Annotated in this window: 52 protein-coding genes (2 of these 52 running past the window's edge); 31 read left to right on the top strand and 21 right to left on the bottom strand. The window is 37.4% G+C overall.

The window, feature by feature from the left end:
* Positions 1-315 carry the start of a PRD domain-containing protein gene (locus EJN90_RS04515; RefSeq protein WP_126109070.1) on the bottom strand. The gene continues 513 nt to the left of window position 1, outside the view, so only the first 315 of its 828 coding nucleotides appear in the window; the start codon lies at positions 313-315; its stop codon lies beyond the left edge, outside the window.
* Positions 316-910: 595 nt separating this feature from the next.
* Positions 911-1,618 carry a tyrosine-protein phosphatase gene (locus EJN90_RS04510; protein ID WP_227872580.1) on the bottom strand — a complete coding sequence of 236 codons (708 nt, stop codon included), beginning with the start codon at positions 1,616-1,618 and terminating at the stop codon, positions 911-913.
* 157 nt (positions 1,619-1,775) lie between these two features.
* Between EJN90_RS04510 and EJN90_RS04505 the strand changes: the two genes are divergently transcribed.
* The 5 genes from EJN90_RS04505 to EJN90_RS04485 all read left to right on the top strand — a co-directional run bounded on the left by EJN90_RS04505 (position 1,776) and on the right by EJN90_RS04485 (position 7,231).
* Positions 1,776-2,549: a sugar phosphate isomerase/epimerase family protein gene (locus EJN90_RS04505; protein ID WP_126109068.1), complete on the top strand. Its 774-nt coding sequence runs from the start codon at positions 1,776-1,778 to the stop codon at positions 2,547-2,549.
* Positions 2,546-3,619: an ABC transporter substrate-binding protein gene (locus tag EJN90_RS04500; protein WP_126109067.1), complete on the top strand. Its 1,074-nt coding sequence runs from the start codon at positions 2,546-2,548 to the stop codon at positions 3,617-3,619. The genes EJN90_RS04505 and EJN90_RS04500 overlap by 4 nt, the downstream gene beginning before the upstream one ends.
* Before the next feature lie 86 nt (positions 3,620-3,705).
* Positions 3,706-5,361 (top strand): ABC transporter permease, encoded by a 1,656-nt coding sequence (locus tag EJN90_RS04495; protein WP_164544003.1) that lies wholly within the window; start codon positions 3,706-3,708, stop codon positions 5,359-5,361.
* Positions 5,354-6,403: an ABC transporter ATP-binding protein gene (locus tag EJN90_RS04490; RefSeq protein ID WP_126109065.1), complete on the top strand. Its 1,050-nt coding sequence runs from the start codon at positions 5,354-5,356 to the stop codon at positions 6,401-6,403. Before EJN90_RS04495 ends, EJN90_RS04490 begins: the two co-directional genes overlap by 8 nt.
* Positions 6,404-6,430: 27 nt before the next feature.
* Complete coding sequence (locus EJN90_RS04485; protein WP_126109064.1) at positions 6,431-7,231, top strand: histidinol-phosphatase HisJ family protein; 801 nt, start codon at positions 6,431-6,433, stop codon at positions 7,229-7,231.
* A gap of 40 nt (positions 7,232-7,271) precedes the next feature.
* Here the strand turns inward: EJN90_RS04485 and EJN90_RS04480 are convergent, their stop codons facing one another.
* Positions 7,272-8,105, bottom strand: a complete 834-nt coding sequence (locus EJN90_RS04480; RefSeq protein WP_126109063.1) for a PRD domain-containing protein — start codon at positions 8,103-8,105, stop codon at positions 7,272-7,274.
* Positions 8,106-8,445: 340 nt separating this feature from the next.
* Between EJN90_RS04480 and EJN90_RS04475 the strand changes: the two genes are divergently transcribed.
* Positions 8,446-10,614, top strand: coding sequence for a PTS transporter subunit IIABC (locus EJN90_RS04475; protein WP_126109062.1), 2,169 nt, complete (start codon positions 8,446-8,448; stop codon positions 10,612-10,614).
* 569 nt (positions 10,615-11,183) lie between these two features.
* Here EJN90_RS04475 and EJN90_RS04470 read toward each other — a convergent pair.
* A complete protein-coding gene (locus tag EJN90_RS04470) occupies positions 11,184-11,999 on the bottom strand; it encodes an aldo/keto reductase (RefSeq protein ID WP_126109061.1) in 816 nt (271 codons plus the stop codon).
* A 491-nt stretch (positions 12,000-12,490) separates the two neighbouring features.
* On the opposite strand from EJN90_RS04470, the gene EJN90_RS04465 reads away from it, so the two are divergent.
* On the top strand, positions 12,491-13,864 hold the full coding sequence (locus EJN90_RS04465; RefSeq protein ID WP_227872579.1) for an MFS transporter: 1,374 nt from the start codon (positions 12,491-12,493) through the stop codon (positions 13,862-13,864).
* 57 nt (positions 13,865-13,921) lie between these two features.
* On the opposite strand, the gene EJN90_RS04460 is transcribed toward EJN90_RS04465, so the two are convergent.
* Positions 13,922-14,665, bottom strand: coding sequence for a PspA/IM30 family protein (locus EJN90_RS04460; RefSeq protein ID WP_126109060.1), 744 nt, complete (start codon positions 14,663-14,665; stop codon positions 13,922-13,924).
* A gap of 34 nt (positions 14,666-14,699) precedes the next feature.
* Complete coding sequence (locus EJN90_RS14115) at positions 14,700-15,761, bottom strand: SKG-like transmembrane protein (protein ID WP_164544002.1); 1,062 nt, start codon at positions 15,759-15,761, stop codon at positions 14,700-14,702.
* Between the two features lie 353 nt (positions 15,762-16,114).
* Between EJN90_RS14115 and EJN90_RS04450 the strand changes: the two genes are divergently transcribed.
* Positions 16,115-18,163: a thioredoxin domain-containing protein gene (locus EJN90_RS04450; protein WP_126109059.1), complete on the top strand. Its 2,049-nt coding sequence runs from the start codon at positions 16,115-16,117 to the stop codon at positions 18,161-18,163.
* Between the two features lie 54 nt (positions 18,164-18,217).
* Here EJN90_RS04450 and EJN90_RS04445 read toward each other — a convergent pair whose 3' ends face one another.
* Positions 18,218-18,643, bottom strand: a complete 426-nt coding sequence (locus tag EJN90_RS04445; protein ID WP_126109058.1) for an Hsp20/alpha crystallin family protein — start codon at positions 18,641-18,643, stop codon at positions 18,218-18,220.
* A gap of 279 nt (positions 18,644-18,922) precedes the next feature.
* On the opposite strand from EJN90_RS04445, the gene EJN90_RS04440 reads away from it, so the two are divergent.
* From EJN90_RS04440 to EJN90_RS04410, 7 genes are all read left to right on the top strand, one after another.
* Positions 18,923-21,523 carry an ABC transporter ATP-binding protein/permease gene (locus EJN90_RS04440; protein ID WP_126109057.1) on the top strand — a complete coding sequence of 867 codons (2,601 nt, stop codon included), beginning with the start codon at positions 18,923-18,925 and terminating at the stop codon, positions 21,521-21,523.
* A 332-nt stretch (positions 21,524-21,855) separates the two neighbouring features.
* Positions 21,856-22,377: a hypothetical protein gene (locus EJN90_RS04435; protein WP_126109056.1), complete on the top strand. Its 522-nt coding sequence runs from the start codon at positions 21,856-21,858 to the stop codon at positions 22,375-22,377.
* A 94-nt stretch (positions 22,378-22,471) separates the two neighbouring features.
* The gene (locus tag EJN90_RS04430) at positions 22,472-23,980 is read left to right on the top strand and encodes a DUF1846 domain-containing protein (RefSeq protein ID WP_126109055.1); all 1,509 of its coding nucleotides are present in this window, start codon (positions 22,472-22,474) and stop codon (positions 23,978-23,980) included.
* A gap of 79 nt (positions 23,981-24,059) precedes the next feature.
* A complete protein-coding gene (locus tag EJN90_RS04425) occupies positions 24,060-24,521 on the top strand; it encodes a hypothetical protein (protein WP_227872578.1) in 462 nt (153 codons plus the stop codon).
* A 14-nt stretch (positions 24,522-24,535) separates the two neighbouring features.
* Positions 24,536-25,279, top strand: coding sequence for a DNA/RNA non-specific endonuclease (locus EJN90_RS04420; protein WP_407657523.1), 744 nt, complete (start codon positions 24,536-24,538; stop codon positions 25,277-25,279).
* Positions 25,280-25,353: 74 nt separating this feature from the next.
* Entirely contained in the window at positions 25,354-25,674 is a 321-nt protein-coding gene (locus EJN90_RS04415; RefSeq protein WP_126109054.1) for a hypothetical protein, read from the top strand.
* Between the two features lie 15 nt (positions 25,675-25,689).
* A complete protein-coding gene (locus tag EJN90_RS04410) occupies positions 25,690-26,574 on the top strand; it encodes a VOC family protein (RefSeq protein ID WP_126109053.1) in 885 nt (294 codons plus the stop codon).
* A gap of 369 nt (positions 26,575-26,943) precedes the next feature.
* On the opposite strand, the gene EJN90_RS04405 is transcribed toward EJN90_RS04410, so the two are convergent.
* Positions 26,944-27,573 (bottom strand): helix-turn-helix domain-containing protein, encoded by a 630-nt coding sequence (locus tag EJN90_RS04405; RefSeq protein WP_126109052.1) that lies wholly within the window; start codon positions 27,571-27,573, stop codon positions 26,944-26,946.
* A gap of 266 nt (positions 27,574-27,839) precedes the next feature.
* On the opposite strand from EJN90_RS04405, the gene EJN90_RS04400 reads away from it, so the two are divergent.
* A complete protein-coding gene (locus EJN90_RS04400) occupies positions 27,840-28,088 on the top strand; it encodes a hypothetical protein (RefSeq protein WP_126109051.1) in 249 nt (82 codons plus the stop codon).
* A 74-nt stretch (positions 28,089-28,162) separates the two neighbouring features.
* Positions 28,163-28,735 carry an NUDIX hydrolase gene (locus tag EJN90_RS04395; RefSeq protein WP_407657521.1) on the top strand — a complete coding sequence of 191 codons (573 nt, stop codon included), beginning with the start codon at positions 28,163-28,165 and terminating at the stop codon, positions 28,733-28,735.
* On the opposite strand, the gene EJN90_RS04390 is transcribed toward EJN90_RS04395, so the two are convergent.
* From EJN90_RS04390 to EJN90_RS04380, 3 genes are all read right to left on the bottom strand, one after another.
* Complete coding sequence (locus EJN90_RS04390; protein ID WP_126109050.1) at positions 28,732-29,919, bottom strand: MalY/PatB family protein; 1,188 nt, start codon at positions 29,917-29,919, stop codon at positions 28,732-28,734. The two genes, EJN90_RS04395 and EJN90_RS04390, sit on opposite strands and share 4 nt — an antisense overlap.
* A gap of 356 nt (positions 29,920-30,275) precedes the next feature.
* Positions 30,276-31,493: a DUF438 domain-containing protein gene (locus tag EJN90_RS04385; RefSeq protein ID WP_126109049.1), complete on the bottom strand. Its 1,218-nt coding sequence runs from the start codon at positions 31,491-31,493 to the stop codon at positions 30,276-30,278.
* The gene (locus tag EJN90_RS04380) at positions 31,494-31,727 is read right to left on the bottom strand and encodes a DUF1858 domain-containing protein (protein ID WP_227872577.1); all 234 of its coding nucleotides are present in this window, start codon (positions 31,725-31,727) and stop codon (positions 31,494-31,496) included. It lies immediately after the preceding gene.
* A 180-nt stretch (positions 31,728-31,907) separates the two neighbouring features.
* Between EJN90_RS04380 and EJN90_RS04375 the strand changes: the two genes are divergently transcribed.
* Positions 31,908-32,597, top strand: coding sequence for a C39 family peptidase (locus EJN90_RS04375; protein ID WP_126109047.1), 690 nt, complete (start codon positions 31,908-31,910; stop codon positions 32,595-32,597).
* A gap of 2 nt (positions 32,598-32,599) precedes the next feature.
* On the opposite strand, the gene EJN90_RS04370 is transcribed toward EJN90_RS04375, so the two are convergent.
* On the bottom strand, positions 32,600-33,241 hold the full coding sequence (locus EJN90_RS04370; RefSeq protein WP_126109046.1) for a phosphoribosyltransferase: 642 nt from the start codon (positions 33,239-33,241) through the stop codon (positions 32,600-32,602).
* Positions 33,242-33,522: 281 nt separating this feature from the next.
* Between EJN90_RS04370 and EJN90_RS04365 the strand changes: the two genes are divergently transcribed.
* A complete protein-coding gene (locus EJN90_RS04365; protein WP_164544001.1) occupies positions 33,523-35,946 on the top strand; it encodes an AAA family ATPase in 2,424 nt (807 codons plus the stop codon).
* Positions 35,947-35,992: 46 nt separating this feature from the next.
* Entirely contained in the window at positions 35,993-36,235 is a 243-nt protein-coding gene (locus tag EJN90_RS04360; protein ID WP_126109044.1) for a hypothetical protein, read from the top strand.
* A gap of 108 nt (positions 36,236-36,343) precedes the next feature.
* Here the strand turns inward: EJN90_RS04360 and EJN90_RS04355 are convergent, their stop codons facing one another.
* Entirely contained in the window at positions 36,344-37,000 is a 657-nt protein-coding gene (locus EJN90_RS04355) for an HI_0552 family protein (RefSeq protein WP_126109043.1), read from the bottom strand.
* A 132-nt stretch (positions 37,001-37,132) separates the two neighbouring features.
* Between EJN90_RS04355 and EJN90_RS04350 the strand changes: the two genes are divergently transcribed.
* Positions 37,133-38,776 carry a glycoside hydrolase family 13 protein gene (locus tag EJN90_RS04350; RefSeq protein WP_126109042.1) on the top strand — a complete coding sequence of 548 codons (1,644 nt, stop codon included), beginning with the start codon at positions 37,133-37,135 and terminating at the stop codon, positions 38,774-38,776.
* Between the two features lie 29 nt (positions 38,777-38,805).
* On the opposite strand, the gene EJN90_RS04345 is transcribed toward EJN90_RS04350, so the two are convergent.
* On the bottom strand, positions 38,806-39,657 hold the full coding sequence (locus EJN90_RS04345) for a DegV family protein (RefSeq protein ID WP_126109041.1): 852 nt from the start codon (positions 39,655-39,657) through the stop codon (positions 38,806-38,808).
* 175 nt (positions 39,658-39,832) lie between these two features.
* On the opposite strand from EJN90_RS04345, the gene EJN90_RS04340 reads away from it, so the two are divergent.
* From EJN90_RS04340 to EJN90_RS04325, 4 genes are all read left to right on the top strand, one after another.
* On the top strand, positions 39,833-42,025 hold the full coding sequence (locus EJN90_RS04340) for a DNA topoisomerase III (protein ID WP_126109040.1): 2,193 nt from the start codon (positions 39,833-39,835) through the stop codon (positions 42,023-42,025).
* A gap of 642 nt (positions 42,026-42,667) precedes the next feature.
* Positions 42,668-43,045, top strand: a complete 378-nt coding sequence (locus EJN90_RS04335) for a DUF1622 domain-containing protein (RefSeq protein ID WP_126109039.1) — start codon at positions 42,668-42,670, stop codon at positions 43,043-43,045.
* A gap of 2 nt (positions 43,046-43,047) precedes the next feature.
* Positions 43,048-43,797, top strand: coding sequence for a pseudouridine synthase (locus EJN90_RS04330; RefSeq protein ID WP_126109038.1), 750 nt, complete (start codon positions 43,048-43,050; stop codon positions 43,795-43,797).
* Positions 43,790-44,860 (top strand): hypothetical protein, encoded by a 1,071-nt coding sequence (locus EJN90_RS04325; RefSeq protein WP_126109037.1) that lies wholly within the window; start codon positions 43,790-43,792, stop codon positions 44,858-44,860. Before EJN90_RS04330 ends, EJN90_RS04325 begins: the two co-directional genes overlap by 8 nt.
* A 42-nt stretch (positions 44,861-44,902) precedes the next feature.
* Here the strand turns inward: EJN90_RS04325 and EJN90_RS04320 are convergent, their stop codons facing one another.
* A complete protein-coding gene (locus tag EJN90_RS04320; protein ID WP_164544000.1) occupies positions 44,903-46,168 on the bottom strand; it encodes an AI-2E family transporter in 1,266 nt (421 codons plus the stop codon).
* Positions 46,169-46,531: 363 nt separating this feature from the next.
* On the opposite strand from EJN90_RS04320, the gene EJN90_RS04315 reads away from it, so the two are divergent.
* Both EJN90_RS04315 and EJN90_RS04310 read left to right on the top strand, forming a co-directional pair.
* Positions 46,532-47,149, top strand: a complete 618-nt coding sequence (locus EJN90_RS04315) for a cob(I)yrinic acid a,c-diamide adenosyltransferase (protein ID WP_126109035.1) — start codon at positions 46,532-46,534, stop codon at positions 47,147-47,149.
* Positions 47,150-47,237: 88 nt separating this feature from the next.
* A complete protein-coding gene (locus tag EJN90_RS04310) occupies positions 47,238-48,113 on the top strand; it encodes a glucose 1-dehydrogenase (RefSeq protein ID WP_126109034.1) in 876 nt (291 codons plus the stop codon).
* Between the two features lie 437 nt (positions 48,114-48,550).
* Here the strand turns inward: EJN90_RS04310 and EJN90_RS04305 are convergent, their stop codons facing one another.
* On the bottom strand, positions 48,551-50,092 hold the full coding sequence (locus tag EJN90_RS04305; protein WP_126109033.1) for an NAD(P)H-hydrate dehydratase: 1,542 nt from the start codon (positions 50,090-50,092) through the stop codon (positions 48,551-48,553).
* A gap of 147 nt (positions 50,093-50,239) precedes the next feature.
* Here EJN90_RS04305 and EJN90_RS04300 point away from each other — a divergent pair, with 147 nt between their 5' ends.
* Positions 50,240-50,947, top strand: a complete 708-nt coding sequence (locus EJN90_RS04300) for a Crp/Fnr family transcriptional regulator (RefSeq protein WP_126109032.1) — start codon at positions 50,240-50,242, stop codon at positions 50,945-50,947.
* Between the two features lie 148 nt (positions 50,948-51,095).
* Here the strand turns inward: EJN90_RS04300 and EJN90_RS04295 are convergent, their stop codons facing one another.
* From EJN90_RS04295 to EJN90_RS04280, 4 genes are read right to left on the bottom strand one after another with little or no spacing between them, the layout of a single operon-like run.
* A complete protein-coding gene (locus tag EJN90_RS04295) occupies positions 51,096-52,226 on the bottom strand; it encodes a sodium ion-translocating decarboxylase subunit beta (protein WP_126109031.1) in 1,131 nt (376 codons plus the stop codon).
* A 14-nt stretch (positions 52,227-52,240) separates the two neighbouring features.
* Complete coding sequence (locus tag EJN90_RS04290) at positions 52,241-52,597, bottom strand: biotin/lipoyl-containing protein (RefSeq protein ID WP_126109030.1); 357 nt, start codon at positions 52,595-52,597, stop codon at positions 52,241-52,243.
* A gap of 20 nt (positions 52,598-52,617) precedes the next feature.
* Positions 52,618-52,905 carry an OadG family protein gene (locus tag EJN90_RS04285; protein WP_126109029.1) on the bottom strand — a complete coding sequence of 96 codons (288 nt, stop codon included), beginning with the start codon at positions 52,903-52,905 and terminating at the stop codon, positions 52,618-52,620.
* A 3-nt stretch (positions 52,906-52,908) separates the two neighbouring features.
* Entirely contained in the window at positions 52,909-54,312 is a 1,404-nt protein-coding gene (locus EJN90_RS04280; protein ID WP_126109028.1) for an oxaloacetate decarboxylase subunit alpha, read from the bottom strand.
* Positions 54,313-54,819: 507 nt separating this feature from the next.
* Between EJN90_RS04280 and EJN90_RS04275 the strand changes: the two genes are divergently transcribed.
* Positions 54,820-56,154: a uracil-xanthine permease family protein gene (locus EJN90_RS04275; protein ID WP_126109027.1), complete on the top strand. Its 1,335-nt coding sequence runs from the start codon at positions 54,820-54,822 to the stop codon at positions 56,152-56,154.
* A gap of 58 nt (positions 56,155-56,212) precedes the next feature.
* Here EJN90_RS04275 and EJN90_RS04270 read toward each other — a convergent pair whose 3' ends face one another.
* Positions 56,213-56,545 carry a four-helix bundle copper-binding protein gene (locus EJN90_RS04270; RefSeq protein WP_126109026.1) on the bottom strand — a complete coding sequence of 111 codons (333 nt, stop codon included), beginning with the start codon at positions 56,543-56,545 and terminating at the stop codon, positions 56,213-56,215.
* A gap of 128 nt (positions 56,546-56,673) precedes the next feature.
* Between EJN90_RS04270 and EJN90_RS04265 the strand changes: the two genes are divergently transcribed.
* Complete coding sequence (locus EJN90_RS04265) at positions 56,674-57,297, top strand: 5' nucleotidase, NT5C type (protein ID WP_227872576.1); 624 nt, start codon at positions 56,674-56,676, stop codon at positions 57,295-57,297.
* 71 nt (positions 57,298-57,368) lie between these two features.
* Positions 57,369-57,671: the start of a zinc metallopeptidase gene (locus EJN90_RS04260; protein ID WP_126109025.1), read on the top strand. The gene runs 402 nt beyond the window's last position; only the first 303 of its 705 coding nucleotides appear in the window; its start codon is at positions 57,369-57,371; its stop codon lies off the right edge, out of view.

Below are 57,671 nucleotides of genomic sequence, written 5' to 3'. Positions count from 1 at the left end.
TTGAACGCGGGTGATGGCAAAGTGAATATGATCTGCTAAACTAAATACCATGTTCGGATTCAGGAAATTTTTTAATTGCTGTTGAGCTATTCTGACTGCTTCTATGCTGATATCTAAAATTTCTGAAGGAATTTCAGACAGTAATTTATAATAATGAAAATCAATTTGATAAAAGGTCATTGAAATTTTACTTAAATCCGTCAATTCATAAGGTATTTTTGGAAAACCGATTCCTTTTCCAAAAGCTACCAGTTCATTTTCATTTGCATCAAGGCAGATAGCGACATTATTGTTAATCTTTTTTATAACTTTCATAATAAAGTGATGATTAGCTCTTAATCATATCCTCCTTTCCGATTTTTTTGCTCAAAAAAACTCTTTTTGAGCGCACGAAGCCAAAGAACTAGTCAAACGTTCAATGGTAATGCCTCCAAAAAGAGTAACAATCCAAATTTTATTAAGTTATACTAAGAATATATCACAGAAAGAAACCGATTTCAACTTTTTTATAAAATATCTATAAATCATTATAGTAGGGAAATCACATCTGAATTTTACATATTTCCTCTTCAGTTACGAGCTTTGTACGTAAAACAACCTACAAAAGATAGAGCAGAACACTAGACGCAAGATAAACTTTAATTTTTAATAAAAGAACAGTCCTCTACGAAACGAAAAACGTAGAGGACTTTTTCATAGACTAGGGGATTATAAGTTCAGCCATCAATGTCTAGCTCCCAAGTCCTGACCTAGTGAAAAAAAGATAAATTTGCCCCATTGCGCGCTTCGTTGCTCGCTAACGCATATCATTCGACTAACCCGCTGAAGCGTGAAGTCTCCTGACAATTCAGGGTCAAATTTCCTATTTTTTCATAGGCCAAGGCGGACTTGTCCGCTTTTCTTATAGTTGTTACAATAGCAGCTGTTTCAGTTCAGTAATTTCGTCATCACTGAAATCAATATGGTGGAAATAGTTTTCTATCGTTTTATATTCTTTGATGAATTCCTTGTGAAAAATCTCCATTGTCTCAGGAAAGGAAACATAGATATTCAAATTTTTACTGGGATCTAAGATACGACTATCTTGCTTGATATAGGTATAAGATACTTGATAGTCTGCTACAATCTCAGCTAAAAGCACGTCATGAAGGCTTAAAAGTAAATAACTGATGACTCCTGTCCGGTCTTTTCCTGCACTACAATGATAAACAAGGGGAGTGTTTTTTTGTTCAAGGAACAAATGAAAAGCTTTTGCTATTTCATCTTTTTCTTTCAAATATTCTAAGTATCGTTCACTCATGAAGTATGGATTATTCGCCGTCTTAGCTAATTCTCCGCTACGTCCAGCATCTTTTCCTCCACTTAAGTTAACATTTTCATAAATAGAAACAAAACCTTCATAAGGATTCGGTTCACGAATCAATTCTTTTGGGGCTCGCAAATCAATAATCGTGTTAATGCCAAGCTGTTCCCATTTTTGCTTGTCGTGTTTTGTTGGACCATACAGCATACTGGAGCGGAAAATTTTACCTTCTTTTAAAATCTCGCCTTTTTTTGTGTTATATCCCCCTAAGTCTCGGAAATTTGCAATTTCTTCAAAATAAAAATGTCTTCCCATTCTCTCACTCATTTCTTCCTAATTTTAAAATCATCATAGCACAGACTTTACGTATTTTTAGCATAAGTAAGAAAGCTTAACCTGAATTTTACATTGAATTTATACCCACCGCCTATAATAGAAATTGTCCTGATGAAAGGAGTTATATTAAAAAACTATGGTTAATTTTTATCTCTCCACACCTCTAATGTGGAATCACCCAATCGAAGAAATTTTCCAGACCGCTCAAAAGTATGAAATGGGTTTGGAAATATTCCATCAACAAATGGAATATCAAAGAGTTTCGATAGAAGAATTACAGGAACTTATTTATAAATACAGAAGGGAAGTTTTTGTTCACGCATTTAGCTGGGACTTGAATTTATGCTCCTTGCAACGTCCTGTTCGTGATACTGCCTTGGAACAAACGAAGAAATCGATCAATTTTGCCCACACTTTAGGTGCTAAGGATGTTACGATTCATCCTGGAAGAATGTCAATTCCTTTAGAAGAAAGTAATTATGACAACTTTATGTATGATTCCATGAAACAATTAATGGAATATGCGGATAGGTTGGAACAGTCAATTTCTTTTGAAATTATGGAGCCGGTCGGTAAGGAATTTGTCACGGATCGCCGCATAATGAAACGAATTGCGGATGATTTATGGGAGAAGATGTACCTTACTTTGGACCTTGCTCACTGTCAAAATGAAGAAATGATTATCGACCATCTAGAGCAACTTCCTCGTATTCGAAAGTTGCATATAAGCAATCATATTAAAGGAAAGTATCACACGCCAATTGGAGTAGGTGACTTAGATTTTCAGGTATTAAAACCATACTTAACAGCAAGCGGCTTGCCAATTGTAATAGAAGGAATGGATCAAAGTAAAGAACTGGAATTATTTCTTGAAAATTTGAATTATTTAGAGGAGGAAAATTGGAAATGAAATGGAATAAATGGCTTTTAATGGGAATATCTGCTGCGACTTTAGCAGCATGTGGAACAACAAGTGCAGAGGAAGGAGCAGGGGAAACAACTTCTTCAGCGCCTGAATTGAGCGAAGAAAGTTCAACTGTCTCTTCAACAATTGACGCGGAGGGAAGCTTTACACTCTATACATCCCAACCAGAACAAGATATTGCGCAACTTATAGAATCATTTAATAAAGCATATCCGAATATTACGGTAGATGTTTTCCGTTCGGGTACGGAAGAAGTTCTCTCTAAAGTAATGGCGGAAAAAGAAACAGGCGACATTTTGGCGGATGCACTGCTTGTATCAGATAGCTTCACATTTGAAGGTTTAGCGGAAGAGGATTTGTTACAACCTTATGAATCTTCCGAACTAGATGCAATTCCAGCAGAATATATTGACGAAGAAAAGCTCTATACAGGAACAAAATTGATTGTGACAGGGATTGCCGTGAATACAGACCTTGCAGATCCTAGTGGAATTACTGGATTTCAAAGTATGACAGATTCTGCTTATGCAGATCAAATTATGATACCGAGCCCCTTGTATTCTGGAGCAGCATCTTTGAACCTTTCTATCCTTACCCAACAAGATTCATTGGGATGGAAATGGTATGAAAGTATGAAAGAAAATGCTTTATTTGTAGGGCAAGGAAATGGAACTGTACGGGATGCCTTATTAAATGGGCAGGAAGGTGTAGGGATGATTGTGGACTACATGGCTAATCGTGCTCGTTTGGACGGTGCTCCTATTGAATTCATCTATCCAGAAGAAGGCTCTTTATATGTAACGGAACCAATCGGTATTATTAAAGATGCAGAAAATGCTGAGATGGCCCAATACTTTGTGGACTATATTCTTTCTGAAGATGGACAAGCGGCTACATCAGAGATGGGTTATACACCTGTTCGCGAAGGGGTACCAGCTCCGGAAGGATTAAAAGGAGTAGATGAAATAACTCCAATGGAATTCGATGCGGGTAAAGTAATGGAAACACGTGATGCTGATAAAGAACAATTTGCTGAAATTTTTGGTCAAGAGTAAGCCCGTACAATTTCAAAATAATCATTAGAAAAATGGGTTGGGATGAATATCCAAGCTCATTTTTCCTTATTTTTAAAGGAGATTTTATGTCCAAATTTAAATTATTTATTCATCGATTACTATTTCTTGTCATAGGGCTGTCCGTCTTTCTTTTCCCGCTCTTTGCCCTTTTTAAAATGAGTTTTGAAGTAGATGGCGGTTATGGTTTAAGAAATTTCAGCGCGATTTTTGAATCAGATCGAACATTGCAAGCAATAAAAAATACGATAATAATCGCTTTAGGCTCTACTCTGATAGCAATTGTATTAGGTGTTCTTTTTGCTTTAATTATTGCTTATACGAATATCCGTCAAAAAAAATTGATTGAGTTATTAGTTATTTTACCTTATGTCATCCCGGGATACGTTGTAACACTTTCTTGGACAGCTCTTTTTGCTGGGAACAGCCTCATTAATCAGTTTTTGCGAGGGCATGGCCTCCCTGTCATCAATATGTATTCAATAGGCAGTATCATTTTAATCATGGGTATTAGCAATGCAGCGCTAGTTTATTTGAACTTGGTTGATATTTTAAGGAAAGTGCCAAGAGAACAAGAGCAAGCTTCTCAAATTGCTGGTTATCAGATGAAAGAAACACTAAAAAATATTAATTTTAAGTCCGTCCTGCCAGCAATTATCAGTGGGATTATTTTAGCCTTTCTAAGTTCTATCGATAACTTTGCTATTCCAGCTACGTTGGGTTCATCAGCCGGCATAACCGTTCTAAGTACATACATCTATGAAAAAGCAATCGGGTTCGGACCAACAAGCTTTAACGAAGCTGCAGTTCTTTCTATTTTTTTAGCAATTCTTGCATTTTCTGGAATTGCTCTGCAATGGTGGGTTTTGAGGAAATCAGTCATCCTTGATTCAACAAGACCTGATTTTGAAGCACGAATAACTTTGTCAAGTGGAAAGAGGCTCGTTACTCAGTGGACGTCTATTTTTTTATTGGTATTGGTTAACATTGTTCCATTAATGGTCATGTTTTTCTCGTCCTTACAGATTGGATACAGCCGATCCCTTTTTGATACGAGCAATATGGGATTTGAGCACTATCGTTTTATTTTGCAAACACCTCATATGTATCAAGGTTTTCTGACAAGCCTTGGTCTAACGATTGCTACTATTTTCATTAGTATTTTCGTGAGCGTCTGGGCGATGTATTACAAACAACGTCACGATAAGAAAGCAACTTTCCCCTTAGAAATCGGTGCATCCCTTACTTACTCTACTCCAGGAATTGTATTGGCATTGAGCATGATTTTCTATTGGAGTAATGTACCTCATGTTTACGGAACATTGGGTATTTTATTAATAGCCTATGTCACCCGCTATCTGCTGCTGCTTCTACGTGGCAGCAACACGGCTCTTTTGGGCGTGAATATTGAATTGGAAGAAGCAGCAGTTATTTCTGGTTCCACTAGTTTTGAGAAATGGCGACGAATCATTATTCCAATTATCAAAAGCCAGCTTTTTTCTAGTTCGTTTCTCTTGTTTACCAGCGCCTTTACTGAGTTAACTCTCTCTTCTTTGCTAGTAGCAGCTAATTCGAAAACCATAGGATTAACGATTTTTAACTTACAAACTGGAGGAGAAAACAACCTCGCACAAGCATACTCAGTCATGTTAACCTTATTTATTATCATGATTGTTTTGATTCGGAATTACTTTGAAAAGAAGGAGATGAAAAATAATGGGTGAACTAAAGATTGAGCAACTCTCTAAATACTTTGGAAATACAAAAGCTTTGGATAATATCAATATCAACATAAAGAAGAATGAATTTATTGCGATTCTTGGTCCATCGGGCTGTGGAAAGACAACTTTATTACGTTCCGTTGCAGGCTTTCTGGAACCGACAGGTGGATTAATCAAATTTCAAGGAGAATCTTTTTTTGAAAACGGTCGTTCTCTTCCAGTAGAAGAGCGTCAATTAGGTATGGTTTTTCAACATTTTGCGCTTTGGCCGCATATGACCGTGAAGCAACACGTAGAATACCCATTGAAGAGCAGTCAAAATAAGAAACGTTTTGATAGCGTCAGGCGGAAAGAAATGATGGATCATGCATTGAAGCTAGTTGAACTAGATCAATTCGAGAAACGCTATCCCCATGAACTTTCTGGAGGACAAAAACAACGAGTTGCATTAGCCCGTGCCATAGTTGCGGAACCAAGGATGCTCTTGATGGATGAGCCACTCAGTGCACTGGATGCGCATCTTAAACAAATCATGGTACATGAAATCAAACGAATTCATCGGCTCACAAGAGCAACCACTCTTTATGTGACCCACGATCAATCCGAAGCAATGGCTTTAGCCGATCGAATTATTGTAATGAATAAAGGGAAAATTGAACAATTTGATACTCCTCATAATTTATATCATTATCCGAATACACCATTTGTTGCTAATTTTGTGAGCAAAGCACTGTTGGTGGACGGAAATTGGGAAGGAGAGCAGTTCCGACCTGCTAATTCAGAAAACACTACTTGGGCAGGGAAAGGGATTGCAGATTATTTTAAGAGAAACCAAATGTATCCGGTACGTCCGGAAGAGCTAAGTATTGTTCCAGCCCAAACAAATGAAAAAGCAACCGGATTACGAGGAACCATTAAGGACAAACAGTTTTTAGGACGTGAAACTCGTTATATTGTCTATGCGCTAGGCAAAGAACTTGAAATTATAAGCAATCAGATGCAAGATGGAGAGGTTGACCAAGAAGTATTTGTCGCTAAACGTTAAAAACTTTATCATAAAAAGGAGGATCTCATGCATTACTACGATCAACATATGCATACGTATTTTTCACCTGACTCTGTAGAAAAATTCGAAAATTATTTAGAACAATCGGATAAAGCACTTGTTACCACTGAACATTTAGATTTTTTTAGTCCCTATCAAAATCAGGCCGATGTGATACCTGATTTTCCTAGATACACTGCTAAGATTGAGCAGTTGAACAAAGAATATGATAATCGAGTTCGCAAAGGAATTGAAGTAGGTTTCACTTATCCAGATAAAGACAAAATTCAAGATTATTTAAGTGGCAAGGATTTTGATTTGATTCTTTTGAGCGTTCATCATAATGGACAGTATAATTTTATGAATATCGGCAATGAAGATGTTCCTTTAACAGAACATTTAAACGATTATTACTCTCGCATGCTGCAAGCAGTTCAAGAATTTCCAAATGCCAATGTATTGGCTCATTTCGATTATGGATTACGAGGATACACTGTCACTGTTGATGAGTTAAGACAAGTGGAGAAAAAGTTGTTAAAAGTATTCAAGACTGCGGTTCAAAATGAATTAGCTTTTGAGCTGAATACAAAAAGTATGTATAGACATGGCAATGCTCATCTTTATGAGTATGCAATTGATTTGTATCTTTCTGCTGGCGGAAAAATGTTTACACTAGGGTCGGATGCTCATAAGGCTGAAGATTATGAATTCCATTTTAAAGAAGCAGCAGAAATGTTAAAAAGACACGGAGTAGAACAGTTAGTAACTTTCCAACAACAAGAACCCAGCTTCGTACCTATTCCTCAAGAAAAAGTGACAACAAAATAAAAACAACGAGGGCAAGACATATGTCTATCCTCGTTGTTTTTTAGACTTCTGATAACAATCGATTGATGTGGATCGTCAAGAAAGACACCTCATCCTCGGCTATATCAAAATCAAATTCTTTTAAAACATAATTCTTTATTGCTAAAGCAATTTCATGTTCTTTTGGGAATTGAAGGCGAATCGTTTCGTTTAAGGCGTTATTAGCAGTTTTATTCTCGTTCTTTGCAATAATACGCTGTGCTAGAGCTAGTAGATGCCTTAAGAAGCGTTCATATGCCCATGAAGACTCATCAATCAACATTCCTGTTTTTATTTGGATGATTTGAAGAGAACTGCTCAAAAGTGTAGTGATTTCACTCGTATGAGACATATTTCCATTTAATTGTGCATTGATAAGATGCATGGAAATGTGAGCTGCTTCATCTTCGGGCATGGAGATTTGCAATTCCTCGTTGATTAGTTCCAGAGCATAGAGTCCTACTTCATATTCTTTTGGGAACATTTTTTGAATCCAGACTTTGAAGTCATTTGTCAAAGGGATTCCTTTTTTATATCGTTCGATGGCAAAATCAATATGATCCGTTAAAGTTAAAATTAAATTTTTATTGAGTTCTTTATTGAGATACTTGTGTGCATAATCAATAACTTTTGAACTAATGGCAATAGACGACATGTCAACTTCCAAGAATAATTTCTTCATTTTAGAAGAGGAAGTCACGGTATCCATGCGAAATATTTTTTCAATCTTTGAAGAATCAATAAGATCTCCAGGCTTTAAATGCCAACCGAGACCTTTTCCCATTACGATAATTTCGTGCCCATCTTCGTCAATGGAACTGACAATATTATTATTTAGAACTTTATTCGCAATCATCTCACGAATCTCCTATCTTATTCTGGCTACATATGGGGAATGTATAGTAAAAAACAACATTACGATAGTAACACTCTAGATGAGAACTAGCAAGTTTTCTTCCTTTTAAAATTTTATTTCAAATGTTTACTAGAAAGAATTGCTTTTTTTAATCGCTCTATGCTAGAATCTATGTAATTGATAAGAGGGCTTGTTACGTTTAGTCGGCAATACCCAAATCATCCTTAGATGGAGTCATTGTACCCATTTTAGGTTGGTTTGGGTATTTTTTATGCTCAAAAATAATATGACAGCTATTCTTAACAATAAAAAGAGAAAATTATATAGAGGTGGAAATAGAATGAAAGACCAAATTTTTGGTGTTTTACAAAGGGTTGGACGCTCCTTTATGTTACCAATTGCAATTTTGCCGGTAGCAGGGTTATTTTTAGGAATTGGAGGTTCTTTTACGAATCCAACAACTCTGGAAACATACGGATTAACTTCTGTAATGGGAGAAGGAACATTTATCCATAATATTTTATTAGTGATGAATGATGCAGGTAGCGTTGTATTTGACAATTTGCCGCTGATTTTCGCGATTGGTTGTGCAATCGGTATGGCGAAATCGGAAAAAGCAACAGCAGCCTTATCTGCAGCAATCGCATTTTTGATCATGCATTCGTCGATTGGGGCAATGATTCAAGTTCAAGGTGGAGCAGAGCAATATCTGGAAGGTTCAATTGCGACTGTTTTAGGAATTGAATCTCTTCAAATGGGTGTATTCGGTGGGATGATCGTTGGATTGGGTGTAGCAGCACTTCATAACCGTTTTTATAAAATTCAATTACCAACCGCCTTGTCATTCTTTGAAGGAACACGTTTTGTACCAATTATTTCTTCTATCGTGTTTTTAATTGTCGGTATTTTAATGAGCTATGTGTGGCCTCCAATCCAGTCGGGTATTTATGCAGTTGGAGAATTGGTGCAAGGTTCTGGCTATGCTGGAACGTGGCTATACGGCTTTATGGAGCGTTTGTTGATTCCTTTTGGACTGCATCATGTGTTCTACTTACCGTTTTGGCAAACAGCAGTTGGTGGAACGATGGAAGTGGGCGGACAACTAGTTGAAGGCGCACAAAACATTTTCTTCGCACAATTATCTGATCCAAACACAAGCGTATTTAGTGTAGAAGCAACTCGTTTTATGACAGGTAAGTTCCCGTTTATGATTTTTGGCTTGCCAGGTGCTGCTTTGGCAATGTACCGTACAGCTAAACCAGAAAACCGCAAAGTTGCAGGAGGCCTATTGTTGTCGGCTGCATTGACTTCTATGTTAACAGGGATCACCGAACCGCTTGAATTTACATTTTTATTTGTTGCGATGCCGCTATATGTGATCCACTGTATACTTGCAGGTGCAGCGTATATGTTGATGCATGTGTTTAACGTTGGTGTTGGTATGACATTCTCAGGTGGTTTCATCGACATGTTCCTATATGGAATTTTACAGGGCAATGCAAAAACAAACTGGATTTGGATTGTAATTGTAGGGATTGCTTACTTTGCTATCTACTACTTCTTGTTTACATTCTTAATTAAGAGATTTAACTACAAAACACCAGGTCGCGATGATAGCGCAGAAGAAATCAAACTTTATACTCGTGCAGACATGAATGCGAAAAAAGAGGGAACCTCTTCTGCAGTTGTTGAAAATGAAGCAGATGCTTTATCTGCAGCGATTGTTTATGGTTTAGGTGGAAAAGAAAATATTGTCGATGTAGATAGCTGTGCAACTCGCCTAAGAACAACAATCGCTGATGGAAACTTGGTTGATGTAGATTTATTGAAATCAACCGGAGCAGCAGGGGTAGTTCATAAAGGGAAAGGCGTTCAAGTTGTTTACGGACCAAAAGTTTCGAATATTAAATCAAATTTAGAAGAATTCATTGAAAGTGGAAAGGCAAGCCAACTTCCTTCAAAAGAGGAGTTTTATGGAAATGAAAAGCCTGAAGAAGCAGTAGAATCTTTAACGGAAACGGTAATGGAAGAAGCAGTTTCTACTAAAGAGCTCCCTCAAATTGCTATGGTACAATCACCAATGGCGGGGAAAGTGATTCCATTAGACGAAGTACCAGATCCTGCATTTGCAAGCGGGGCAATTGGTGAAGGTTTTGGAATTGAGCCGACTGACGGGAAAGTAACTTCGCCAATCACTGGTAAAGTAATGATGGTATTTGAAACCAAACATGCAGTTGGCCTTGTTTCTGAAGAAGGTGTAGAAGTTATGATTCACGTTGGGCTAGACACAGTAAGCATGAAGGGCGAAGGATTTGTTGCTCGCATCGAAGCTGGAGATACTGTTCAGGCTGGGGATACTTTATTAGAAGTAGATCTTGAAGCAATAAAAGCAGCTGGACATCCTGCAGTAACCCCTGTCGTGATTACAAATAGCGCACAATATAAAGCGATTGAAGTAATCAAACACGGCAACGTTTCACATAATGAAGAGATACTTTCTATCAAATAAGCTAAAAAACAAAAAGGCATCATTTGGACTTTCCAAATGATGCCTTTTTTATAGTCGATTAGGGGATTATAAGTTCAGCCATCAATGTCTAGCTCCCAAGTCCTGACCTAGTGAAAAAAAGATAAATTTGCCCCATTGCGCGCTTCGCTGCTCGCTAACGCATATCATTCGACTAACCCGCTGAAGCGTGAAGTCTCCTGACAATTCAGGGTCAAATTTCCTATTTTTTCATAGGCCAAGGCGGACTTGTCCGCTTTTCTAATCGATTAGAATAGTATAAGATCTGCCTTTTATGTCTAGCTCTCAAGTTTTGACCTAGTGAATATTGATACTTTTATAGAAACAGATGATCAAATAGAATTTTGAAGCTGAACATCTTTATTTTCAAGAAATAACGATGTTCAACAGGAAATTTAACGCTGAACATCTTTATTCCCAAAAAATAAAGACATTCAGGCTATAAAATGAGTTTGAACATCTTTATTTTAGAGCAGCATGCTCCGTCAGGGCACGATCTCCTAAATATTTGTCGAGACAGTGCGAACTTGTCTGCTTTTTTAAACAATCAGTTATTTTCGAACATCTTCTATGGCATCTAAAATCGCCATATCTTCAGAAGAAATCGTAAAATCTACTTGTTTGTTCTCGATTACTCGTTCTTCGTGAGTGGTCTTCGGCAAAGGAAGAGTATCTTTTTGTAAGCAGTAGCGGATACAAATTTGAGCAGGTGTTACATTATACTTATCTGCCATTTCTTTGATTTGTTGGCTGTTTAAGATTTCGCCTGTCGCAAGAGGAGAGTATGCTTCGACCAAAATATCATGCTCTTTACAGAAAGCGATCAGTTCTTTCTGGTCTCTTCCAATGTAATAAGGTATTTGATTAGCCATCGGTACAATTTCGCAATGATCTAACAATGCTTGTATATCAGAAATGGAAAAATTTGATACTCCAATCGTGCGGATCTTTCCTTCTTTATATAGTTGTTCCATTGCCTTCCAAGCTTGGATATTTCCTTTTGTATAATTACCGCCTCTATCTTCCCAAGGCCAAGGTGCGTGAATGAGATAGAGATCCAAATAATCGAGCCCTAAGTTTTCTAAAGACTCATGGAAGGATTTGATTGTTTCGTCATAGCTTTTAATATTTGCGGGTAATTTACTGGTGACAAAGACATCTTCACGCTTCACATCAAAATCGCGGATTGCTTTTCCTACCGTCTCTTCATTGCCATAACCGTAAGCAGTATCGATATGGCGGTAACCATGTTCTAGAGCCCAGCTGACTTTTTCGTAAGCTTCTTCTTTGGGAATCTGCCAAGTACCAAAACCAATGAATGGAATGTTCACACCATTATAAAAAGTAAATAACTTCTCATCATTCAAAATAATTCCTCCTCGTATAATCGAATTCTATAGTCTAAGTGTACGCTTCTAATCAAAGATAGTAAAATGAGAGGATGTTTGGAGTGGAAAAGGTCAATTTATTGATTAAAAAGGCACCATAGTTATATAAAGTCGTTTTCTTTATATGAAATATATAAAAAAAGAGATAGTTTAAGTAGTTGCTGTCTTTTGTGAAAGCGATTTACAAAAGCTTTTATTATAATTTTATACGAACCCATTAGAAATTTTAGATTAATATAATGCTAGTAAAAAAATTTTTTTACATTTTATCGCTGGCAAATTAAACCGTTTTTGCAAAGCGCTTTCCGGGCACTTAGTGAGAAAGGTATCAAAGTATGCTTGACAATAAAATAATACAATTTATAATTGTTCATGTTGTCTTGCAAGAGACATACATGAATTCTTTCTACTTAGACAGAATTCTCTTCTGCTTATCTTGTATGAGTGGATAATTATAAGGAGGATTTACAATGAGTACGAATGGTACTATGTTTGAACAGAATAAAGAAAAAATCGGGACACTTGAAAAAGTATCATATGGCCTGGGTGATTTAGGAAATGGAATGATGTTCCAGCTCGCGCAATTATATTTATTGAAGTTTTATACCGATATTTTAGGGATTTCTGCATATTGGGGTGGAATGATTTTCTTAGTTACTAAAATCTTCGATGCCATTACAGATACGTTGGTAGGAACGTACGTTGATTCTCGAAAAGTAGGCCCAAAAGGGAAGTTTCGTCCATTCATTTTATATGGAACAGGATTTTTAGCAGCATCAACAGTTTTAGCATTTTTTGCACCTGATTTGAATGAAGGCGCGAAAGTAGTCTTCGCCTTTGCGACTTATAACTTAATGAGTCTTGCTTACACAGTTGTTAATATTCCGTATGGTTCTTTATCATCGGCGATGACAGTAGACTCTGGGGAACGGACTTCTCTAGCGGTGTTCCGTAATTTAGGTGGAACTGCTGCCTCATTGATTGCAGGAATTGTTGTTTTACCATTAGTAAATTTATTTAATTCTCCTAAATTAGGTTATCCTGTAGCAATCGCAATACTATCGCTTTTTGGAGTTGCCTTCCACTTAGTTTGTTATAGAAATACAAAAGAACGCTTTATTTCCACTAAAGAACGAGTAAAGGGAGACGGTTTGCGTTCGGTAAAAAGTTTGCTTACGAACAAAGAATTTTTAGTATTGGCAGTTTATACGGTTTTAAGTGTTGGAGCAATGTTTTTAAAAATGGGGATGCAGTTGTATTATTTCCAGTATGTACTGGGTAACGAGGGATTAGTTGGAGTCGTAAGTACATTAAATATTCTTGCTTTACTGCCGTCTGTATTTTTAGCTACGCCGCTTGTTAAAAAAATAGGTAAAAAGAATCTTTCCGTTTTTGGGATGCTATTCTTTGGAATATTCGAGATTGTTAATTATCTGTTTGCTGGAGATAATGTAACATTCTTCTTGGTTGTTAATGCTTGTTCTTATATGTTTTTATCTTTTGCTAATACAGTATCTTTTGCTTTTGTAGGAGACTTAATTGACTATACACAGTGGAAAGATGGATTACGTTCGGAAGGGATTATCTATTCAGGTTATAGTTTTGTGCGGAAAATCTCTCAAGCTGTGGCGGGATTCGTTCCCGGAATCGCTTTGACAGTAATTGGCTACGTTGCGAATCAACAACAAACAGCTGATACTATTTCTGGTTTGCAAGGAACCTATTTCTTGATTCCAGCAGTGGCAAGTTTTATAGGAATTGTAATCTTCTTCTTTGGCTACACGTTGACCGATGAAAAACATGCTAAAGTCACAGAAGAATTAAGAGAAAGAAACGAATTATAGATTTATGATACTGAAAAAAAGGATGGAGCTTAGCTCCATCCTTTTTTTACTACTATATTATTCTACTGTATCTTCATTTTCATCAGCAATTACATCTGTTTCTGCCGTATCGTCGTTTGCTGGAGCGAGACCGAGATCACGCTTCATGCGGGTTAATTCGTCTTCAACAGCTGCTGAAGTTTGTGTAGCATATTTTTCTTCTAGTTCTTTTGCTTTATCGATTGGTTCGGAATCCAATTCGGACATTGCATTTGCTTCGTCCAACATTCGATTTGCTTTATCTTCCATACGTTTAAATGAACCCATTGCTCCTTGTGTTTTTGTAACACTTTGAGAAACATCATTCAATTTTTCTTGAGTTTTCGCAACAGACATCTTGCCTTTGATCATTGCACGACGTTGTCTTAATTTCTCAATGTCATCAGCAAGTTTGTCATGCATCTGACGCATCTTCACAGCATTTTCATGTGCAGATGCATAAGCAGTTGCTAATCCGGAACCCACATTTTCGATTTCTTGTTTCTTAGAAAGGAATACACGCGCATCATCATCATTTCCAGATTCTAATGCTTTTTTAGCAAGCTGTTCGTATTTTTGTACTTCAGCTTCGTTTTCATCCACTTCGCGTTTTGCACGCTTTTCTTCGGCCATGACACCAGCAGTACTTTGTTTCACTTCTGCCAGATCGTTCATCATGTTACGAAGGTATTGGTCAATCATTTTTTCTGGATCTTCCATACGATCGATAACGGCATTGATATTCGCACTGATGATATCGGTAAAACGATTAAGTATTGACATAATTTATTTCCTCCTTTTAATTGGATGTTGCTTGTTATTCTTTTTCGTCACTGTATTTCTTAGCTAGTTCATCTGCTTCTGATTTTGTTCCAAAAGTGTCAAGCGGCTTATTTAGAATATCTTCTGTTCGTTTTGCTTCAATTTCTTGCTGTTCTTTCCGTTTTTTCCACCATAGGAAAAGTAGGGCGATTAAAACAATCACACCGGCAATAACAAATACAGGGATCCATGGAGAGGTTGTTACTTCCATGATTCGATCTGCTCCGTCTCGGAAAGATTTGCTGAAAAATTGTGAATCTGTCAAATCTTCATAATAGTAACGATCGATATAGTCTAAAAGAATATCTCCTGCTTCCGTATCGATTACTTGTTTTGCCTGCGTTCCGGTCACATAATAAGTTATGTATTGGTTTGGGATTCCTTCATAAAATAGCAGGAGTAAATGTGCTTCATCTGTAAACAACTCATCATAAAGACCGTTGGCAAATTCTTCTACTTCAGTCATTGATGCATTGGAAGAACCATTGATTGATTCTGTAATGTATACGTGCGGCTGAACTCCCGTTTTATCATAGAAGTAACGTAAGCCGTCCGTCATTTCTGTTTGGCTTTCAATCCAGCCATATTCATCTGTATAATAGGACGTTTCATTTACAGCTCCAGCAGGTAAAGGATCCCTTTCTATGGTAGAACGTGTAATGGATGTTCCTGATCCTGATCCGCCACCGCTGCCGGTACTGCTGAACGGGAATAAGATGAAGAATATGATCCCAATTACAAGCAAGGTAAGGAGGGTAGTTCCACATCCGCTGCCACACCCACCGCCGCCACCGCCGCCATAATAACCACGACGTCTTCCATAACCGCTGTTATTTACAAATATTGGACCAGTACGGATTGGTCTTCGACCACCACCGCCGCCCCAAGAACCGCCGCCTCTATTTCCGCCGCCGCCAAATGAACCGCCGCCGCGTCCTCCTGAACTACTGCGTCCACCACCGCCGCGAGAACCGCCAAAGGAGCCACCGCCGCCTCTGCTTCCGCCGCCAAATGAACCGCCACCGCCGCCTCCACCACGACCGCCACCTCTTGCCATAGACATCCCTCTTTTCTATTACATCAGCTAATATTCCTATTTGAAGTAATTTTTATAATAGCGTTTATATAGTCTCAATATAGCATAAGCAAGTATTAGAGGCAATTTACAACCCTTATTTTTGAGCAAAATCCATCTTGAGACTGATATTTCAAAGTAGCTCGACTGTAAAATTAATTCTTACTGATCTCATTTTTTCGCGAAGCAAATGATACGATTTACTCGTTGGAGCCCCCCATTTAAAATGGAAAAGGAGATTATCTTTATTTTGGCATAAGATCCGTATCAATATCATTTTTGTGCCAGAACGCTTATACTTGAAATGATAAAAAATGAGAGAGGAAGAAGAGAGAATGGCTCATCAAAATCGATTATCAGGGGAAAAGTCCCCATACTTATTACAACATGCCGATAATCCAATTGATTGGTATCCATGGGGAGAAGAAGCCTTCAAAAAAGCAAAGGACGAGGATAAACCAGTCTTTCTTTCTATCGGGTATTCCACTTGCCACTGGTGTCACGTGATGGCTCATGAATCGTTCGAAGATAGTGAAGTGGCTCTTTATATGAATGAAAATTATGTGGCCATTAAAGTAGATCGAGAAGAACGACCGGATATCGATTCAATTTACATGAAGGTTTGTCAAATGATGACGGGACATGGGGGGTGGCCGCTAACCATTATTATGACACCAGATAAAATTCCATTTTATGCAGGAACCTACTTCCCGAGAGAAGGCAGATATAATTTACCTGGTATCTTAGATGTTTTATCACAAGTTTTTCGTATTTATAAAGAAGATAAAATCCAATTAGCTGATATTGAAAAAAGTGTGCTAACAGCTTTGAATAAAACGGTGCAGCGAGAGAGAAAAGAAGGACTTTCCAAAGAAGCAGTCGAAAAAGCATTCCAAGAGCTTGGCAAAATGTTTGATCCAGTATTTGGCGGATTTGGAACGACTCAAAAATTTCCTCAACCACAAAACTTACTTTTTCTTCTTCATTACTATCAAGTAACAGGAGAGAAAAAAGCTTTACAGATGGTAGAACAGACGCTGACGAACATGATTAAGGGAGGTATTTGGGATCACATTGGTTTTGGCTTTTCTCGTTATACAGTAGACCGCAGATGGCAGACGCCTCATTTTGAAAAGATGTTATATGATAATGCGCTACTTTTGATGGCTTTAACAACTTGCTACCAAATCACCAAAAATCCTCTTTACAAAAAAATTAGTAAACAGCTGATTTCATTCGTAGAACGTGAAATGACTTCCAAAGAGGGTGCTTTCTATTCAGCGATTGATGCTGATTCAGAAGGAGAAGAAGGAAAGTTTTATGTATGGGATTTTGTAGAAATTTATCAATTATTAGCTGAAGATCGGGCAGATATTTTTTCGGAAGTGTACGGATTATCGCCTCTTGGGAATTTCGAAGGGAAAAATATTCTTCGTTTGCCAAATATCAGCCTTGCCTCTATTGCTGAAGAACATCACTTAACAGAAAAAGAGCTTGAACATCAATTAGAAGAATCCCGGCAAAGGTTATTTAATGCTAGAGAGAAAAGAGTTCGCCCTCATTTGGATGATAAAGTATTAACGAGCTGGAATAGTTTGATGATTGCAGCATTAGCTCGAGCAGGTTTCGTATTTGAAGAAGAAAAGAACCTTCAAATGGCTGAGAAGGCACTGACGTTTATCGAAGGTAATTTGTATGAGCAAAAACGGTTGATGGCAAGGTACCGAGATGGAGAAGTAAAACATTTAGCATATCTGGATGATTATGCTTTTCTTGCTTGGGCTTATCTCGAAATGTACGGAGCGACCTTTGAGCTGAACTATTTAAGAAGAGCGGTAAAGATAACAGAACAAATGGACGCTCTTTTCTGGGATAAAGAAGAAGGTGGTTTTTATTTTAGTGGACAAGATGCTGAAGAGATGATTGTCCGAGAAAAAGAAATCACGGAAGGAGCAATGCCGTCCGGAAATAGTATTGCAAGTTTGGTTTATGCGAAGCTAGCGATGCTGACGGGAGATTCTTCCTACTCGGATCATCTTTATTCCTTGTACCAAGTGTTTCATGACGACATTGCACAAGCTCCATCTTCTGCTCCGTCTTTATTGCAGAGTTTGCTGCTTGCTGAATATCGTGGGAAACAAGTTGTCATTGTAGGAAATCCCAATGCAAATATACTTACTCTTATAGAAGAAATGAGAAATCACTATTTGCCAAATGTCGTCTTACTGCTGGCAGAAAATTCCCATGATTTTGCAGGTATTGCTGATTTTGCAAGTAATTATACAAAACTTGATGATCAAGCAACTATTTACGTTTGTGAGAATTTTACGTGTCAGTTGCCCACTACAAGTATTCAACAAGCCTTTACTTATATTTTAGATTAAGAAAAGCCAGCTCTGCTTTCACGATGCAGAGCTGGCTGGTTTTGTTCATTACATTTAGTCAATCGAAATTTGTTTTTTATTCTCTTTTCCGTTTTCTTTCTTCGGTAAAGTAAGGTGAAGGACACCATTTTCGTATTTAGCAGTGACATTTTCACTATCTACATTTGGTAAAGTAAATTGTCTGTGGAAAGTGTGGGAACTCCGTTCACGATGCAGATAATTACGTTCCTCGTCTTTTTCTTCATGAGAAGTTTCTTTATTGGCCTTAATAGTAAGTCGTTGGCTTTCATCCGCATACTCAACGTGAATATCCTCTTTATCAAAACCAGGAATATCAGCGTCTACCTCATAACGATCATCTTTTTCTTCTACATCAACGGACATTTGGCGAGCAGAGTCAAACAAGCTTGGGAACATGTTTCCAAAGAAACGTTTTTCAAAGTCATCAAAAGGACGGTTGCTAGGAAACAAATTAGCCATCTTACATACCTTCTTTCGATAAAATTTCTTGTCGAGCCTCAACGACGCAGCGTTGACTTACTCTGACCTTCCATATATATTATAAAACCATCGACAGGCGTTGTCAAAAAAAGACCGTTATTTTTCAAAGTGAAAAATGAACAGTTTGTTGATTGTTTATTGAAAACTTAAAGAGTGTTACCTTGCATTCTTGTCGCAAAAAAATTACACTATTAAAGGATGAACTACAGAAAGTTGTTTGGCTTTGGCAACAGTAGTCATGATGAAAGGTGAGAAAATATGTTAGAACTAAAGAATATAACCAAAGAATATCGAACCGGCGAAGAGACGGTTCAAGCTCTGAAAGGAATCAACTTAAAGTTTCGCAGTAATGAATTTGTTTCGATTTTAGGGCAAAGTGGTTCAGGAAAAACAACTATGCTGAACATTATTGGAGGCTTGGATCAATATACAAGCGGGGATCTACTGATTAATGAAAAATCGACCAAAGATTTCAAAGAGAAAGATTGGGATACGTATCGGAATCATTCGGTCGGTTTTATCTTTCAAAGTTATAATTTGATTCCTCATCAATCAGTCTTATCAAACGTTGAGTTGGCTTTAACTCTTTCTGGTGTATCCAAGGAAGAACGTCGCGAACGAGCTCGTGAAGTTTTGACGAAAGTAGGCTTGAAAGATCATATCAATAAACGTCCGAATCAACTTTCAGGCGGACAAATGCAGCGCGTGGCAATTGCTCGTGCCTTGATTAATGATCCGGAAATTTTATTAGCGGATGAACCCACTGGAGCACTGGACTCTGAGACAAGTGAACAAATCATGAGTCTTCTCAAAGAAATTGCATCGGATCGATTAGTAATCATGGTTACACATAATCCTGATTTAGCCGAAGAATACTCTACCCGAATCATTAAAGTATTAGATGGAGAGATTCTGGAAGATTCGAACCCGGCTACTGCAATTGAAACACGGGACAGCAAAGTGTTAAAAAGCGAAAAAACATTTATGTCATTTTTCACTGCTTTAGGATTGAGTTTCAATAATCTGCTTACAAAAAAAGGGCGTACAATTTTAACAGCATTTGCAGGAAGTATTGGGATTATTGGGATTGCCCTGATTTTGTCGCTTTCCAATGGTGTACAAAATTATATTTCACGTATTGAAGAAGATACATTATCTTCTTATCCGCTAACAATCGAAGAATCTACGTTGGATATGTCGGTCATCATGCAGGCACTAATGGGCGTGAATATGAGCGAGACAGATGAAGTTGCAGAAGGGAAAGTTACTTCTACACCGATTATGACAGATGTGATGGATACATTATCAAACAGACAAGGTTCGAACAACCTAGAAAAATTTAAAGAGTTCCTTGAGACAGACAGTCGTGTCAGTGAGAGTACCAATGCGATTCAATATGGATACAATATTCCCATTAACATTTACAGTGAAGATAGTGTCGATGGCGTGATTCAAGTGAATCCTTCTCAAGTTATGGAAAATATTGGAATGGGGCAAATGATGGGAGACTCTAGCAATCCCCTTCAAAGTGCCATGACAGGTGGAAGTATGGCTTCTTCTCAAATGAATATTTGGAAAGAGCTGCTTGATAATCCAGAATTATTGGAAACCCAATACGATACCATTACTGGTCGTTGGCCAGAAAAACACGATGAAGTTATTTTGATTGTGGATGAAAATAACAGTGTCAGTGACTATATGCTATACGCATTAGGCTTATTGAGCCAAGAGAAGTTGGCTGATAATTTTGAATCCATTATAAATGGAGAAGAGATTGATCCAGTGGATATTCCTGAATACAGTTACGATGAATTGATGGATATGACTTTCCAATTAATACTCAATACAGATATGTATGAAAAAGAAGGTGATATCTGGATGGATCGCAGTGATGACGAGGAATTTATGGAAGAAGTAGTCGCAAACAGTGAAAGCCTCAAAATTGTCGGAATCATGCGTCCCAATGAAGAAGCAATCACAGGACAAGAGACAGGTTCAATCGGATATACAAGTGATTTGAAAGAACATGTCATCACACAAACCAATGACTCTGAAATTGTTCAAGAGCAAAAAGAAAATCCAGATGTCAACGTGTTCACAGGACTTGAATTTCCTGAGGAAACCGGCGAAGGCTTCGATATGGCAAACTTAACCGATGAACAACGCGCTTATATGGCAAGCTTGTCTGAAGAAGAACTTGCAGAATTAATCAGCACCTATCAAGAAAATGCAGATGCTACTTATGAAGCAAATCTAACTACGCTTGGTGCAGTAGATTTAGATAAGCCAAGTCAAATCAACATTTTTGCGAAAGACTTTGAAACAAAAGAACAATTAGAAGATTTAATTTCAGAATATAATACTCAAGAATCTGATGCAGGAAGAGAAGAGAATGTGATTACCTATTCAGACTTGGTGGGTACAATGATGAGTTCAGTCACTTCAATCATTAATATTATTTCTTATGTATTGATTGCATTTGTAGGGGTGTCGTTGATAGTTTCTTCCATTATGATTGGAATTATCACCTATATTTCAGTACTAGAACGTACAAAAGAAATTGGGATCTTGCGAAGCGTAGGAGCTTCGAAGAAAGATATTTCACGTGTATTTAACGCTGAAACCTTTATTATTGGATTGTTATCAGGAGTACTGGGAATTGGAATTACGGTATTATTGAATATTCCGATCAATATCGTCATTAAAAACATGACCGGTATTTCTGGAATTGCATCCTTGCCACCAATGGGAGGCGTTGCGCTAATCCTGATTAGTTTGATTCTTACAGTGATTGCGGGAATCATTCCATCAAGAATGGCTGCTAAGAAAGATCCAGTTGAAGCTTTAAGAACTGAATAAACAGATTAGTTTGGCAGGAAGAGAAATCTTCCTGCTTTTTTGGGCTGAAATTTTTGCAAGACTCTCTCAATTTCATTTACTGAGCAGTGATTTTGTCTCCACTGGATGAAATTAATAGTGAATATTGTTTAGTGGAGTCCTGATTAGATGGTCACTAGATGAAATTAGTCTTTATTTTCATCTAGTGGGAGCATGAGAAACTTTCTACTGAATGAAATTGACAAAAGAACACTATAGAAAAAATTCAGAACGATAATTTGGATACCATTTTTCTAAAATTTGTGTCACACTAGATAGTGATGAACCAAAAATGAAAGAAGTGATAATCAACGATGAAAGCTCAACGACTGCATTTAATGCCGAATGTTCAAGATGAAAAACGTTGGGTGGCTGAAATAACGGGCGAGGATCCAACCTACAAATTAAAACGTGATTTTCAGCCGGAAGAAACGGAAGGTGTCTGGGAAATTTATGATGGCTGGTATCAAATTCATGGTACTGCTAACGGAGTTAGTCCATTCACAAAAGAGTATGTCCATGTGAAAGAAGGAAGAATGCTTCGACATCTGCCGTTTCCTTATGTTCTTCAACATTTGGATGAAATCAAAGCGGCTGAACCAGCTAGAATGGAACGAATGCGAAAACAAATCTATATAATTTTAAACGAAATAAAAAAAGCTGTTCCATATGAACCGATTGAAGAAGAAATAGAACGCCAAAAAGAAGAATGCGACATGTGTGATGATTCGGAACAACTATTAGGAGCACTTTCGACTTTGAAAAAACGCAGAGAATCCATGATTACGGAATACAAAAAAAGTTTGAGAATTGGAACCAAGAATGGTGATCATTGAAAGACCTTCGTGAAGCACGTTGCAATCAAGCGAATAATCTTTATAATAAGTAGAGTTGATGAATAGAAAATCAAAAAGAACTTGGAGGTTTGGTATGGAGAAAATAGGCTTTGATTCAAAAAAATACATTGAAGAACAGTCTCGCTATATACTGGAGCGGGTGAACCATTATGATAAATTATATCTAGAGTTCGGTGGGAAATTAATTGGTGATAAACATGCCAAAAGAGTACTCCCAGGTTTTGATGAGGATGCAAAAATAAAATTATTACAACGTTTAAAAGATCAAGCAGAGATCGTGATTTGCGTTTATGCAGGAGATATTGAACGAAACAAGATTCGCGGTGACTATGGCATTACCTATGACATGGACGTTTTTCGTTTGATTGATGAGTTTAGAGAGTTTGGTTTGAAAGTGAACAGTGTTGTTATCACGCGTTATCATGGACAGCCATCTACACGTTTATTTATTAATAAATTGCAGAAACGTGATATCTTGGTTTATACACATCACAGTATTGAGGGCTATCCTTCGAATATTGATTTGATTACAAGTGATGAAGGATTTGGCCAAAATGAATTTATAGAAACGACAAAACCGATTGTTGTAGTGACTTCTCCAGGCGGAGGAAGTGGGAAATTGGCAACTTGTTTGAACCAACTTTATCATGAAAACCGATTAGGAAGAAAAGCTGGCTATTCTAAATTCGAGACCTTTCCTGTATGGAATATTCCTTTAAAACACCCGCTAAATGTTGCTTATGAAGCAGCAACGGTTGATTTAAAAGACGTGAATATGATTGATAATTTTCACTATGAAAAATACAATCAAATCGCGGTAAATTATAATCGGGATATTGAAACTTTTCCAATAATCAAACGAATCATCGAAAAGATTACAGGGAAAGAATCTGTTTACCAGTCTCCAACAGATATGGGCGTGAATCGTGTCGGCTTTGGGATTACAGATGATGAGGTTGTACAAGAGGCTTCTAAGCAAGAAATTATCCGAAGAAGTTTTGCAACGGAATGTGATTATAAAAAAGGACTGATCGGCGAGGATATCCTTTATCGTATGAAAATGTTACTGGAAGATGTCGGTGTAAAACAAGAAGATCGTCTACCTGTACAGCCGGCAAGAGAATACGCTAAAAAACTTCGCTCTCAAGCTGAAACGAATGATGCGAAGTCCGTTATGGCTTTTGAATTAAAAGATGGTCGTATCGTTACAGGAAGAACATCCAACTTGATGGATTCTTCTTCAGCGGCAATTTTGAATTCCATTAAAGTTTTGGCGAATGTAGCCGATGAAATTCCTTTGCTTTCACTGACCATTTTAGAAACCATTCAAAAGACAAAGGCTGAAGTATTGCACAATCGTATGCCCGTATTGAATGCCAATGAAATTTTAATTGCTTTAGCAATCAGTGCGGTTACAAATCCTACTGCACAATTATGCTATAATAAATTATCAGAACTTTCTGGTGTTCAAGCTCATTCTACAGTCATGCTCAAGAAAGACGATGAACAAATTTTACGAAATTTAGGATTGGATATCACAAGTGATCCCGTGTATTCTTCAGAAAATCTTTACTATATTTAAGAAAAAGCTGAAATAATCGGTGTGCCGTTTTTGCATTCCGATTATTTTTAGTAATCACTCAAGCGCGAAGGAGAAAAATATGATTCTAACATTTGAAGAAAAAAAAGAAATTTTTGATAGTTATCCAGAATTAGAAGCAAACCCTGTGTCTATGAATCGTTTGAACTACCATTTTAAAGAAAGTGCTGTTGCGAAAACCGTTGTGGTCCGCTTTTTGCATCCAAACGGAAATGCCTTTATTTATGCAGGCTATTTGCCAAAAGAAGAAACCAATAAAGGCTATATTTCTGTGCTAGAGGATGATGAAGACCGCATTCGTGAGTTAGTTGAAGAAGCTGTTTCATTTTTAAGAAAAACAGAATCTGGGTATGAAGACGGCTATTCTGAATTGTGGTTTAACCAAGAAGGGGAAGTACTGCGTTTGCAGTTTGAGAATCCAGTTTGGTCTGTTCTACTTCCGAGTGAGCAGGTTGAAGGGATATTTAAAACAAAAGAAGCTGGAGAATCTTATTTGCGTGATGAGGGCTTTCAGAAAGGATAGATGAAAACAATAAAATGGCAAGAGGAAGAAAAAGAAAAGATGAAATGGATATTCGTTTGAAAGTAGTCAATGGAGTATTAGCAGCAGCGGCTGTCCTTTTTATTTTAATGACCCAACCACTGCCTGTGATACAAGGCATTATTGAAGATTTATTTTTAACAGAAACTGTTCCAGAATCAGAATTAACTTATTTAGAATATGATGGTGTTAACCAAGTAATTGAAGTAAATGGAAATAACCCAACCTTTAGTGAAGACGAGTTATCTTTAGCAGACGGCAGCTGGCAGTCTTTTAGTGAGATCGATCGATTGAATCGCGTAGGTCCTGCAGATGCCATGTTGGGAACAGATTTATTTCCTTTAGAGGAACGTGAGCCTTTGTATATTGATCCAACCGGTTGGAAGCAAAAGAAGTTAGAAAATGGTCAATGGTTATATAATCGCTGTCATCTAATTGGCTTTCAACTAACAGGGGAGAACAATAATATCCGTAATTTAATGACCGGAACGAGAAGTTTAAATAATCCTCACATGTTACGGTTTGAAAATGATGTTAACTATTACTTAGAGCAAACCAATAATCATGTAAGGTACTTGGTTCAACCCATTTTTCGTGAAAATGAGCTCGTAGCAAGAGGTATTCACCTAATGGCACAATCAGTTGAAGACGAAGGCTTACATTTTAACGTATACATCTTCAATGTTCAAGAAGGTTACGAGATCAACTATCAAGATGGATCAAGTAAAAAAGTTAATTAATGTAAATTGAGACAAAACTTATTAGAAAGTGGTAAAATATACAAAATAGGAAAATGTTAATCGGAGGATTCACGATGAAATTAACCTTTCGGCCACGAACAAGTTTAGGGAAGTTGGCAATCTGGGCGTTACTCTATTTTTTAGTGACATGGATAATTGTTGCTTTTGTTCGAGATAAGTGGGGTGGCGCTGAAGTTACACGTTCATTTATCAATTGGATATTGATGTTACTGACCGTATCGGGAATAATCGGTGCATTCGTTAGTTTATTTGGCAGTCTTGTCGCAATCGTTTGGCGCGAGGATCGCTCGTTTATAGGGATTCTTGTATTCATTTTGTCTGTTCCAGTTTGTGCATTAGTAGCAAGTTTTTTACTAGGAAGTTATTTCATCTAATTAGGAGGAAATACCATGCAAAAAATTGTTCCACATTTGTGGTTTGATACAGAAGCCCTGGAAGCCGCTAATTTTTATACAACTCTTTTTGATGAGTCAAAAGTAAACTGGACAATCATTGTAAAGGACACGCCATCCGGTGATTCAGAACAACTTTCCTTCACACTTGCTGGTTTAGAATTTTTTGCTATTTCTGCCGGTCCATTATTTACTTTTAACCCCTCGATTTCTTTGGCAGTCCAATGTGAGACCGTTGAGGAAGTGGAGAGATTATGGGAGAAACTAATAGATCGTGGACATGCGTTAATGGAGTTGGGGCAGTATCCATTTAGTGAACGCTATGGTTGGCTAGCTGATCGATATGGTCTTTCTTGGCAATTGATTCATGTAACAGAACCGATTAAGCAAAAGATTATCCCATCACTTTTATTTGTCAAAGAACAACATGGAAATGCGGAAGCAGCGATTAATCATTATGTATCAACTTTTAAAAATTCTTCTATTGGTAAGCTTGAGTACTACGGAGAAGAAATGGGAGAAGAATATATTGGAAAACTGACACTCTCGACTTTTGAACTAGAAGGATTACAGATGACTGCTATGGATGGCGGCGCGAGCCTTCACGATTTCGCATTCAATGAAGCAATTTCGTTGATGGTCTATTGTGAAAATCAAGAAGAAATTGATTATTATTGGGAAAAACTATCAGCTGTACCTGAGGCAGAAGAATGTGGCTGGTTAAAAGATCAATTTGGTGTTTCCTGGCAAATTGCTCCGCGCGAATTAAATAAGCTGTTGCTTTCAGAAGACGAAGAAGCAACACAGCGTGTCGTAGAAGCCTTCTTAAAAATGAAAAAAATGAATATCGCTGAATTACGAAGAGCATTCGCAGATAAATAAAAAAGGCTCAAGCTTTCATCGATGATGGTATCTGAAAAGAAATTTCTTTTGGAATAGGCGGGTTTGCTTGTATGGAGTCAGGGAACCCCTGAATCTTTTTTATTCAGGCTTTCAAGCAGTAATCGCTGAAGCGTCAATTCTCCATAATTGTCATGGTTGTTGTTACTTCAGCAACTTTCAAACATGATATACTTGGGTATTGCCCACAGTGTTTCCTTTGAATCATTGACATGGCTAAAAGAACCCCTATTCCGTCAGAAATCTCAAAATGGCGTTTGTACAAGTCTATCAATACTAAAAAAATATAGAACCGTAAAAATAGACTCCCGATAGAGTAGTGAATTCGACTACTTTATTGGGAGTCTTTGATTATTCATGAAGAGGAATGGTTTTGAAAATCTTATTTCTTGAATTAACGAGATTAATACCCACAATGTTTTCTACATGTTTCCTCATATCATCATTAATTTCTACAATGACAGTTTCTTCGTTTATCATTGAAAAATCTAGGTGAATTGAAATAGCTAAATCCAATTCCCAAGGGTCTTGAGCGCTGCTCAACATGTACCCGCTAATTGTTCTGTAAGGAGGAAGGTTGGTTTCTATTTTTATTTTGTTACCTTCTAGTAACTCTACTGATTTAATTTGGCTCTCCCGAGATAGGACGGTATTTATAAATCTTGGTACTCCAAACGATAAAGTGATGACTAACAATAAAGCGACTACTGTGTACAGAATTTTAATCTTGAAACTCTGTTTCTTTCTAACATGCGTATCATCTGCAATTTTTTTCACGACTGCTTCGTCTCCCTTCAGTAATTGATCAAGAGAAACATCTAGTAAATTTGAAATTGACACAATCATTTGGATATCAGGATAGTTTCTACCGATTTCCCAGTTGGAAATAGCAGATCTTGAGATATTTAATTGTTGAGCAAGTTCTTGCTGTGTCATTCCTTTTTCTTTTCGAGCTTCCTTGATACGTTCTCCAATTGTCATCAAACATAATTCCTCCTCATATATATAAATCTAACATTTTCTGGAAAATATACGAGCCAGTTTTCAGCACATGATTATTCTCGTCAAATTTTATTATGAGTTATTTTCCAGAGAAGAGCAAAGAAGATTGTGTCACAATTTGTGGCATGTCGTTCTATCAAGCTTTGGTCGTTTTTGAGAGTGAAATATTTGTTTCTATATTAAAAGTCACTTGACAGTTTGAACGTACGTTCGTATAATTTAGATAACGAAATGAGGTGTGGGAAATGAATGACAGAACTTATTTAAAAGGGAATGTTGAAAAAATAAAAATCGTGAAGTTGGAAGAAACACCACTCGTTCGGTTTACAATTGAAACTGATCACGATGAACGAGAAAATTGTCTAATAAAAACCCATTCACTAAACTTTTTGTATCAGGTTAATGAAGGTTCTTCTATCGTTATTTATGGAACCAGGAATAAGCGAAACCAATTCGTTGTAAAAAAATACCATGTTTATTCATCTTCTCGCTAAATTTTGATGGTATACTTGTTCAGATAAGAAGTATTTTCATAAAAGTTTAGAGTTGGAAGAGAGGGGTCAACACTTTGCAATTACGCAACATGATTGAAGCATACAAACCATACAACGAACAAGAAATAGAAGATAAAAAAAGAATCCTTACTTATATAGATACTTATCCAGATGTTTTGACTCGAGAGAATGAAATTGCACATTTTTCAGCTTCAGCTTGGGTTGTCAATCATGACTTTACGAAAACGGTTATGGCTTACCACAACATTTATCAGTCTTGGTCATGGTTAGGCGGCCACGTAGACGGAGAAGAAGATTTTCTAAAAGTCGCTCTTCAAGAAGTAAATGAAGAAACAGGCTTGAGCAAACTCAAACCTGTTCAAACAGACATCTATTCAATTGAAATTTTAGAAGTACCGGCCCATATAAAAAGAGGAAAAGAGATTCCTGAGCATTTGCATTTAAACGTTACCTATTTAATACAGGCGGACGAAGAAGAACAACTTCTTGTAAAGCCAGACGAAAATAGTGCTGTTGCTTGGATGTTCTTAGAAGAAGCAGTTGAGAAAAGCAGTGAAGCTGAAATGAAGGAAATTTATCGTAAATTGAATGAAAAAATTCCTGTTGTGCAGAATCAAAAAAATTAATAACCTCTTTGTTTTAATGCTGCTTCAAGTTTGTAAAGCTGTGTTTTTAAAACATCAGTAGGAAGAGCTACGTTAATTCGCTCAAATCCGCTGCCTTCCTCTCCAAAAATATAGCCTTCATCTGTAAAGAACTCTGCTTCCTGATGCAAGAACTGTTCTAACTCTTCATCAGATAGAGCCAGTGCACGAAAGTCGAGCCACTGCAGATACGTTCCTTCTGGAAAAGGTGCTTTGATTTTGGGAAACTTTTCTTGAAAAAAGTCATGAACAACTTGGTGGTTATTTTTGATCAACGTTAACAATTCATCCAGCCAAGCTTCGGATTTTGTATAGGCAATTTCACAAGCTTTAAAACCAAATATATTGATCATGTCTCCGCGTACCTTTTCGATTTCACTTCGGAAACGTTCGCGGATTTTTGGATCTTCAATAATAATATTAGAAAGACCTAAGCCGGCTAAATTGAACGATTTAGAAGGTGCTGTACAAGTAATGGTCTGCTTTTTTAATTGTGGATGGGCAGTGGTTGTTACGGTATGAGTATGTCCAGGCATAATAAAGTCATACCAAATCTCATCAGAAATGAGCAGTAGATCATGTTGGATAATGATTTCCGCTAATTTTTGTAACTCTTCTTTTGTCCATACGCGTCCTACGGGATTATGCGGACTACAGAAAATAAGAATTTTATTTTCTGCTTTTGCAGCAACCTCTTCAAAAGCGTCAAAGTCGATGGTATAGTGTCCATCAGTCTCAATGAGAGGAACGTTTACTTCTGTTCGCTCATTATCTTCAATTGCTTGCAGGAAGGGGTAGTAGACAGGGCGGAATACAATAATGCCATCACCTTTATTTGAAAAAGCTCGAATAGCAGCGTAGAAAGCGGCAACTACCCCTTGTGTATTTATAATCCATTCTGGTTCGATCGTCCAATTATGACGCTTCTTCTGCCAATTCACAACAGCTTTGTAAAAGCTTGGATAAGGTAAGGTGTATCCTAAAATTGTTTCATCTAAGTATTCTTTCAATCCCTCAATTATTTCAGGTGGGTTTTTTAATTCCATATCGGCGATAGAAAGCGGCACAGTATCTGGAGCGACCTTAGAGTTCCAATCTGCCATTTGTTCCCATTTTGCTGACCCAGTATTTTTCCTATCAACAAGAGTGGTAAAGTCGTATTTCATAGCACACCTCCATTAATCATTGTACTAAGTGTAACACGATTAGTGGATTTTTTGAGTTGTCAAAGAGAAAATTATCGACTTCTGTCTCCGGTATTTAGTCTAATTCGACATTCTGCTTATAATCATGAGATAACTTCTCAAAAGTGGGAGTTTGGAGCAGCAAAAAAGGTGTGAAGGTTACAAAATTCATAAAAGTGGGAGCTTGAAGCAGTAAAAAAGGTGTGAAGGTTACAGAATTCAAAAAAGTGGGAGCTTGGAGCAGCAAAAAAGGTGCGAAGGTTACAGAATTCATAAAAGTGTTCAGCTGGACCAGCAAAAAGCCAAGGCAACTTTCTGCCCTGGCTCATGTAATGATTTTATTCAATCGAACGTCTTTCATCATCGATGTTCACGATATTTTCAATATCTTGGACATATTCATAAGTTCCTAAATAGCTTCCATCATCATCGCGCAAAGCTTTATAGGTCACCATCACAAAATTCCCTCGAGCACGGAACCACAAAGTTTCGGAGTCTTTTGTTCCCGCTTTGAAGTCAGCGATTAACTTCCGTACAATTGGCTGGCTTTTTGGTGGATGACAATTATAGACTTCTCGTCCTAATGAGTTTTTTGTCCGCGGAAATAATTTTTTGCCCGGACCATTGTTAAAGTATTTCACTTTATCATTTGCATCAACAAAAGTGAGTTCCAACGGCTGCTCGTTCAGAATTTTCTCCAATTCCTTTACGGATAGATAACCCGTTTCAAATTGAATATTGCCATCTTTATCGGTTGGAACACCGTTTACATTGAATTCATAACGCTCTGGTTTCCATTTTGCTTCTGGTTGGACCATGCAATAGCCGATTTCTTCTGATTCAGCCGCAATCGATATCCAATCATCTTCATTAAAAAAAGGAATAATCATCGGTAACATGATTTCTTCTTCTTTGACAACCATCTCTTCAATCTCATACTTCATATTATCGAATATTTCTGTAGCCTGATCTAGTTGGTCGGTCTCGATAATATTACGGAAACTTTTAATCATGTCGCGAATTTGGTCGTCGACTCCCCACATTACTTTTGGTGGCGCAGTGAAGCCGTATCGTTCCATGATAGGAAAGAATGAGTTTTCTTTTCTAGCGTAATGTTTGTCGATTTCCCAAAGCATATCAATTTGCAAGAGTAATCCATGCTTTAAGTCAGGGGCAGGCTCATCCAAATATACAAAAAATAGTTTTTCGATTCGATCAAGTGCAGTTTCAATCGCTAAGTTTTCTTCTTTTATGACCCGGATGGGGTGGCCCGGTTTGTCTTGCTCTTCACTGTATTCATAAACGGACTCAATCGAACCATTAAAGAGAGAAGCGTGAACATTACAAAGAAGCATAATTTCCTCCGCTTGGATACCTTGGCTCATAAGGCGACGTTCCATAACAGAAATCTCAAATGCACTGACATTATCGAAATGTTCTTTAAATTCAATCTTGATTTGTTCCTCGTCCTCGCCATCATGCAAACGAAGAATGAGGTCTTTCAAAATCATTTGACGAGCTTCAAAATCTATTGAGCGTTGGCTTTGTTTTTTCAATTAGAGTTCCGACTCCTTTACTGTAAATCCATTTTTTTCCAGCGTTTGAACAATTGTTTCGTAAGGAATACCGAATTGTTTTGCGGCTCTTCCCAAAGTCATCATTCTTCCTGCAGTATGCAACATTTTGTCATCACTTAATGGAGTAAATCCTAAGCTGATAATTACTTCACGAACTTCTGGATGTTTTGCGACCGTATCAAAAACGGTATCCTTTAAGCTAACTTCTTTCACAGCGTTCATCCTTTCTCGATCCTATCTATCTAAATGAATTTTATTCACATAAGGCTGCTACTATAATAAAGAAAAGTGACAATCTTTGCAAGGTAAAATGAGCAGGTATTACAAATAGAAGCAGAACGTGTTAAGATAATGAACGTATAAGATTCTATTTAAAAATGAGGTCTAAAAGTTATGAAGAATTTTTTTAAAGCAACTTTGTTACTATTAGTAGTTGCAATGGGCTTTACTTACTATCATGAGCAAAAAGAAAATGAACCCAAATCGTCGGTTATTATTAATAATGAAAATGTCCAAAACGTTACCAGTGAAAAAGATGTTCCTAATAGAGAGGAACATCCTTCAAAAATCGAATTAGTGCGTACAAGCGATGTACCTTTATTTCTTCAAACAGCGGATGAATGGAAAGACATCTCGTACGGTACGGACGGCGATGAAAATATGGCAGAAAATGGCTGTGCTATCGCAACTTTAGCGATGATTGGGAATTATTATGGATTTGAATCTACACCAGCTACTGTTCAAGAATGGGCTCAAAATGATTACTATATCTATGGAGCCGGGACGAGCTGGGAGATTTTTGAAGATTATGCATTATTTCATGAGTTGGACTTCTTAAACCTAGGTAATAATATTGAATGGGCAAAAGAAGAACTGGAAAAAGGACACTTAGTAATCGTTTCTGTAGATGTAAGTCAATTCACTGATGTTGGGCATATTATGCTCTTGACCGGTTATCAAGACGGAAAATTCAGTTTGAATGATCCCAATGATGATTTGGAAAATAAATTCCATAACTACAATTGGTATGAAAGCTCGATCATCGAAGAAGCGGGAATGAATTACTGGTCTTATTCTTTGTAAAACTAAGTATATTTGTTTTTTAGTAGTTCAATGACATCTGAATCATTCAACTGATTAAACTTTGCATAATAAGCACCTACAGCCCCTAAATAATGGCGGGTACGTTCCAATGTAATTAATTCATGTACTTCTTCTTCTAGTTTTTTTGCCATGGATTCAGGAACTACCGGAATCGCGACTACTATTTTTTGGGGGTTTTGCTTCTTTACGTCATCAATGGCTGCCAACATTGTATAGCCGGTTGCAATGCCATCGTCGACGATGATGGCTGTTTTTCCTTCAAGTGATTCAGGGAAACCTTTGTTGTTATACTTATACCGACGCCTTTTTATTTCGTTTTTCAGTCTAGCTTCTTCATTCATCAGCCATTCTTTATCTACCTGCATAATTTCAGACATATTATAAATAGCTTTACCGTGTTCTGAAATTGCCCCAATCGCATATTCAGGATTAAAAGGGTGTCCAATTTTTTTAGTAATAATTAGCTTGAGAGGGACTTGCAAGTGTTTGGCAACTTCCACACCTAAAGGAACACCGCCACGAGGCAATGCAAAAACAATCGAATTTTCTCCTTGATAAGCAGTTAATTTTTCGGCAAGTTGTCGACCAGCATCGTGTCGGTCAAGGAATTGTGCTCTTTTCATTTCACTTCATCCTTTCTAGTTAAATTAAAGCGCTTTCTACTATTATCATACCATTGTTTATGAAAAATATCGATGATAGACAAGAAGGAAAGTTGGGCAGAATGAAAAAGAATTTCTAAAAAATATAACAGTATAAAATACAGATTCATCAAAATGAAAAAAGTGAAAAAATAATGATAACAAGCAAATAATAACAACTTTTAGCGACTTATATGATAGAATATAATGCAATGAATAAGACAGAAGTACATAAAAAAATAACAGAGGAAGGAGGAGTAAGCATGGAAAAAACAGCACCGGAAGAAACAATTGAAGCAAACGAATCTCAAAAAATGACAATTGAAAATATAGAGGATCGTTTGCGGGGGATGGAGTACAATATCAAGAACAATATGGCCTTGAGCAGTGTCCCTATTCTTAGAGAAGCGCATCATCAATTTCCAGATCATCCGCAAGTGAATTATTTATTGGGGCTAAGCTATTATCGAAATCATGATTATAACAAGGCAATGGCATATGTTCAAAAAGCAGTTGAAACGAACCCAGAGGCAGACTCCTATTTAGTTTTGCTGGCGCAATTGTATCTGCAACAAAACTTCACGGATGAGGCAAAACAATTAGCAGAGCGAGCTTATGCGATTAATGAGAAAAATTGGGAAGCAGCTCGAATTTTAGCATCTCTGGCATTTGAGCGCAATCAATTAGACAGAGCCTTGGAAATGACAGAAGTAGTCTTGGAAAGACAACCAAAATTATATGCCTCCCATCGCTTAAAGACGAAGATTTACCTGCAACAAGAAGAGTCGTTAGAAACGATTTTAAATTCAATTGAAGTATCTGAAAAGCATGGTTACGACGATGATATCGAATATGACCGTGTGTATGCACATTATATTCATGGTGATTTTGAGGAATGCCGCAAAATTTATGAGTATCTAAAAAGAACGCGCCCCTTATCTCATAGTACAGCCAAAGTAGAATCTTTGATTGACAGCATGCAACCTAAAAAGGGAAAACGTTCTACGATTCAAAATCCATTTGGCATCGAAACAGCGCAACCTTATAAGAAAACACGCCCCCACATCGAAGATGTTTTAGAAGAATTAAATGAATTAGTAGGCTTAGACGAAGTGAAGGATACAATCAACCGGATCGTGAAGCTGATGGAATATGACAAACGCCGCGCCTATATGCTATCGATTGAAAAAGGTGAACAACCCAGTTATCACTTTGCCTTTTCTGGAAATCCAGGAACAGGAAAAACGACCGTCGCCCGTATTTTAGGAGATATTTTCTATTCATTAGGAATTTTGGAAACAGGTCAATTAGTTGAAGTGGACCGTTCCGATTTAGTCGGTGGTTATATGGGACAAACTGCTCAAAAGACGCGTGAAATTATTGAATCAGCTAAAGGCGGCGTTCTTTTTATAGATGAGGCATACTCTCTGTCTCCTGCCAAGAGTGATCATGGTGATTACGGTGCTGAGGCGATTGAAGTACTGATTAAGGCAATGGAAGATTATCGCAATGATTTTATTGTTGTCTTGGCCGGTTATGATGCTGGAATGAAAGAATTACTCAAGTCGAATCCTGGCTTATCAAGCCGCATTAATATGCAAATTTATTTTGATGATTTTTCTGATAAAGAGCTGCTGGATATTGCGACCGATCAAGCGGAAGACAATCACTATACATTAACAGAGGAAGCTGAGAAAGCTTTTCTGATTAAGATTAACCAAGAAAAAGTATCTCCCCAATTTGCCAATGCTCGGGCTGTTCGAAATATTATGGAATCGGCTATGCGTGAAAGAGCCTATCGATTGAGTGACCGTTCGTTAACAGAAGAAGATTTGGTCATTCTAGAACCATTAGATTTCGGTATTAATCCAGATCAATTATTTGGCGATGATATTAAGGACTTAATGGATGAATTACAAAGCTTAGTAGGACTTGCCGATGTAAAAGAGCAAGTGAAATCCATTATTAATTATGTGCGTGCTGAAAAGCGACGGGAAGAACTTGGACATGGAACCAATGATTTGTCTCTGCATATGGTATTTACTGGAAAACCAGGTACAGGTAAGACGACTATTGCTCGTTTAATCAGCCAGATTTTGAAATCCATTGGTGTTCTGAAACGTGGACATATGATCGAAGTAACCAGAGATGACTTAGTGGGGCAATATGTCGGTCAAACGGGGCCGAAAACTTTGGAGAAAATCAAAGAAGCTTATGGCGGCGTACTATTTATTGACGAAGCTTACTCACTCTATTCTGGTTCTGAAAGTGATTTTGGTTTTGAAGCGATCAGTACGTTAATTAAGGAAATGGAAGACAACCGTGATAAACTTGTCGTGATTATGGCAGGTTATCCAGGAGAAATGGAATTAATGTTAAACATGAATTCTGGTATTCGTAGTCGAGTTGCGTATACCATTGATTTTCCTGACTACAGTAGTGCTGAATTAACAGAAATTTTCCTAATGGGAGCAAGTCAGCAAGGTTTTATCTTGACGGATGAAGCAAAAGAAACAGTTCAACATGTTTTTGAAGAAGGATTTGAGAAACGAGACAGTCATTTTGGGAATGCTCGTTCTGCTCGAAGTTTGTTCGAAAAAACGAAGCTTCAGCAGAGTAATCGTCTGGCAATTGACGATGAAGCTGATCTATTCACAATTATTTCAGAAGATATTGTAAAAGCATAAAAACGGCTGGCATTATGATTTCTGGTGCTGGTGCCTCAAAGGGAGAGTGAGCGTTCAAACGTGGACTCTCCCTTTTGTCATGGGTGTGGCTGCTTTAGCAACCTACAAACAGCTCCTATTCCGTCAGAAATTGCAAAATGGTAGTCTAAGTTTTTCTGACATTAATATCCAGCTCTCAATTCCTGGCCGAGTGGATATGGATGCATTTACAGAAACAGACGTTCAGAGGGCATCTTGTGGCCGAACATCGTTATTTTCAAGAAATAAAGATGATCAGCAAGAAATTTAACATTGAACATCTTTATTCCCAAAAAATAAAGACATTCAGGCTGTAAAATGAGCTTGAACGTCTTTATTTTAGACTAGGGTAGTATAAGTTCTGCCATCAATGTCCAACTCACAAGTCGGACTTGCCCTCTTTTCGTGTTGCTAAACGGTAGGGATCCAACATTTTGAATCCATTTATAATTTCCTCTATCAATTCTTCATTCGTTTCGAATTCACTAATTTTTGGAATGTCATATTTTACGAGCACTTTCCGCACGCTGCCGTCTAAGACTTTTGATTTTAATTTTTCGCGAATATCTTCTGTGCCAGCTTCACGTTGGCTTTCGCCATTTTCTTGAACAAGATAATATAAGGGCTCGCTAATTGGTACTTCTAGAACTTGATTTTGACGAACAATCGTTTCCGGAATCACTCCTCGTTCAATAAAACTAACTTCAACGGAAATACCCAATCGTTCTTCAATCGTCAACAGACGAATTGCGAAACAGGAATCGGCTCTGGTCTCTGTTTCTGTTTTAAAATAACACCAAAAATGTGGACGGCCAATTTGAGCTTGATTCATCCAGCCGCTCACTTTTTGCATATTAAAATCCGATAACCGAGCATGTACTGCTTTCGAAAGTTCTTGGAATTCTTTTCGCGCAAGCTGGCCCTCTTTTTTAAAAGTCTCCATCTCTATTTTACGCTCACCAGCTTTTTCTGGGGCGATATATTTTTTTCCTTGATAAGAAAGATAATCTTCCATAGATTGAATATTTATTTCCATATCATTATCAACTCCTTACCGTTATTATACTGCAATTTTTAATTTTCAATGAGGAAAAGTCAGGAACCGTTTGCAATGAGAAAACCATTCCACTATCATGGAGGTACAAAATAAAAGAAGAGGTAGCGAAGAATGCAAGAAAAATGGTGGCATCAATCAGTTGTGTATCAAATTTATCCAAGAAGTTTCCAAGACAGCGATGGAGACGGCATTGGTGATTTGCAAGGAATTATTTCTCGTCTAGATTATTTAGAAAATTTAGGAATCGATGTTATTTGGCTGAGTCCAGTTTATCAGTCACCAAATGACGATAACGGCTACGATATTAGTGATTACCAAGACATTCATCCTGATTTTGGAACAATGGCAGATATGGATGAATTAATTGAAGAAGCAAAAAAACGGAATATTCATATCGTGATGGACTTAGTAGTGAATCATACATCCGACGAGCACCCTTGGTTTATAGAGGCACGAAAGAGTAAAGACAATCCGTATCGTGATTATTATATTTGGCGGGATCCCGTAGACGGCAAAGAACCCAATGATTTGCGCTCAGCTTTTAGTGGCTCTGCTTGGCAATTAGATGAGGAAACAGGTCAATACTTTCTGCATCTCTTTAGTAAAAGACAACCCGATTTAAATTGGGAAAATGAAACCGTTCGCCAAGAAGTTTATAATATGATGAATTTTTGGATTGATAAAGGAATTGGTGGTTTCCGAATGGATGTAATTGATTTAATTGGAAAATTGCCTGACCAAAAAATTACTGGAAACGGTCCTAAATTACACGAGTATCTACAAGAAATGAATCGAGAATCGTTTGGGAAGGCAGACTTATTAACAGTTGGAGAAACGTGGGGAGCAACACCTGAAATTGCGAAGTTATATTCAAACCCTGCACGCAAGGAGTTATCGATGGTCTTTCAATTTGAACATGTCGGTCTGGATCAACAAGAAGGAAAAGATAAATGGGATTTGAAGGAATTATCCATACCGGAATTGAAAAAAGTCCTGTCAAAATGGCAAGTATCCTTAGATAATGAAGGGTGGAATAGTCTTTTTTGGAATAATCACGATTTACCAAGAATTGTCTCACGCTGGGGAAATGATAAGGAATACCGTATCGAAAGTGCGAAGATGTTTGCGATTTTGTTGCATATGATGAAAGGAACTCCTTACATTTTTCAGGGCGAAGAAATTGGGATGACGAATTATCCGCTAAAAGACATTTCTGAAGCGAACGATATTGAAACGCTGAATATGTATTATGAGCGTCTTGAAGAAGGGTACCGTAAAGAAGAAATCATCGAATCGATTAACGCCAAAGGCCGCGATAATGCAAGAAGACCGATGCAGTGGGATGATAGCGAGCAGGCTGGTTTTTCAGCTGGAATGTCCTGGCTACCGGTACATCCCAATCATAAAGAAATTAATGTTTCAGAGAGTCTGGCCGATGAACAGTCAATTTTTTACTGTTACAAAAAACTGATTCAATTACGAAAAGAAAATCCTATTGTCATTTACGGAAGTTATACATTGCTGTTGGAAGATGATCCCAACATTTTTGCTTACATAAGAGCATACGAAGGAAAACGCTGGTTAGTATGCGCAAACTTTAGCGAAAAAGTCCAAAACCTTCAATTGACTGAAAAACAAAGTATCAATTATCCAATCATTCAGAACTATTCAAGAAAACAGTATGATTTGGCCGATTTAACTTTAGAACCATATGAAACGTTTGTGGTGGATTTGAATCCTGAAAAAGAAATCTAACAAAAAAAGCGGACTTGTCCGCTTTTTTGTTAGATTTCTATTCCGGCAACTCCGAAAGCTCCGGGTCCGCTATGGCAAGTAATCACGCAACCTGCTTCAATCCATTCGATATGGTGAAAGTCATATTCTGCAGCTACCTTCTCCAGTTCTCGCTTAATCTCTTCTTCGAGACCAACAGAATAAATGAAATAGAGCTGTTTGCGATCAATATTGTAGTTTTTAAAATAATCATGTAAGAGAGTAGTTGTTGCTTTAAGCATTTTCCCGCGATATTTTTTTGTTGAAACAAGTTTGCCGTTAATCAATTCAATCATCGGTTTTAATTTTAACAAAGAAGCACCTAAATATTGGGCATTAGTAACTCGCCCGCCTGCCCGCAGATATTCTAGATTACCAGGTAAAAAGGCTAATTTCGTTTTCGGAACAACCTGTTCAATCGCAGCAATCAGGTCTTCCCCACCAATAGTTGGATGATCTTGCAGTAGCTCTGCTGCATATAAAACAACTGCACCTAAACCGCCCGTTACATTTAAAGTGTCTACAAAATAGATATCATTGAAATCTTCGCCTGCAATTAGAGCATTTTGAAAAGAAGAGGAGGCTTGGGATGTATAACCAACATGGACAATCATACTTTCAGGGTTTTCCGCTCGAACAGCTTGGAATAATTCTGTATATTCATTTGGGTTTGTTGAAGTGGTAGAAGGGATTTTTTTAGTGCTTTCGTAATAATCAAAAATATCTGTTACAGGAATCGAGCCGTCTTTATAATCTTTTCCATCCATGATGACATGCATAGGTACTACTTTGATGCCAAATTTATGCACCAATTTTTCTGGTAAATCTGCACCGCTTTCGGTAGTAAGAACAATCTTTCGCATAATATCTCCTTTAGCCAAATACAATCGTATGTTTTTTTCCATCATACCACAAACTAAATCGCTATCAGTTTAAATAATGAAAATTTTATTCACCAAACAAGGAACACACCTCTCCTGTGTTTTTGTGATATAGTATTACTGACAAAAAGCACGAAATAAGGAGTTTATTTATATAATGGGAAAAAGTTTAGTACTAGCAGAAAAGCCCTCTGTTGCAAGAGATATTGCCAAAGTTTTAAATTGTAACAAGAAAGGCCAAGGATATATAGAAGGAAACCAATATGTGGTTACCTGGGCATTAGGTCATTTAGTGACGCTTGCAGAGCCAGAGCAATATGATAATAAGTATAAAACATGGAATTTAAATGACTTACCCATGTTGCCGAAAGATTTGAAATTAACAGTTATTCGTCAAACTTCCAGCCAGTTTCAAGCAGTAAAGAAACAAATGCTTCGTAAAGATATCGACGATATTATTATCGCCACAGATGCCGGGCGTGAAGGGGAGTTAGTGGCTCGCTGGATTATCGAAAAAGCTAATGTACACAAGCCGATGAAACGATTATGGATTTCCTCCGTTACAGATAAAGCAATCAAAGACGGATTTAATAAGCTAAAACCAGGAAAAACATATGAAAACTTATATCAATCAGCAGTTGCTCGTTCAGAAGCTGATTGGTACATTGGTTTGAATGCGACTCGTGCGCTTACGACAAAATACAATGCCCAACTCAATACCGGACGTGTGCAAACGCCAGTCGTTGCAATGATTGCAAAACGAGAAGAAGAAATAAAGAATTTTCAGCCTAAAAGCTATTATGGAATTGAGCTTATAACAGAAAATGACATGAAATTGATTTGGCAGGATAAACAAAGCGGTCAGACTCGCTCTTTCGATCGTGAAAAAATCCAACAATTAGTGAAGAAGTTGAACCAGAAGAGCGTGGATGTTTCTTCTGTTAATAGAAAGCAAAAGAAAACATACCCATCTGGCTTATATGATTTAACTGAACTGCAAAGAGATGCGAATCGTTTCTTTGGTTACTCTGCTAAAGAAACATTGAATTTGATGCAAAATTTATACGAAAGACACAAAGTTCTTACCTATCCTCGTACTGATTCACGCTACTTATCGACAGATATTGTATCTACAATCCCAGATCGATTAAGGGCAATTGCATCGCCGCAGTATCGTTCATTAGTGGCAAAAGTAACGTCTAGACCAATCAAAGCAAATAAATCATTTGTTGATGATAGTAAAGTATCCGACCACCATGCGATTATTCCAACAGAACAATCAATTCCATTGCAAAAATTGTCGGATCGGGAACGGAAAATTTATGATTTAGTCGTGAAACGTTTCTTAGCTGTTCTATTTCCAGCAGAAGTCTGGGAACAAGTAACTTTGGAAGCAGAGTTAAATGGAGAGCGATTTGTGGCAAGAGGAAAAACAATTCTAGAGGCAGGTTGGCGTGAGGTATACGACAATCAGTTGGATGAAATCGATGAAGAAGATGATTTGAAAGAACAAATTCTTCCTCAATTGAAAAAAGGAGATCAGTTAACAATCTCCTATGTTTCTGAAACGAGCGGACAAACAAAACCACCCGCAGCTTTTACAGAAGCAACCTTACTTTCTGCTATGGAGAATCCAGCAAAATACATGGATTCTAATGATAAAAAAATTACGCAAACCCTAAAAGAGACCGGCGGATTAGGAACAGTGGCGACACGCGCAGATATTATTGATAAACTTTTTAGCTCATTTATGCTTGAAAAGCGCGGTACTCGAATTCACACGACAGGAAAAGGCCGACAGTTACTTGAGTTAGTGCCGGCAGAATTAAAATCTGCAGAACTCACTGGCGAATGGGAATTGAAGCTGGAGCAGATTGCCAAAGGAAAATTGAAAAAAGAGCATTTTATTAATGAGATGAAAGAATATACAAAAGAAATCGTTTCAGAAATTAAAAGAAGTGATACACAATTCAAACATGATAATTTAACGACCAAACATTGTCCGGATTGTGGAAAGCCAATGCTTGAAGTAAATGGTAAAAGAGGAAAAATGTTGGTATGCCAAGACCGTGAATGTGGCTACCGCAAAAATGTTTCCAAAGTCACTAACGCTCGTTGTCCAGTATGCCATAAGAAACTAGAATTAGTAGGCGAAGGAGACGGCCAGATGTTTGTATGTAAATGCGGACACCGTGAAAAGCTTTCCGCTTTCCAAGAGCGAAGAAAGAAAACCGGCGGAAAAAAGGCCGATAAACGGGATGTTCAAAAATATCTGAAGAGCCAACAAAAAGAAGAGCCGGTTAATAATGCTATGTTTGAAGCATTAAAAGGATTGAAGTTGGATAAATAACAGTTAAAGCAATGAATCTGGATGATTGTCGTCCAGGTCATTGCTTTTTGTGGTTCTCTGTCAAATGAAGTTGGGGAGCCTAAAAATATTAATTTTATAATTTTTATCAGGTAAAGGTACCAATTAAAGTGGACACTTTCCTTGATAAAAATAACTTGTCAGGGAAAGCCTTCTTTTTTACAACCCTCTTTCCTTGATAACTACGATTTATCAAGGAAAGAGGGTGTTTAAATTCTCTGTATTCCTTGATAAATAATTCTTATCTATCTAAAAAAAGGCAGCACTATTTTTTATAGACTAGGGGATTATAAGTTCAGCCATCAATGTCTAGCTCCCAAGTCCTGACCTAGTGAAAAAAAGATAAATTTGCCCCATTGCGCGCTTCGCTGCTCATTCAGGGTCAAATTTCCTATTTTTTCATAGGCCAAGGCGGACTTGTCCGCTTTTCTTAAACGTTGCTTTCCTTTGACTTGCCAACACCATAAACGATAGAGCTTTTTTTGTAAGTTTTCTCTGACATTATTTGGGAAGCAAAAGTGGAGAAATGTTGTAAGAAAAACACTCTTCAAATCTTATCTCTCTTTTCTCTTACACTCAGAAAAGGTACAATAAAAGAAATAAAGAGATGGGGGAGGCTGGAAGATGGATCTGCATCATTATTTAACATTGTTTATCCCAAATTTGGCGAGCTTGATTGAGATGGTTGGCGTTATAATTGTCGTCTATGGTGTTATACGTTCGATTATATTATTTATATTTGCAGGCGGAAATTTAATGGTAAGTGATCCAAAACTCGATTTAGCGAAGGCATTGTCTTACAGCTTGGAATTTAAACTTGCAGCGGAAATTTTGAAGTCTGTTATTATTCAAACGCTTGATGAATTTGTTATCTTAGCTGCTATCGTAATTTTACGTGTTGTCTTGACCTATGTCATTCATTGGGAAATTGAATCGAGCGAAAAAAGTGAAGCGATTGAGCACCGGAATTTAAGTGATCGTTTTAAAAAGAAAGGGCATTAGACTTGCGAGTAGATAAAGTACTGGAAGAAAACGGATTTGGCTCAAGAAAGACAGTGAAGCGGCTATTTCAAAGAAGAGTAGTAAGAGTAGATGGAAAAGTGATTACAGATGGCAGTTATAATGTGGATAGTCAACTTCATGAGCTTACTGTCGAGAACAAAGTGGTTTCAGTTCCAAGGCAGCATTATTATTTATTCAATAAACCGGCTGGCGTTGTAACTGCACGAACAGATAAAAATCGTCAAACAATTTTAGATTTATTGAAGGAAGAAGACAAAAAGGATGATTTATATCCAGTAGGACGCTTGGACCGGGATACAGAGGGATTATTATTGGTAACTGATAATGGTCAATTAGGTTATCAATTATTATTGCCTGATAAAAAAGTCATGAAGACTTATGAAGCAATCGTAAATGAAGTCGTTACGGAAGGAGATGTTGAAGCATTTTTGGCTGGCATTGTTTTTATAGGGGGAGAGAGATGTAAGCCGGCGCAGTTATCGGTTCTTTCCAGCTCACAAAACGAAAGTTGTGTTCGCCTGAGTATTCAAGAAGGAAAGTTTCATCAAGTGAAGAAAATGTTCCTTGCACAAGGAAAAAAAGTAACCTATTTAAAACGAATTGCCATGGGACCGTTAGTGTTAGATTGTCATTTGCAGCCTGGAGAATATCGGCCGCTTACGTTAAGTGAGTTACAATCATTAAAACCCTATTTTCGTTATAAAAAAGAGGAGACAGATATAAATGAATGAATCAATTCGAATGTTGTATAATCGAATCTATAAAAAAATGGATATTGTCCATTTTGAATCTTTATGGGAAGGTTTTTATCCTTTTCCTTTCGCACTTTACGATGACGAAATGGTTTACTTTGCCGATAGAGAGATTCCTTGGGATGAGCGCTTTTTAGCTAATACATCCATTTCTTTCGAAGGAGAACCATTAGCTATTTGGAATATTCAAATGGATGATCCAGAAGATGATGACATTTTACTATCGAATCTAATTCATGAAATGTTCCATTGTTTTCAAACAGAAAAAGGAGAAATGCGTTTTGCGAACGATTTAGCGATGCTGAATTATCCCTTGTCGTTAGAAAATTTTCAATTAAAGCACCAAGAAAACCAATCTTTTGTGCAAATATTTCGGAAAAATGACCAAGCAGAAAAAGAAAAATATTTCGCAAATTATGTTGCAATAAGAAGTGTGCGAAAAAAACTTATTGGCGAGCATTTTTTACATGAACTGAAGTTAGAGACCATTGAAGGCGCTGCGGAATTTGTAGGGTTATCTGCACTAAAACTGTTAGATGAGAAAAAGTTTCAGAAAAAAATAAAAAATTATTGGGAACTTTTGGAGAAGGAATCTCCCTTGTTATTTGATATTCGGAGGATATGCTATTATACAGGCTCATTATTCTATTTTGCGTTACAGGAATTGGGTTATGAATGGAATCAAAATTTGTCCGAAGAATCACCGATTTATGAACAAATTGAATTTCAGTTAACCTTTACAAACGTAGAGATTGAAAAAAATCAAAAAATCAGCCATTTATTAGAATCAGAAAAAAACTTAAAAAGCGAAACCCTTCAGAGTTTTTTGGCTGTACCACATGAAGAAGTTCCTTTTGGAGCTGTAATCAGCGGGTATGATCCAATGAATATGTTTCGTAAAGATGACCTCTTGTATTGCTCTCATTTTGTCTATCTAAAAAATAAAGAAACATCAGAAAAATTATTTTTAGCGGGACCGATTCTACTAAAAATGGTGCCTGGGAGTTTGGATCAAGTAGAAAGTTATTTTATACAAAAATAAAAATCTCCATACGTAGCTTTTATGCTATATATGGAGATTTTTTTATTCAGTTTTATTCTCTTCTTGTTCAGTAGTCTCTTCTGACGTATTTCCTTCTTCATCCATTACTACATTGTCACCAGCTAGTTCAGGATCGATTTGATAGGGACCATCTGCCAAAGCGTAAAAACGATTATAGCGCTTCTTGAATTTTTCAAAGAAATATTCGAATAATACTTTTAGAATCGCAAACAATGGTACTCCCAGAATCATTCCGAGAACGCCAAGCAGGTTACCCATGATGAGCAAAACAATAATGATAGTTAATGGATGCATTTTTAACGTCTTTCCCATAATGCTCGGTTCGATGACATTTCCTTGAATGAATTGTGCAATTAACCAAACAACCGCCATTTTCAATAACATGGCAGGAGACGTAAAGGCAGCCACGATTACTGCCGGTACAATTCCGATCGTTGCACCGATATAAGGGATGATTGCAGTTACAGTAGCAATAAAAGCTAGAACGAACGCATAATCCAGGCCGATAATTAAATATCCTACTAATAATAATGCACCGAGACTTAGTGCTACCATTGATTCTCCCACGATATAAGATCCTACAACCTTCGTGATACGATCTGACACTATTGTAATATCATGTCGGAAAATTGGCGGAATCAACTTCATGATGAATGGTTTAAACTTCCCACGATCTGCCAGCATGAAGAAAAGGATAATCGGGAAAGTAAAAATTACCACTACTACATTGGAAATTGTAGAGAAAACATCCACGATTTTTTGAGAAGAATTGCTGATCCAGTCCCACACCATGGATGGAATGTCTCCAATTACACTATTAATGGACTCCATACCATCATTGTAATAAGATTCAAATATGCTGCCAGAAGCAAAATTTTCGATTCGCTCTGTCAAGACATTAATGTATTCGGGAAAATCGTCTACAAATTCCGTAATTTGTTCCACTAAAATAGGGACTAATAAAATTAATCCGTACGCCAATAAGAGCAGAAAAACGGCAAATACGATAATCGTGCCAAATGTACGACGCAAGCCCTTTTTTTCAAACCAACTAACAAGCGGGTTCAAGATATAAAAGAATACCACTGCTAAAATAATTGGAGCGATAATGGTTGAAAAAATAACTTGAAGCGGACGGAAAATAAAAGAAATATGATTGAAGATCATGATCAAAATTCCCAACATAATTAATGCAGTAAATGTAAATAGTAATTTTTTCCCGCCCCAAAATTTTATAAAACGCATATCGTCTTTCTCAGAATTTATCTTGGATTGATCTTTTTCCATTAAAGACACCTCATTCATTATTTAATTTAACTTTAGTTTAGCATAATAGCCAATAAAATAGCTCGTACCAGAGATGGATATTCGCAATTTCATCTAGTGAACAGTTGACATGCTCCTCACTCGACGAGAATAACATCGATTCTCATCAAGTAGAAACTTGAGCATGAACCACTGGATGAGATTCACACTTATTCTCATCCAGTGACAGTTAGAAAGTTCACGACTAGATGAAATCATGCAGAAGCTCCATAGTAATTCGACGCAATTTAGTAGGGTAGCATAAATTACTTTCGCCATTAATGGTTAGCTAGCTATCAGAAATGTAGTACAATAATAAAAAATGAATACAAAGGAGTTTAATTTATGAAACCTTCTATATATACGAGAACTGGGGATAAAGGAAAAACAAGAATCGGTGGCGGAAAGGCTGTTGAGAAAAATGATGCACGAATCAATGCATTTGGTGAAGTAGATCATATTAATTCTTGGTGTGGGTTGGTAGAAGCCTCTTTGGCAAAAAATCCTTATGCGGGCGATATTCGTGAAGACATACGAACTATTCAACAATTTTTATTTGACTGTACTTCCGATTTATCTGTGCCGCAAGGATACCGTGATTATAAAATAACAGGAGAACATATTGAGTGGTTAGAAGGATTAGTTGATCGATATAGTGAAGAGCCTCCTGAGACCTTCTATTTTATTATTCCAGGCGGAACAGAAGCAGCTAGTTGGATGCATGTTCTTCGCACTACTACACGAAATGCAGAACGTTCCCTCGTTACCTTTATACAAGAAGAACCAGAAGAGGTAAATCCACATGTCTTAAAATTTGTTAACCGTTTATCGGATTATTTTTTTATTGTTGCTCGCGTACTGAATGTGCGTAATGAAGTGGCTGATGTGCCTTATGATCGCAGTGAAAAAGTGTTTCATGTATCTAGGGAAAAGCGTGAAGCTGAAAAAAAGAATAAAGATTAATTCCATATCGTATTATTCGCTATCTTCTTTCTTTCTTGCTACAATTATTTTGTAACTTTAAGGTGCAAATAGAGAAGGAGGAAACGTAATGACGGATAAAGAAAGAGATATCATCGAGACAGAAGAGCCTAAAAAAGGGTATTTCCAAGAAGATGAAAGCAGTGACATGAATCCTGAAGAACAGATTGATAATCCTGACTATCAACCCGCTGACAAATTGAAAGACAAGGTAGCTATTATTACTGGAGCTGACAGCGGCATTGGCGCGGCGACAGCGGTGGCTTTTGCAAAAGAAGGTGCAAAGTTAGTTTTAACAGATATAGATAACGAAGAGGATGCGGAAAAAACACGTACCCTTTGTGAAAAATATGGTGCAGAAGTACTTTGGTTTACAGGTGATGTTGGAGACGAATCATTTGCAGAAAAAGTAGTGAATGGTGCTGTTGAAAAGTTTGGTAAAATTGATATTTTAGTAAATAATGCTGCACAACAATTAGAAAAAGAATCGATTTTGGAGATTAGCGCTGCACAATTAGACCGTACTTTCCGAACCAATATCTTTGGAATGTTTTATTTTGTGAAAGCGGCGTTTAATCATTTAAGCGAAGGAGCTCGTATTATTAACTCTGCTTCGATTACCGCTTATCGCGGTTCTCCAAATTTATTGGACTATGCTTCTACAAAAGGAGCAATCGTGGCCTTTACTCGTTCCCTCGCTCTAAATAAGGAATTTACCGATCGGAAAATCCGAGTGAATGCTGTAGCTCCTGGTCCAATATGGACGCCGCTTATTCCTGCAACAGTAGAACGCACAAAAGAAGAACATGGCAGCGGACAACCACTCGGACGAGCAGGCGAATCTTATGAATGTGCACCTGCTTATGTATATTTAGCAAGTGATGATTCAAGTTATGTAACCGGACAGACCATCCACGTAAACGGAGGGGAAGTCGTCAACGGTTAAAAAAGAATGTTATGGATTGTACTTAGATACCTATGCTATGGCAGAAATAATGAGTTGGACTTTTTGAACCAACGTTATTTCTAAAACCAAAAAGCTATCTGGGGTTCAGAACACCTTTAAGCAGCAGTTAAACACAAAATGACGAACCCGTTTGCAGGTTCGTCATTTTTTATAGACTAGGGGATTATAAGTTCAGCCATCAATGTCTAGCTCCCAAGTCCTGACCTAGTGAAAAAAAATAAATTTGGCCCATTGCGCGCTTCGCTGCTCGCTAACGCATATCATTCGACTAACCCGCTGAAGCGTGAAGTCTCCTGACAATTCAGGGTCAAATTTCCTATTTTTTCATAGGCCAAGGCGGACTTGTCCGCTTTTCTTATTCTCCATTAGCATATAATAAGTATAGAGCTCGTTAGATAAACGCCATTAAAAAGAATTTATTTCATCACTTCTCCAAGAGCTTCAATAATATCTGTCGCAATCAGACTGTACTCGTTTTTTTGACTTGCTGCGTAGTCGCCGGCCAATCCATGGATATAGACAGCCATTTTAGCAGCTTCAAAAGGTTCTAGTCCTTGTGCTAACAGCCCAGCGATAATTCCAGTCAATACATCACCGGTTCCAGCTGTAGCCATGCCACTGTTTCCCGAATGATTGATGTAGCGGTCATCTTTATGAGTAACAATTGTACGAGCATCTTTTATCGCATAGATTAATTTTGAATCATTTGCACATCTATCAGCTGTATCTAGTAAGTTGTCTTGGAGTTCCCTGACATCTTTATCCATTAATCGGGCAAGTTCTTTAAGATGAGGCGTGATAATTGAGTAAGGCGGAAGTGTATTTGAAAATTCATTCAATCGACTGCAAGTGTTATTTCTTAACAACGGAAAAGTGTTGTAATATTCAGAAATTAAATTAATGGCATCTGCATCGTACACAACAGGAGGTTCTACATATAAAGTGACTAAGTCTAATAATTGGTGGCTTTCTTTTGAAACACCAATCCCGGGACCAATCACAACCGTATCAGCTTGCTGAACTGATTTTTTTATTTTTTCTTTCTCTTCATTTAATTGTTCAGGGTTATAAGTTGTTAATACTGCTTCAGGTATTTGCGTTTGAATAATACTACGATTTGATTCGGTGGTCAATATTTCAACAAAACCAGCACCTGTTCGGAATGCAGCCTTTGCGGAAAGATAGGCTGCGCCGCTCATGTTTTCAGATCCAGCAATCACTAATACTCTACCGAATGTCCCCTTATTTGAATAAGCCTTACGTTTAGGAAGTTTCTCTAAATCTTTTTTATCGTAGGAATAATATTTAGAATGGATGGAATCCATCGCTACGGGCGGAAAACCAATATCCGATACAATGAGTTTCCCACAATAATCACTTCCGGGGAATAAAACCTGTCCTATTTTATGATGGCCAAAGGTAATCGTGTAGTCTGCTTTTACAGCAATGCCCATAATTTTACCGTCATCTGCTGAAATACCTGTGGGCATATCCACGGCATAAATAGACCCCTCATGGTGATTCATCTTCTCTACAATTTGCTTATAAGCATCTGTTAATTTTTCAGACAGGCCAATGCCAACTAAAGCATCAACAAGGATCGTATAGTTGGCGAAATTGATTTCATCGATTGCGTTCCAAATAACCATATCTAAATTTTCAATTATCGTCATCTGTTTATGCGTTTCTTCTGTCATTGAAGCTTCTTTTCCAGCAAAAAAGACATCTACTTGATAGCCTAGATTTAGTAAGATACGAGCAATTGCCAGACCGTCTCCGCCATTATTTCCAGATCCACAAATGACAAGGATGATATCCTCTTTTGTAATATTTTTTTGCATAGTAGTGACTACTTGATTAGCTGCATTTTCCATTAAAACAAGGGAAGGGATTCCGATTGTTTCAATAGAATAAGAGTCAATTTTCTTCATCTGATTACTATTTACTAATTTTTTCATTATTTATACAGTCCCCCATTTTCTTCAAAACTATTATAACACTTGATGGATATCAAATAAATTTATGTCCCTTATTGGTAAAATAGAAGATGAAGTAATTTGCGATATAATAAAGAAGGACTTTCAAAATAAAGGAGCTTATTAAAAATGAATAAATCATGTATCTCTTGTAACCACCATAATCATGAAGAAATCGATGTGCATACGACATGTGTTTCCTTAGTCCCTATTTTTAATCATTTAGAGGATGAGCAAATGTTCGAAATTGCTAAACTTGCAAAATCAAAGAAGTACAAAAAAGGAGAATATATTTATCAACCAGATGACACTGCGGACTCTCTCTACATTATCAATAAAGGATTAGTACGTATTTTTCATCTAACTGAATCTGGAAAAGAACAACTCGTGCGCTTTCTTAATCCTGGAGATTTTACTGGTGAATTAGCTGTTTTTCGTACCTCACATCACGATTCTTTTGCAGAGGCGGTGAAGGACACAACCGTCTGTATGGTGACAAGGGAGGACCTCCAATCATTACTATCAAAATATCCAGCTATTTCCTTGAAAATTATGGAAGAATTTTCCAATCGTTTGGACCAATCTGAAAAGCAAACTACTCTTGTAGCTACTGAAAAGGTAGAAGCTCGTTTAGCGATGTTTTTAGTAGAGTTGCTAGAGGAAGGGGAAAAAGAAGTGATTCTGCCGATGACAAAAAAAGATTTAGCCTCTTATTTAGGAACTACACCAGAAACATTGAGTAGAAAACTAAGCTCTTTAGAAGAACGCGACTTGATTAAGCAAGTTACCAATAAACGTATTATTATAAAGGACGCTGATACACTTCTTCTTGTTTAAGGTAAAAAATGCTTGTGGTCAAGATTCGGATTCTGTTTCTACCTAAACAATACTCAGATGGTTGCAGACCATCTGAGTATTATTCGCTCCAGTTGCTATAGCCGTTAGAAGATTCGGGGCTAAACGCCTTTTTTCCACTCTTGTTGTTTTATCCAAAGAATGATAATAGCACTCCAGCAGCGACCGCAGATCCAATGACACCTGCTACATTAGGTCCCATTGCGTGCATTAATAAATAATTAGATGGGTTGTATTTGATGCCTTCTTTTTGGACAACACGTGCAGCCATGGGAACAGCTGAAACGCCAGCAGCACCAATGAGCGGGTTGATTTTTCCGCCGCTAAGTTTATACATTACCTTGCCCATCAGCACTCCAGATGCTGTTCCAATTGCAAAAGCAAATAATCCTAATGCAACAATTTTTAAGGTGGTAAGGGATAAGAAAAGTTCTCCTGTTGCTTTTGCGCCAACCGTAATACCCAGAATGATGGTAATGATATACATCATCGCATTTTGTAAGGTCTCCGTTAGCTTTGGAACTTGTCCACTTTCCCGAATCAAGTTTCCTAACATAAGCATACCAATTAATGCAGTAGCAGATGGAACAATTAAACTGATAAAAATGGTGGTAATAATAGGAAATAAAATCTTTTCTGTCTTACTTACGTGTCGAAGCTGTTTCATTTCTGTTTTTCTTTCTTCCTCGGTCGTTAATAGTCGCATAATAGGGGGCTGAATAATCGGAACTAAAGCCATATAAGAGTAAGCAGCTAAGGCAATGGTGGGTAATAAGTGGCTGGCTAATTTGGCTGTTAAATAAATGGCGGTAGGACCGTCCGCGCCCCCAATAATGCCGAGGGCAGAGGATTCTTCAGGAGTCATATTTAACGCTAGAGCCCCAAAGAAAGCTGCAAAAATACCAAACTGGGCGGCACCACCCAACAGGAGAGTCTTTGGATTAGCTAGCAATGGGCCAAAATCCGTTGAGGCTCCCAAACATAAAAAGATAAGAGGAGGATAGATGCCTAAATCGGTACCTTGGAATAAATAATATAGAAGTCCTCCAGGTTCTCCATTTTCTGGGGGATACATTAATCCAGTCAAAGGGAGATTTACTAATAAAATACCAAAAGCAATCGGGATTAGTAAGTAGGGTTCATAGCCTTTCTTTATTGCTAAATATAAAAAGATACAGGCAATGGCAATCATGGTGACTTCTTTGTACGTCATGTTTGCTAAGCCAGAAGTATTCCACAAGTCGATTAATGCTTTCAGCATAAGAACACTCCTCTCTAAAATACTAGCAGTATTTGATCAGATTCTACGTTGTCGTTTGCTTTGACAAGCACTTCTTTTACGGTTCCATCTTCAGGTGCGACGATTTCATTTTCCATTTTCATTGCTTCAAGTATGAGTAAATTGTCTCCGGCTTTTACGGATTGTCCAGGCTTGACGAGAACTTGTAGAATACTACCCGACATGGGAGATTTGATTTGGGTTCCAGAAGCTGAAGGTGACTTGGAAGTGGTTTTATTTTCATCAACCGCTTTTTCTGTTCCTGCAGATGCAGACATATCTGCGTCATCCGGCAATTCGCGGACTTTGACGTGATATACTTGTCCATCTACTTCAATTTCATAATTTTTCATGTGAATCACTCTCCTTGTGGCTATTTAACTCGATTTACTTCAATAATTTCATACTTCTTTGTGGGGTGGTCGTTGTAAGCAAGTGTAAGAGCTGCGAGAACTGCTATTTTTTCTCGTTCGGGGTCCGCAACAAGTTTTGTTTCTGTTTCTATTGGTTCGGCGTTTAAAACGCTACTCTTGCTAAATGATACAACTAGTCTGCGAACCAATTCCATAAGTCCCCATAGTGAGGAGAGAACAATAAAGACAACGGCCATTGCCACTACTGTCACAATGATGCCATCCATTAAACCAAATGAGTCAGACATTTTTTATCCTCCTCTCCGATAACGAGCTTGAATTCTGATAGGGTGATTCTCATCTTCTTCCGGATGATATTTCTTTTTCAAATAGGCTTTTCCTACTTGAGGAAATAGCGCATAAGTCAAAACATCTTCATCCGTTTTAGCTAATTCACCTAATTCTTTTTTTAGTTTTTCAAATTCAGGAGCGATATCATCAGCCGGGCGATGAGTAATGACTTTATCATCACCAATGATTGATTTACGAAAATCCTCTTTGACTGGTACAGGCGTCTTTCCATATTTGCCATGGAGGTAATCTTTTACTTCGGTAGGAACCATACGATAGCGTTCGCCAGCTAAGACATTAAAAACAGCTTGCGTTCCGACCATCTGACTCATGGGCGTGACAAGAGGCGGAAAACCTAAATCCTTCCATACTCGAGGAACTTCTTGAAGCACTTCATCATAGCGGTCAATTGCTTTGGCCTGTTTTAATTGAGAGTTGAGATTGGAGAGCATGCCACCCGGAACTTGGTATATAAGAGCTTTGGGATCTGAAAAAAGCATTTTAGGGTCTAGGATGCCTGAATCCAAATATTTATTACGAATACCTTTGAAGTAATCAGCAATTTCTTCCAGTCGGTCAATGTTGAGATTGGTTTTGTATCCTAATTCTTCGAGAGCAAGAGCCATTGATTCTGTGGTAGGTTGACTTGTTCCTTCAGAAAAAGGTGAAATCGCACAATCGATGATATCGACGCCCGCTTCCACAGCTGCTAAATAAGTCATTTGAGCAATTCCGCTTGTAGAATGTGTGTGAATGTTTAGAGGAATATCCGTCACTTTTTTAATAGCAGTAACCAGTTCTCTGACAACTTTTGGAGTAATGATGCCTGCCATATCTTTTAAGCAAATCGAATCAGCGCCCATATTTACGAATTGTTTTACCAGATCTGTATAGTAGGCGATTGTATGAACGTCACTGATGGTATAACAAATTGTCAACTGAGCATGTGCACCATATTTTTTGACAGCATCGAAAGAGGATTGGATATTTCGTGGATCATTTAAAGCATCAAAAATACGGAAAATATCAATACCGTTTTCGACCGATTTTTCAATGAATTTATCGACGATATCATCCGCATAATGACGATAACCAATTAAATTTTGCCCGCGTAATAACATCATAAGTTTTGCATCGGGTGCACGTTTTCGGATTTCCCGCAGCCGTTCCCAGGGATCTTCATCTAGAAAACGTATAGCAGCATCGTAGGTAGCGCCTCCCCAACATTCTAAGGCATAATAGCCAGCTCGGTTCATCACTTCAATAATCGGCAACATGTCGGCTGTGCTCATTCGAGTTGCCATCAAACTTTGATGAGCATCTCTTAAGACTGTTTCGTTGATATTGATTAGTTTACTAGACAATCTATTCACTTCCTTTCTCAATTATTAAGCGCTTACAAAAACACGAACGATTAAAACTTTAATAACTCTATTGTAGAAAAGATAGTACCAAAAAGCAACAGATGTCAGTAAATTAGACAAAACAAAAAGAGCTCATTGAGGAGGAGCTCTTCGTTCATTTTTAACAAATGACTAGGATGAAAAGAGGAAGTTGCAGCTTCCGTTTCCAGTTAATCAGAAAATATTAGGTTTGATTCCATACTAACTCATATATGTGAAAACATCTTGAAAAAAATATAATAGTTTAGCGAAAATTTGATTAAAATTCATTGAATCTTTCTACACAAAAAATTCATGTAGTTGTTGTTTTAAAAAAAAGATTCTGCTATACTAATCGGAGCAAAGTCCTTTAAGCTGATCCAGAGAGATCAAGAAGGGTACAAATTTAATATTTGATACCTATAGGCCCTTTTGCGAATTCATTCAAAAAAGGCATTTTTTATGCCCAAAATTAGGAGGAATATAGGTATGGCAATTAATCAAAGACCATTATTGTTGGATGTAGAAGAAAAGCCACCATTTTTAAAAGGTATTTTATTAAGTTTTCAGCACGTTTTTGCCATGTTTGGTGCAACCATTCTAGTACCGTTGATTTTAGGAATGCCCGTTTCGGTTGCTTTATTTGCAAGCGGGATTGGGACGCTAATCTATCAAATCGCGACGAAAGCAAAGGTTCCTGTTTATCTAGGCTCGTCTTTTGCTTATATTACGGCGATGGGTGTTGCGATGGAACAGATGGGCGGAGACATTAGCGCAGCACAAACAGGTGTTATTTTAGTCGGATTCATCTATGTTATTGCAGCCACTCTTGTAAAATTAATAGGAACAAAATGGATCGATAAGCTGTTGCCCCCTATCGTAATTGGACCAATGATTATGGTAATTGGCTTGGGCTTGGCAAGTTCTGCTGTAACGAATGCGGGATTTGTGTCCGGAGGAGATTTAAGAAATGTTTTTGTTGCGACGGTAACATTCTTGATTACAGCCTTTGTGAATACAAAAGGAAAGGGATTTTTCAAAATTATTCCCTTTTTATGTGGAATCGTTGGAGGATACATTGTAGCTGCAGTAATTGGTATTGTTGATATCACACCGGTTATTGAAGCAAAGTGGTTTGAAATACCCCAATTCTATCTGCCTTTTGAAACAGCCTATTTTGACTCTTATGAATTATACTTTGGACCAGAAGCGTTGGCGTTAGTACCAGTAGCATTAGTTACCATTTCTGAGCATATTGGAGATCATACTGTATTAAGCAAAATTTGTAATCGCGAATTTTTAAAAAATCCAGGTTTGTCTCGTACGCTAATAGGCGACGGGGTAGCAACTGCAGTCTCAGCGTTTATTGGCGGGCCTGCCAACACAACCTACGGAGAAAATACGGGAGTAGTAGGAATGACACGTATTGCCTCTGTTGCTGTCATTCGTAACGCAGCAATTCTCGCTATGGCGATGAGTTTCTTAGGGAAATTTACAGCCTTGATCTCGACAATTCCAAATGCAGTGTTGGGCGGAATGTCGATCTTGCTGTACGGAGTTATTGCAAGCAACGGATTAAAAGTGTTGATTGAAGAACAAGTCGATTTTGGCAAAGTACGCAACTTAATCATTGCTAGCTCGATGCTTGTGTTAGGGCTAGGCGGCGCATCTTTAGATATGGGTGTTATCTCGTTATCTGGTACAGCTTTGAGTGCTCTTGCGGGAATTGTCTTAAATCTGATTCTTCCTCATGAAGAAGAATATGCACCAAAAGATGTTCCTGAAATGTCATTAGATAAAGAAAAACACGTGGAAGAAATGTAAGGGAAATAAAGGAAGGGGATGAGCTTTTTGCTCATCCCCTCTTTCATGTTCTACTTAATTATGCAATTAATGGATGTGTTCGACAAGCTTCTGCGCAAGCAAAGCAAGCTTTTGCACATTCTTGACAATGGTCATGGCTATGTTTTTCACATTCATCTCCACATGCTTGACAAGTAATGGCACATAATTGAAGCAAATCAGCTTTCAAGCTACCTTCACGTGTCAAGAAACTAAGGGCAATGGTACAAATGTCGGCACATTCTCGATCAGTCCGAATACATTCAGTCATATGCTTTACGTCATCTTCTTGGAGGCATTGGTCAAAACAATGGTTACAAGCAGTAATACAGTCTGTCAGCTTTTGCATCAAGTCTTTTACAGATTCTTCCATGTCTATCTCTCTCCTTTTTATATCCTCTTACAAATTAAATTATAGAGCTGTTCTTTGGAAGAATCAAATGATATCAAATATGATACAATATAGAAAAGAAGTATGTTTCATTAGGGGGCCAGTTATCGGTGGACAAACAATTCAGTATAGCAATTGATATGGACGATGTTCTTTGCGGAACAACAGAAAAAATGTTAACAATTTTTAACGAAACTTATAATGAGGAATTTACGCCGAATGATTTAGCGAAAGTAGGGAAAGAAGAAAAAATTACTAATGAAATGATCGAGTTTATTTTGGAAGAATTCAATAAGCCTGGTTTTACGAGAGATTTAGCGGTGAAGAAAGATGCGATTGAAGTAGTAGAATCTCTCAATGAAAAATATAATGTTTATATCGCAACAGCAGCTATGGAAGTGCCAGGAACTTTTTTCGATAAATATAGCTGGCTGGAGGAACATTTTCCATTTTTAAATCCACATTATTTTATCTTTTGTGGAAATAAGCAAGTTGTCAATGCGGATTATTTAATTGACGATACGATCAAACAGCTGGAAAATTTTAATGGAACAGGAATTTTGTATACAGCGAAGTTGAATGAGGGAATTCAAGTGCCATTTACGAGAGTCGATAATTGGTCACAAGTTTATGGTCACTTTGTTGATGGATTTGATTCTCGAATTGATGAAACAAAACAAAGGCGCATCGAAAGATACCATCAACTGATGAAAAAATCGGATACGATCTTATAATACAAATAAGAAAAACTTCACAAAAAATTCTTATTTTACATCTATAATTTTCAAAAAAAGGAGGAAAAAAGATGCCATTTATGTATTTTCCGATTGATTCTACTTATCTATTGATTATACTTGGTTTAGTGATTTCTTTAATCGCTCAAGCATATGTTAAAAGTAGCTTTTCTAAATACAGTAAAGAATTAAGCAAAAAAGGTTATACAGCCACTCAAGCTGCCCAGTATATTCTAGAAAAATCAAGGATCTATGATGTTCGTGTCGAACGGATTCAAGGGGACTTAACAGATCACTATGATCCGCGAGACAAAGTTTTACGCTTATCAGATGCTACGGCACAATCCACATCTGTGGCTGCGATTGGAGTAGCT

Source organism: Jeotgalibaca ciconiae (genome assembly GCF_003955755.1).
In the GTDB taxonomy this organism is placed as follows: Bacteria; Bacillota; Bacilli; order Lactobacillales; family Aerococcaceae; genus Jeotgalibaca; species Jeotgalibaca ciconiae.
The sequence above is the reverse complement of the archived record's forward strand: the minus strand, read 5'-3'. Positions and strand labels throughout refer to the sequence as shown.

Excerpts from the sequence above, each read along its gene's own strand:
- EJN90_RS04510 (WP_227872580.1), bottom strand. The coding sequence starts at position 1,618 with ATGGGAAGACATTTTTATTTTGAAGAAATTGCAAATTTCCGAGACTTA.
- EJN90_RS04505 (WP_126109068.1), top strand. The coding sequence starts at position 1,776 with ATGGTTAATTTTTATCTCTCCACACCTCTAATGTGGAATCACCCAATC.
- EJN90_RS04500 (WP_126109067.1), top strand. The coding sequence starts at position 2,546 with ATGAAATGGAATAAATGGCTTTTAATGGGAATATCTGCTGCGACTTTA.
- EJN90_RS04495 (WP_164544003.1), top strand. The coding sequence starts at position 3,706 with ATGTCCAAATTTAAATTATTTATTCATCGATTACTATTTCTTGTCATA.
- EJN90_RS04490 (WP_126109065.1), top strand. The coding sequence starts at position 5,354 with ATGGGTGAACTAAAGATTGAGCAACTCTCTAAATACTTTGGAAATACA.
- EJN90_RS04485 (WP_126109064.1), top strand. The coding sequence starts at position 6,431 with ATGCATTACTACGATCAACATATGCATACGTATTTTTCACCTGACTCT.
- EJN90_RS04480 (WP_126109063.1), bottom strand. The coding sequence starts at position 8,105 with ATGATTGCGAATAAAGTTCTAAATAATAATATTGTCAGTTCCATTGAC.
- EJN90_RS04475 (WP_126109062.1), top strand. The coding sequence starts at position 8,446 with ATGAAAGACCAAATTTTTGGTGTTTTACAAAGGGTTGGACGCTCCTTT.
- EJN90_RS04465 (WP_227872579.1), top strand. The coding sequence starts at position 12,491 with ATGAGTACGAATGGTACTATGTTTGAACAGAATAAAGAAAAAATCGGG.
- EJN90_RS04460 (WP_126109060.1), bottom strand. The coding sequence starts at position 14,665 with ATGTCAATACTTAATCGTTTTACCGATATCATCAGTGCGAATATCAAT.
- EJN90_RS14115 (WP_164544002.1), bottom strand. The coding sequence starts at position 15,761 with ATGGCAAGAGGTGGCGGTCGTGGTGGAGGCGGCGGTGGCGGTTCATTT.
- EJN90_RS04450 (WP_126109059.1), top strand. The coding sequence starts at position 16,115 with ATGGCTCATCAAAATCGATTATCAGGGGAAAAGTCCCCATACTTATTA.
- EJN90_RS04445 (WP_126109058.1), bottom strand. The coding sequence starts at position 18,643 with ATGGCTAATTTGTTTCCTAGCAACCGTCCTTTTGATGACTTTGAAAAA.
- EJN90_RS04440 (WP_126109057.1), top strand. The coding sequence starts at position 18,923 with ATGTTAGAACTAAAGAATATAACCAAAGAATATCGAACCGGCGAAGAG.
- EJN90_RS04435 (WP_126109056.1), top strand. The coding sequence starts at position 21,856 with ATGAAAGCTCAACGACTGCATTTAATGCCGAATGTTCAAGATGAAAAA.
- EJN90_RS04430 (WP_126109055.1), top strand. The coding sequence starts at position 22,472 with ATGGAGAAAATAGGCTTTGATTCAAAAAAATACATTGAAGAACAGTCT.
- EJN90_RS04425 (WP_227872578.1), top strand. The coding sequence starts at position 24,060 with ATGATTCTAACATTTGAAGAAAAAAAAGAAATTTTTGATAGTTATCCA.
- EJN90_RS04420 (WP_407657523.1), top strand. The coding sequence starts at position 24,536 with ATGGCAAGAGGAAGAAAAAGAAAAGATGAAATGGATATTCGTTTGAAA.
- EJN90_RS04415 (WP_126109054.1), top strand. The coding sequence starts at position 25,354 with ATGAAATTAACCTTTCGGCCACGAACAAGTTTAGGGAAGTTGGCAATC.
- EJN90_RS04410 (WP_126109053.1), top strand. The coding sequence starts at position 25,690 with ATGCAAAAAATTGTTCCACATTTGTGGTTTGATACAGAAGCCCTGGAA.
- EJN90_RS04405 (WP_126109052.1), bottom strand. The coding sequence starts at position 27,573 with ATGACAATTGGAGAACGTATCAAGGAAGCTCGAAAAGAAAAAGGAATG.
- EJN90_RS04400 (WP_126109051.1), top strand. The coding sequence starts at position 27,840 with ATGAATGACAGAACTTATTTAAAAGGGAATGTTGAAAAAATAAAAATC.
- EJN90_RS04390 (WP_126109050.1), bottom strand. The coding sequence starts at position 29,919 with ATGAAATACGACTTTACCACTCTTGTTGATAGGAAAAATACTGGGTCA.
- EJN90_RS04375 (WP_126109047.1), top strand. The coding sequence starts at position 31,908 with ATGAAGAATTTTTTTAAAGCAACTTTGTTACTATTAGTAGTTGCAATG.
- EJN90_RS04370 (WP_126109046.1), bottom strand. The coding sequence starts at position 33,241 with ATGAAAAGAGCACAATTCCTTGACCGACACGATGCTGGTCGACAACTT.
- EJN90_RS04365 (WP_164544001.1), top strand. The coding sequence starts at position 33,523 with ATGGAAAAAACAGCACCGGAAGAAACAATTGAAGCAAACGAATCTCAA.
- EJN90_RS04355 (WP_126109043.1), bottom strand. The coding sequence starts at position 37,000 with ATGGAAATAAATATTCAATCTATGGAAGATTATCTTTCTTATCAAGGA.
- EJN90_RS04350 (WP_126109042.1), top strand. The coding sequence starts at position 37,133 with ATGCAAGAAAAATGGTGGCATCAATCAGTTGTGTATCAAATTTATCCA.
- EJN90_RS04345 (WP_126109041.1), bottom strand. The coding sequence starts at position 39,657 with ATGCGAAAGATTGTTCTTACTACCGAAAGCGGTGCAGATTTACCAGAA.
- EJN90_RS04340 (WP_126109040.1), top strand. The coding sequence starts at position 39,833 with ATGGGAAAAAGTTTAGTACTAGCAGAAAAGCCCTCTGTTGCAAGAGAT.
- EJN90_RS04335 (WP_126109039.1), top strand. The coding sequence starts at position 42,668 with ATGGATCTGCATCATTATTTAACATTGTTTATCCCAAATTTGGCGAGC.
- EJN90_RS04325 (WP_126109037.1), top strand. The coding sequence starts at position 43,790 with ATGAATGAATCAATTCGAATGTTGTATAATCGAATCTATAAAAAAATG.
- EJN90_RS04320 (WP_164544000.1), bottom strand. The coding sequence starts at position 46,168 with ATGGAAAAAGATCAATCCAAGATAAATTCTGAGAAAGACGATATGCGT.
- EJN90_RS04315 (WP_126109035.1), top strand. The coding sequence starts at position 46,532 with ATGAAACCTTCTATATATACGAGAACTGGGGATAAAGGAAAAACAAGA.
- EJN90_RS04310 (WP_126109034.1), top strand. The coding sequence starts at position 47,238 with ATGACGGATAAAGAAAGAGATATCATCGAGACAGAAGAGCCTAAAAAA.
- EJN90_RS04305 (WP_126109033.1), bottom strand. The coding sequence starts at position 50,092 with ATGAAAAAATTAGTAAATAGTAATCAGATGAAGAAAATTGACTCTTAT.
- EJN90_RS04300 (WP_126109032.1), top strand. The coding sequence starts at position 50,240 with ATGAATAAATCATGTATCTCTTGTAACCACCATAATCATGAAGAAATC.
- EJN90_RS04295 (WP_126109031.1), bottom strand. The coding sequence starts at position 52,226 with ATGCTGAAAGCATTAATCGACTTGTGGAATACTTCTGGCTTAGCAAAC.
- EJN90_RS04290 (WP_126109030.1), bottom strand. The coding sequence starts at position 52,597 with ATGAAAAATTATGAAATTGAAGTAGATGGACAAGTATATCACGTCAAA.
- EJN90_RS04285 (WP_126109029.1), bottom strand. The coding sequence starts at position 52,905 with ATGTCTGACTCATTTGGTTTAATGGATGGCATCATTGTGACAGTAGTG.
- EJN90_RS04275 (WP_126109027.1), top strand. The coding sequence starts at position 54,820 with ATGGCAATTAATCAAAGACCATTATTGTTGGATGTAGAAGAAAAGCCA.
- EJN90_RS04270 (WP_126109026.1), bottom strand. The coding sequence starts at position 56,545 with ATGGAAGAATCTGTAAAAGACTTGATGCAAAAGCTGACAGACTGTATT.